Origin of the sequence: Corynebacterium urealyticum DSM 7109 (assembly GCF_000069945.1) — a bacterium.
GTDB classification, from domain to species: domain Bacteria; phylum Actinomycetota; class Actinomycetes; order Mycobacteriales; family Mycobacteriaceae; genus Corynebacterium; species Corynebacterium urealyticum.
Window position 1 is genome coordinate 863,720 of record NC_010545.1, and the last position, 57,671, is coordinate 921,390.

47 protein-coding genes and 1 pseudogene (1 of these 48 cut by a window edge) are annotated in these 57,671 nt (G+C 64.3%); 31 read left to right on the top strand and 17 right to left on the bottom strand.

All coding sequences use genetic code 11. The annotated features are described in order from the left end of the window. Positions 1 to 48: 48 nt before the first annotated feature. The 5 genes from CU_RS03630 to CU_RS03650 all read left to right on the top strand — a co-directional run bounded on the left by CU_RS03630 (position 49) and on the right by CU_RS03650 (position 6,108). Entirely contained in the window at positions 49 to 999 is a 951-nt protein-coding gene (locus tag CU_RS03630; RefSeq protein WP_012359976.1) for an electron transfer flavoprotein subunit alpha/FixB family protein, read from the top strand. A 206-nt stretch (positions 1,000 to 1,205) separates the two neighbouring features. After that, a complete protein-coding gene (locus CU_RS03635; RefSeq protein WP_012359977.1) occupies positions 1,206 to 2,585 on the top strand; it encodes a CitMHS family transporter in 1,380 nt (459 codons plus the stop codon). Between the two features lie 30 nt (positions 2,586 to 2,615). After that, positions 2,616 to 3,803 carry a cysteine desulfurase family protein gene (locus tag CU_RS03640; RefSeq protein ID WP_012359978.1) on the top strand — a complete coding sequence of 396 codons (1,188 nt, stop codon included), beginning with the start codon at positions 2,616 to 2,618 and terminating at the stop codon, positions 3,801 to 3,803. 29 nt (positions 3,804 to 3,832) lie between these two features. Beyond that, a complete protein-coding gene (mnmA, locus tag CU_RS03645; protein WP_012359979.1) occupies positions 3,833 to 5,053 on the top strand; it encodes a tRNA 2-thiouridine(34) synthase MnmA in 1,221 nt (406 codons plus the stop codon). Beyond that, complete coding sequence (locus CU_RS03650; RefSeq protein ID WP_012359980.1) at positions 5,050 to 6,108, top strand: uroporphyrinogen decarboxylase/cobalamine-independent methonine synthase family protein; 1,059 nt, start codon at positions 5,050 to 5,052, stop codon at positions 6,106 to 6,108. Before mnmA ends, CU_RS03650 begins: the two co-directional genes overlap by 4 nt. Before the next feature lie 71 nt (positions 6,109 to 6,179). Here CU_RS03650 and ligA read toward each other — a convergent pair whose 3' ends face one another. Beyond that, positions 6,180 to 8,318: an NAD-dependent DNA ligase LigA gene (gene ligA / locus CU_RS03655; protein ID WP_012359981.1), complete on the bottom strand. Its 2,139-nt coding sequence runs from the start codon at positions 8,316 to 8,318 to the stop codon at positions 6,180 to 6,182. 20 nt (positions 8,319 to 8,338) lie between these two features. Between ligA and CU_RS03660 the strand changes: the two genes are divergently transcribed. Next, positions 8,339 to 9,052 carry a 3'-5' exonuclease gene (locus tag CU_RS03660; protein ID WP_012359982.1) on the top strand — a complete coding sequence of 238 codons (714 nt, stop codon included), beginning with the start codon at positions 8,339 to 8,341 and terminating at the stop codon, positions 9,050 to 9,052. 24 nt (positions 9,053 to 9,076) lie between these two features. Then, entirely contained in the window at positions 9,077 to 10,612 is a 1,536-nt protein-coding gene (gene ilvA / locus CU_RS03665) for a threonine ammonia-lyase, biosynthetic (protein ID WP_012359983.1), read from the top strand. A 126-nt stretch (positions 10,613 to 10,738) separates the two neighbouring features. On the opposite strand, the gene CU_RS03670 is transcribed toward ilvA, so the two are convergent. After that, positions 10,739 to 11,422 (bottom strand): ACT domain-containing protein, encoded by a 684-nt coding sequence (locus CU_RS03670; RefSeq protein WP_012359984.1) that lies wholly within the window; start codon positions 11,420 to 11,422, stop codon positions 10,739 to 10,741. Between the two features lie 97 nt (positions 11,423 to 11,519). Between CU_RS03670 and gatC the strand changes: the two genes are divergently transcribed. The 10 genes and pseudogenes from gatC (at position 11,520) to CU_RS03715 (ending at position 22,028) form a co-directional block, all read left to right on the top strand. Further along, the gene (gene gatC / locus CU_RS03675) at positions 11,520 to 11,825 is read left to right on the top strand and encodes an Asp-tRNA(Asn)/Glu-tRNA(Gln) amidotransferase subunit GatC (RefSeq protein WP_041628577.1); all 306 of its coding nucleotides are present in this window, start codon (positions 11,520 to 11,522) and stop codon (positions 11,823 to 11,825) included. A 100-nt stretch (positions 11,826 to 11,925) separates the two neighbouring features. Continuing rightward, entirely contained in the window at positions 11,926 to 13,434 is a 1,509-nt protein-coding gene (gene gatA, locus CU_RS03680; RefSeq protein ID WP_012359986.1) for an Asp-tRNA(Asn)/Glu-tRNA(Gln) amidotransferase subunit GatA, read from the top strand. 84 nt (positions 13,435 to 13,518) lie between these two features. After that, positions 13,519 to 14,196 carry an NUDIX domain-containing protein gene (locus tag CU_RS03685; protein ID WP_012359987.1) on the top strand — a complete coding sequence of 226 codons (678 nt, stop codon included), beginning with the start codon at positions 13,519 to 13,521 and terminating at the stop codon, positions 14,194 to 14,196. Positions 14,197 to 14,293: 97 nt separating this feature from the next. Continuing rightward, entirely contained in the window at positions 14,294 to 15,739 is a 1,446-nt protein-coding gene (locus CU_RS03690) for an MFS transporter (protein ID WP_012359988.1), read from the top strand. Positions 15,740 to 15,809: 70 nt separating this feature from the next. Then, positions 15,810 to 16,847 carry a 6-phosphofructokinase gene (locus CU_RS03695; protein ID WP_041628467.1) on the top strand — a complete coding sequence of 346 codons (1,038 nt, stop codon included), beginning with the start codon at positions 15,810 to 15,812 and terminating at the stop codon, positions 16,845 to 16,847. Between the two features lie 54 nt (positions 16,848 to 16,901). Next, entirely contained in the window at positions 16,902 to 18,416 is a 1,515-nt protein-coding gene (gatB, locus tag CU_RS03700; RefSeq protein WP_173362309.1) for an Asp-tRNA(Asn)/Glu-tRNA(Gln) amidotransferase subunit GatB, read from the top strand. A gap of 138 nt (positions 18,417 to 18,554) precedes the next feature. Further along, positions 18,555 to 20,186 (top strand): AMP-binding protein, encoded by a 1,632-nt coding sequence (locus CU_RS03705; RefSeq protein WP_041628468.1) that lies wholly within the window; start codon positions 18,555 to 18,557, stop codon positions 20,184 to 20,186. Positions 20,187 to 20,387: 201 nt separating this feature from the next. Continuing rightward, a pseudogene (locus tag CU_RS11030) lies at positions 20,388 to 20,636 on the top strand (iron chelate uptake ABC transporter family permease subunit); the annotation flags it as partial. A gap of 67 nt (positions 20,637 to 20,703) precedes the next feature. Further along, the gene (locus tag CU_RS03710; protein ID WP_269446317.1) at positions 20,704 to 21,327 is read left to right on the top strand and encodes a FecCD family ABC transporter permease; all 624 of its coding nucleotides are present in this window, start codon (positions 20,704 to 20,706) and stop codon (positions 21,325 to 21,327) included. Further along, positions 21,324 to 22,028 carry an ABC transporter ATP-binding protein gene (locus CU_RS03715; protein ID WP_012359993.1) on the top strand — a complete coding sequence of 235 codons (705 nt, stop codon included), beginning with the start codon at positions 21,324 to 21,326 and terminating at the stop codon, positions 22,026 to 22,028. The genes CU_RS03710 and CU_RS03715 overlap by 4 nt, the downstream gene beginning before the upstream one ends. Positions 22,029 to 22,190: 162 nt before the next feature. Here the strand turns inward: CU_RS03715 and CU_RS03720 are convergent, their stop codons facing one another. The 4 genes from CU_RS03720 to CU_RS10605 all read right to left on the bottom strand — a co-directional run bounded on the left by CU_RS03720 (position 22,191) and on the right by CU_RS10605 (position 24,838). Further along, complete coding sequence (locus CU_RS03720; RefSeq protein ID WP_012359994.1) at positions 22,191 to 23,180, bottom strand: IS481-like element IS5564 family transposase; 990 nt, start codon at positions 23,178 to 23,180, stop codon at positions 22,191 to 22,193. After that, positions 23,180 to 24,355, bottom strand: coding sequence for a chloramphenicol efflux MFS transporter Cmx (gene cmx / locus CU_RS03725; protein ID WP_005297378.1), 1,176 nt, complete (start codon positions 24,353 to 24,355; stop codon positions 23,180 to 23,182). Before cmx ends, CU_RS03720 begins: the two co-directional genes overlap by 1 nt. Positions 24,356 to 24,376: 21 nt before the next feature. Next, positions 24,377 to 24,430 (bottom strand): chloramphenicol resistance leader peptide, encoded by a 54-nt coding sequence (locus tag CU_RS11115; RefSeq protein WP_011113070.1) that lies wholly within the window; start codon positions 24,428 to 24,430, stop codon positions 24,377 to 24,379. Positions 24,431 to 24,643: 213 nt separating this feature from the next. Then, complete coding sequence (locus CU_RS10605; RefSeq protein WP_148264192.1) at positions 24,644 to 24,838, bottom strand: hypothetical protein; 195 nt, start codon at positions 24,836 to 24,838, stop codon at positions 24,644 to 24,646. On the opposite strand from CU_RS10605, the gene CU_RS03730 reads away from it, so the two are divergent. Then, entirely contained in the window at positions 24,815 to 25,549 is a 735-nt protein-coding gene (locus CU_RS03730) for an ABC transporter substrate-binding protein (RefSeq protein ID WP_231837777.1), read from the top strand. The genes CU_RS10605 and CU_RS03730 overlap by 24 nt on opposite strands. A 12-nt stretch (positions 25,550 to 25,561) precedes the next feature. Here the strand turns inward: CU_RS03730 and CU_RS03735 are convergent, their stop codons facing one another. Beyond that, positions 25,562 to 26,608, bottom strand: a complete 1,047-nt coding sequence (locus CU_RS03735; RefSeq protein WP_012359996.1) for a glutathione S-transferase family protein — start codon at positions 26,606 to 26,608, stop codon at positions 25,562 to 25,564. Between the two features lie 235 nt (positions 26,609 to 26,843). On the opposite strand from CU_RS03735, the gene CU_RS03740 reads away from it, so the two are divergent. Beyond that, the gene (locus tag CU_RS03740) at positions 26,844 to 28,367 is read left to right on the top strand and encodes a DoxX family protein (RefSeq protein WP_012359997.1); all 1,524 of its coding nucleotides are present in this window, start codon (positions 26,844 to 26,846) and stop codon (positions 28,365 to 28,367) included. 101 nt (positions 28,368 to 28,468) lie between these two features. On the opposite strand, the gene CU_RS03745 is transcribed toward CU_RS03740, so the two are convergent. The 4 genes from CU_RS03745 to CU_RS03760 form a co-directional block, all read right to left on the bottom strand. Continuing rightward, positions 28,469 to 31,060, bottom strand: a complete 2,592-nt coding sequence (locus CU_RS03745) for an excinuclease ABC subunit UvrA (RefSeq protein ID WP_012359998.1) — start codon at positions 31,058 to 31,060, stop codon at positions 28,469 to 28,471. 5 nt (positions 31,061 to 31,065) lie between these two features. Further along, positions 31,066 to 32,943, bottom strand: a complete 1,878-nt coding sequence (gene ilvD / locus CU_RS03750) for a dihydroxy-acid dehydratase (protein WP_012359999.1) — start codon at positions 32,941 to 32,943, stop codon at positions 31,066 to 31,068. Positions 32,944 to 33,041: 98 nt separating this feature from the next. Continuing rightward, positions 33,042 to 33,707: a PH domain-containing protein gene (locus CU_RS03755; RefSeq protein ID WP_231837750.1), complete on the bottom strand. Its 666-nt coding sequence runs from the start codon at positions 33,705 to 33,707 to the stop codon at positions 33,042 to 33,044. A 76-nt stretch (positions 33,708 to 33,783) separates the two neighbouring features. Next, entirely contained in the window at positions 33,784 to 35,472 is a 1,689-nt protein-coding gene (locus tag CU_RS03760) for a mechanosensitive ion channel family protein (protein ID WP_012360001.1), read from the bottom strand. Between the two features lie 353 nt (positions 35,473 to 35,825). Here CU_RS03760 and CU_RS03765 point away from each other — a divergent pair, with 353 nt between their 5' ends. The 4 genes from CU_RS03765 (at position 35,826) to CU_RS03780 (ending at position 40,496) form a co-directional block, all read left to right on the top strand. Next, positions 35,826 to 37,739, top strand: coding sequence for an acetolactate synthase large subunit (locus CU_RS03765; protein WP_012360002.1), 1,914 nt, complete (start codon positions 35,826 to 35,828; stop codon positions 37,737 to 37,739). Further along, entirely contained in the window at positions 37,739 to 38,242 is a 504-nt protein-coding gene (gene ilvN / locus CU_RS03770) for an acetolactate synthase small subunit (RefSeq protein ID WP_012360003.1), read from the top strand. Before CU_RS03765 ends, ilvN begins: the two co-directional genes overlap by 1 nt. A 139-nt stretch (positions 38,243 to 38,381) precedes the next feature. Next, on the top strand, positions 38,382 to 39,395 hold the full coding sequence (gene ilvC, locus CU_RS03775) for a ketol-acid reductoisomerase (protein WP_012360004.1): 1,014 nt from the start codon (positions 38,382 to 38,384) through the stop codon (positions 39,393 to 39,395). 84 nt (positions 39,396 to 39,479) lie between these two features. Continuing rightward, the gene (locus CU_RS03780; protein ID WP_012360005.1) at positions 39,480 to 40,496 is read left to right on the top strand and encodes a cation diffusion facilitator family transporter; all 1,017 of its coding nucleotides are present in this window, start codon (positions 39,480 to 39,482) and stop codon (positions 40,494 to 40,496) included. Between the two features lie 30 nt (positions 40,497 to 40,526). On the opposite strand, the gene CU_RS03785 is transcribed toward CU_RS03780, so the two are convergent. Next, positions 40,527 to 42,002, bottom strand: a complete 1,476-nt coding sequence (locus tag CU_RS03785) for a DUF5129 domain-containing protein (RefSeq protein WP_231837751.1) — start codon at positions 42,000 to 42,002, stop codon at positions 40,527 to 40,529. A gap of 8 nt (positions 42,003 to 42,010) precedes the next feature. Continuing rightward, a complete protein-coding gene (locus CU_RS03790) occupies positions 42,011 to 42,673 on the bottom strand; it encodes a phosphatase PAP2 family protein (protein WP_231837752.1) in 663 nt (220 codons plus the stop codon). Between the two features lie 767 nt (positions 42,674 to 43,440). On the opposite strand from CU_RS03790, the gene serA reads away from it, so the two are divergent. After that, positions 43,441 to 45,033 carry a phosphoglycerate dehydrogenase gene (serA, locus tag CU_RS03795; RefSeq protein ID WP_012360008.1) on the top strand — a complete coding sequence of 531 codons (1,593 nt, stop codon included), beginning with the start codon at positions 43,441 to 43,443 and terminating at the stop codon, positions 45,031 to 45,033. A 104-nt stretch (positions 45,034 to 45,137) separates the two neighbouring features. Here serA and CU_RS10315 read toward each other — a convergent pair. Next, positions 45,138 to 46,390, bottom strand: a protein-coding gene (locus CU_RS10315) for an IS3 family transposase (protein WP_414734079.1) whose coding sequence is annotated in 2 segments (ribosomal slippage) — positions 45,138 to 46,327 and positions 46,327 to 46,390 — 1,254 coding nt in all. Because the reading frame shifts where the segments join, the coding sequence is not laid out codon by codon here. A gap of 230 nt (positions 46,391 to 46,620) precedes the next feature. On the opposite strand from CU_RS10315, the gene CU_RS03805 reads away from it, so the two are divergent. After that, positions 46,621 to 46,920: a hypothetical protein gene (locus tag CU_RS03805; RefSeq protein WP_015381485.1), complete on the top strand. Its 300-nt coding sequence runs from the start codon at positions 46,621 to 46,623 to the stop codon at positions 46,918 to 46,920. Positions 46,921 to 47,034: 114 nt separating this feature from the next. On the opposite strand, the gene CU_RS03810 is transcribed toward CU_RS03805, so the two are convergent. Then, on the bottom strand, positions 47,035 to 48,687 hold the full coding sequence (locus tag CU_RS03810; protein ID WP_012360011.1) for a hypothetical protein: 1,653 nt from the start codon (positions 48,685 to 48,687) through the stop codon (positions 47,035 to 47,037). Beyond that, positions 48,684 to 49,451, bottom strand: a complete 768-nt coding sequence (locus tag CU_RS03815; protein WP_231837778.1) for an ABC transporter ATP-binding protein — start codon at positions 49,449 to 49,451, stop codon at positions 48,684 to 48,686. The genes CU_RS03810 and CU_RS03815 overlap by 4 nt, the downstream gene beginning before the upstream one ends. Before the next feature lie 227 nt (positions 49,452 to 49,678). Between CU_RS03815 and CU_RS03820 the strand changes: the two genes are divergently transcribed. The 4 genes from CU_RS03820 (at position 49,679) to CU_RS03835 (ending at position 54,275) form a co-directional block, all read left to right on the top strand. After that, positions 49,679 to 50,698 (top strand): 3-isopropylmalate dehydrogenase, encoded by a 1,020-nt coding sequence (locus tag CU_RS03820; RefSeq protein WP_012360013.1) that lies wholly within the window; start codon positions 49,679 to 49,681, stop codon positions 50,696 to 50,698. A gap of 139 nt (positions 50,699 to 50,837) precedes the next feature. After that, on the top strand, positions 50,838 to 52,700 hold the full coding sequence (locus CU_RS03825) for a DUF294 nucleotidyltransferase-like domain-containing protein (protein WP_012360014.1): 1,863 nt from the start codon (positions 50,838 to 50,840) through the stop codon (positions 52,698 to 52,700). Positions 52,701 to 52,737: 37 nt separating this feature from the next. Beyond that, the gene (locus CU_RS03830) at positions 52,738 to 53,457 is read left to right on the top strand and encodes an exonuclease domain-containing protein (RefSeq protein WP_012360015.1); all 720 of its coding nucleotides are present in this window, start codon (positions 52,738 to 52,740) and stop codon (positions 53,455 to 53,457) included. A gap of 11 nt (positions 53,458 to 53,468) precedes the next feature. Beyond that, positions 53,469 to 54,275 carry a fumarylacetoacetate hydrolase family protein gene (locus tag CU_RS03835; protein WP_012360016.1) on the top strand — a complete coding sequence of 269 codons (807 nt, stop codon included), beginning with the start codon at positions 53,469 to 53,471 and terminating at the stop codon, positions 54,273 to 54,275. A 156-nt stretch (positions 54,276 to 54,431) separates the two neighbouring features. Here CU_RS03835 and CU_RS03840 read toward each other — a convergent pair whose 3' ends face one another. After that, positions 54,432 to 55,574, bottom strand: coding sequence for an isochorismate synthase (locus CU_RS03840; protein ID WP_012360017.1), 1,143 nt, complete (start codon positions 55,572 to 55,574; stop codon positions 54,432 to 54,434). 105 nt (positions 55,575 to 55,679) lie between these two features. On the opposite strand from CU_RS03840, the gene CU_RS03845 reads away from it, so the two are divergent. Then, positions 55,680 to 56,756, top strand: a complete 1,077-nt coding sequence (locus tag CU_RS03845) for a CE1 family esterase (RefSeq protein ID WP_012360018.1) — start codon at positions 55,680 to 55,682, stop codon at positions 56,754 to 56,756. Between the two features lie 147 nt (positions 56,757 to 56,903). Then, positions 56,904 to 57,671, top strand: the 5' portion of a protein-coding gene (gene gltX, locus CU_RS03850; RefSeq protein WP_012360019.1) for a glutamate--tRNA ligase. Its footprint extends 732 nt past the window's final position; only the first 768 of its 1,500 coding nucleotides appear in the window; the start codon lies at positions 56,904 to 56,906; its stop codon lies off the right edge, out of view.

Below are 57,671 nucleotides of genomic sequence, written 5' to 3' on the forward strand. Positions count from 1 at the left end.
CGTTCCATAACCCGACATTCCCTGCCACATTAGGAAAGAGGAAAATCCATGACCAACGTATTGGTACTGGTTGATCACGTTGAAGGTGAGCTGCAGAACACCACTCGCGAGCTCATCACCGCTGGTCGCATATTCGGCCAGGTCGGCGCCGTCGTTGTTGGCAAGCCGGGCACCGCTGAGGGCCTGAAGTCCGAGCTGGCTGCTGCCGGCGCGGAGACCATCTACGCTGCCGAGTCCGACGAGGCTGACTCCCTGCTCATCACCCCATCCGTCGACGCCCTCTCCGGGCTCGCGGCTCACCTGCAGGTCCCGGTCCTGGTCTCTGCTTCCGCTACCGGCAACGAGGTTGCTGGCCGCGTGTCTGCTCGCGTGGGATCCGGTGCGGTCTACGGCATCACCGAGATCGACGCCGAGCGCAATGCTAAGAAGCCTGTCTTCGGTGGCGAGTACATCGTTGACTCCGGTGCCGCAGGCGTGGCCCCGGTCTTCACCTGGCAGGCCGGCTCCATCGATCCGGAGCCGCAGGACGCTGCCGGTGAGATCCAGGCAGTCGAGCTGCCGGGTGCTGGCCCGACCGCTGTGAAGATCACCAGCTTCGCTCCGGCTGAGGCCGGCGACCGTCCGGACCTGGCTGAGGCGAAGATCGTCGTCTCCGGTGGTCGTGGCGTGGGCGGCTCCGAGGGCTTCACCGACGTCGTCGAGCCGCTGGCTGACGCGCTCGGCGCTGCTGTTGGTGCATCCCGTGCCGCGGTCGACGCGGACTACTACCCGGGCAAGTTCCAGGTCGGCCAGACCGGTGTCACCGTGTCCCCGAACCTGTACATCGCGCTCGGTATTTCCGGTGCTATCCAGCACAAGGCTGGTATGCAGACCTCCAAGACCATCGTTGCGGTCAACAAGGACGACGAGGCATCGATCTTCGAGATCGCTGACTTCGGCATCGTTGGTGACCTCTTCAACGTTGCCCCGCAGGCAACCGAGGAGATCAAGAACCGCTAAGGTTCCCGAATCCAATCAGCTGTCCTGAGCGCAGCCAGAAAAGCCGGTGTTTCCCGTCATGGCGGAGCACCGGCTTTTTCATGTCGAGCGCACGAATGATCGTGAGCTGGGTGATTGTGCTCCAGTGTGGGATCTCTGTCACAATGTGACGTGCAGCATAGGCGTGCTGAAGGTGCGCCACCCCCGAACTGGAAAGGACTTAGGGCATGCAGTCAGCCCTCGGGCTCACCATCGCTGGGCTCGCCATCATCTTTCTCACCGTCGCAATTCTGATTCGCGGCAAGGTGAGTCCGATCGTGCCCATGGCCCTCATTCCAGCGATCGGCGCGTTGATCCTGGGCTATAGCTTCGAGGAACTCTCCGACTTCTTCAGCGACGGGTTGAAATCCGTCATGAGCGTGGTCGTGATGTTCATCTTCGCGATCATCTTCTTCGGGATCATGCAGGACGTCGGGCTGTTCACGCCCGTAATTAGAGCGCTGATCAGGGCCACTAGGGGCAATCCCGTCTTCATCACGCTGGGAACCGCAGCCATCGGCGTGGTCGCCCACCTCGACGGCTCGGGCTCGACGACCTTCCTGCTGACGATCCCTGCGCTGCTCCCGCTATATAAGGCGATGCACATGAGCCGCTACACCCTGTTGACGATCGTCGCCTTGGCGGCATCGGTGATGAATATGGTGCCGTGGGCAGGCCCGGTGGGGCGCGCGGGCTCGGTCATCGCGCAAGATCCGCACGATATCTGGATCCACCTCCTGCCGGCCCAGGGCATCGCGATGCTCGGGGTGTTCGCAGTGGCCGCCGCCCTTGGCATTCTCGAGCTGCGTCGGGTCCGCAAGCGCAGCGCGCAGCAGGTCAGTGCCGGGGAGGACTCCGCAAGCCCGGTTGACATCGACGTCGAAAAGATAGCCACCGAGTTCGCGGAGAATCAGCGCCAGCAGCAGGCGGAGATCGGCCTGTCCTTCCGCAGCGGCAGGGCAGTGACGGTGATCAACATCGTGCTGATTCTCGCAGTGCTGGTCGTGCTGCTGGCAGGACTGTTGCCGCCGGCCCCGGCATTCCTCATCGCCACCACCGTGGCCATGCTCGTCAACTGCCAGGACAAGGCTGCACAGACCGGGGTGCTCCACCGGCACGCACCAAATGCGCTCTCCATGGCCGGCGTGATCATCGCGGCCGCAATGTTCCTGGGAGTGCTCAATGGCAGCGGCATGCTCGAGGAGATCGCCCTGCAGCTCATCGCGATCATGCCCGAGGGTGTGGGGCAGTACCTGCACATCATCGTCGCGTTCTTCGGTGTCCCGCTGGACCTGCTCACGTCCACCGACGCTTACTACTTTTCGGTGCTGCCCATCGTTCAGGAGACCGCTGGCAACTTCGGTGTGAGCGGCATGGGGGCTGCCGCAGCACTCATCGTGGGCAACGTCATCGGCACCTTCGTCTCCCCGTTCTCGCCGGCTCTGTGGCTGGCGCTCGGCCTCGCGGAGGGACAGATGGGCCACTACCTCAAGCGCGCACTGCCGCTGGTGTGGGCTTTCTCCATCGTGCTGGTCGCCATCTGCTGGGGCATGGGGATGTTCGCCTAGCCTGCAAGGGGCTATGCCACACTAGACACCATGACGAGCCAGCCCCGCATCTACGCCGACCACGCCGCCTCCAGCCCCTTGCGCCCGGAGGCGGCCGAGGCGATGCGGGAGGCGGAATCCGCGCTCAACCCGGCCGGCCAATATCGCACCGGCCGGGATGCCCGGCGGTTGCTGGAAGAATCTCGCGAGCAGATCGCAGAGCTCCTCGGCGCCGACCCCGTGGAGGTGATCTTCACCGCCTCAGGCACGGAGGCCGACAACATTGCCGTGCAGGGGCTGGCCTTCGGCTCCCGGAAGCTGCACCCGACTGCCAGCGACATCATCGCCCCTGGCATCGAGCACCCGGCGGTGGGGGAATCGATCGACTGGCTGTGCACCGGCCCGCTACCCCTGGGGTACCGCCGGGTTGAGCTGCCGGTGGACGAAAACGGCAGGGTTGATCTCGCAAAGGCCGATCAGATCGGCGTCCTAAAAAACGCAAGCTCAGAGCAGACGGCACTGATCACCTGCATGTGGGCGAATAACGAGACCGGGAACATCCAGCCGGTCAGCGAACTCGCCACGATCGCGACGGACAAGGGCGTGCCAATGCACGTGGATGCCGTGCAGGCAGTGGGGCGGGCCCCGATCGACTTCCACAGACTCGGGATCACAACCCTTGCAGCGAGCGCGCACAAGTTCGGCGGGCCGCGCTCGACCGGGGTCTTGCTCGCGCGCCGGGATGCGAAGATCCTCTCGCCGCTGAAGGGTGGGAACCAGGAACGCGGGCTGCGCTCCGGCACGGTCAACGTCCACGGGGCAGTGGGCACCGCGGCGGCACTGGCGGCAGCACAACGGGACATGGCTGCGGAAAACGAGCGGCTACAGGGCATCCGCGATCGGGTACTGGGGGCCGTCAGCGGCATCGAGGGGGCACGGGTGTGGACCCACGACCCCTCGTTGCCCAGCCACCTGCATCTGAGCATCCCTGGCGCAGAGGGGGATAGCCTCATCATGCTGCTGGACGCCGCGGGAGTGGATGCTTCCACGGGGTCGGCGTGCGCGGCGGGGGTGAACCGCGCCAGCCACGTGCTTGCCGCCATGGGAGTGGACGTGGAGGTCGCCCGCGGTGCCCTGCGGCTGACCTTCGGCTCCGAGACCACGATGGCGGACGCGGAACGCATCGCCGAACTACTGCCGCGGGTCGCCGAGCAGGCTCGAGCCGCCGGAATGGCCTAAGCGCGCCAAACCCGAGTAGGGTGCCACCCATGCGAGTAGTAGCAGCAATGAGCGGTGGTGTGGATTCGGCGGTCGCGGCCGCCCGAGCACTCGAAGCGGGCCACGAGGTTATCGGCGTGCACCTGGCGCTGTCCCAATCCCCGGAGGCCGTGCGCGCCGGTTCCCGCGGCTGCTGCTCTCTGGAGGACTCCGCGGATGCCCGCCGGGTCGCTGACAAGCTCGGCATCCCCTTCTATGTCTGGGACTTCTCCGACCGCTTCAAGGCCGATGTTATCGATAACTTCGTGGATTCCTACGCCATCGGGGAGACCCCGAACCCGTGTCTGCGCTGCAACGAGAAAATCAAGTTTGAGGCTCTGCTGGATCGCTCCATTGCGCTGGGCTTCGACGCCGTGGTCACCGGCCACTACGCGCAGCTCCACGATGGCGTGCTGCGCCGGGGTGTGGACGCGGACAAGGACCAGTCTTATGTTCTCGGCGTGCTCACCGACGAACAGCTGGCACACTGCATGTTCCCGGTCGGGGACACCGTCAAGCCCGAGATCCGCGAGGAGGCCGCCGACGCCGGCTTCGGGGTCGCCAATAAGCCAGATAGCCACGACATCTGCTTCATTCCGGATGGCCGAACTCAGGCATTCCTGGGCTCGAAGATCGGCCTGCGTCCCGGCCTGGTGCGGGACACCGGCGGGGAGACGGTGGCGGAGCACGACGGCGTGTACGGCTTCACCGTTGGCCAGCGCAAGGGGCTCGGCCTGCCGCGCGAAACGCTGGACGGCCGCCCACGCTATGTCACGGATATCGACGCCCACACGGGCACTGTGACCGTCGGCACCCGGGAGGACCTGCGGGTCGGCGGGATCATCGCCGACCGCCTCAAGCGCCTCGACCCGGAGGTACACGGCCGCGAATTCGATTGTGAGGTGCAGGTGCGCGCCCATGGCGGAGTGGTTCCTGCCCGCGCCCGGCTCGTCGACGACCCAACCCCGGTCACCCCGGCGGGTCGCGTGAAGGAGGCCGACGAGCTGCCGTGGCGCCTGGAGCTGGAGCTGTTGCAGCCCCTGGAGGGCGTGGCGCGTGGCCAGGCCGCCGTGGTCTATCGCCCCGACGAGGACGGGGACATCCTGCTGGGCTCCGGCACCATCCGCGCGACCACCGCCCTCGGAGCCCCGATTGAGGAACAACCCGCACCCGGCACCGTCGGCGCGGTGGACGCCGACGCCATCGAACAGGGCGAGGACGCCCAGCGATGACACGTCTCGGCTGGTGGGAGTCCTTCGCCACGACTCATCCGGACCAGAACAGTGCCCTGGAGGCCGCGCTTCTCCGTGGCGTCGATGTCGATGAGGATACCGGCGCGCCGGGCGGGATCTCCCTGCCCCGCATCCAGCCTGCAGGCCAGCCCGGTGTCAAGGACGTCGCCCTGGACGTCACCGCTCTGACCGCCGGTTTCGCGCAGCTCAACCTCGTGGCGAACCCGCGGGGATGGGAGATTAGCCACGGCGGCAGCCTGATCGGCCGCCAGACCCGGTCGTACCTTTCGGAGCTCCGAGACCTGGTGCCCGCGGTGCTCGCTGAGCGGCGCGCTCCGCGGATCATGCTGAACGCTGCCGGGCCCTGGAGCTTTGGCGCCACCGTGGAGCTGGCGGGTCACCCCATCGTGGCCGACCGCCCAGCCTTCCGGGATATCGCCCTCACGCTGGGCGCTGGGTTGGCGGAGACCGCCGAATGGCTGGCCAGCGCGACCGGCTCGGAGGTGTTCATCGGATTCCACGAGCCCGCCGTGCCGAAACTACTGGCCGGGCTGGCCGGGGCCACGCGGTGGGACCGGCTGGCCCCGGTGGATCCCGAGCACATCCTCGGCGTGTGGCAGCGACTGCTCGGCCAGCTGCCCGAGGGGGTTGGGGCCGTGCTGCACGAATGCCCGCCAGAGCTCTTCCGGGATATCCCGCAGGTGGGCTTTGACCGCGTCGGTGTGGCCGCCGAGCACCTCTTCGGCGAGCAGTCCACCTCGGAGCTCAAGGACGCCATTGGGTCCAGCGTCGGGGCGGGCCAGGGGATCGGCATCTGCGTGCCGCGCCCCACAGAGCCGCAGGGCTCCGCGGCGAACGAGGACGGTGCCGCCACGTACGCGGGCGCCGTCCAGCGCCTGTGGCAGGAATGGAGCTTCCCCGCGGAGCGGCTAGTCCAGCAGGTTGACCTCTGCGCGATCACCCCAGGGCTGGACAAGGTCGCTGTGAGCCCGGCCGTTGCAGCCACCTGGTCGGCGATCGCACGGATCGCCGCACGCAACCTCGCTGCGGGCTAAGCCTCACCCAGCAGGACAGCCAGGAACGACCAGGTTCGTAGGAGTGAAGCGTTGATCCCAGCGCTCCGGGACTAGTCCTCCTCGGCGTCTCCCTTGCCTGGCCCCTCGCTCAGCAGCTTGTGGAACCCGGCTTCGTCGAGCACCGGGATGCCCAGCTCCTCGGCCTTCGTGAGCTTCGAGCCGGCCTTGGCCCCGGCGACCAGATAGTCCGTCTTCTTGGACACGCTGCCGGTCGCCTTCCCACCGCGGGACTCGATGGCCTCCTTCGCGCTGCTGCGGTCGAAGTCCTCCAGCGTGCCCGTGACAACGATGCTCAACCCGGCCAGAAGGTCGGCCTGAATGGACCCGGCCGCGTCGGCAGAAGGCTGCTCGGTGACGTCCTGCTCCATCCGCACCCCGGCGGCCGCCCAGGCATCGACGATCTCCTGGTGCCAGGAGACCGCAAACCAGTCGCGGACGGATTCGGCGATGATGGGCCCCACCCCGTCGACGGTGGACATCGTCTCCACATCGGCGGCGGCGACGTCCGGAATGGAACCGTAGTGATTGGCCAGGGCCTTCGCCGCTGTCGGTCCGACGTGCCGGATGGACAGGGCGACGATGACGCGCCACAGATCGACCTCCTTGGCCGCCGCGAGCGTCGTCAACAACGTCTCGCCCTGCTTATTCAGCGCGCCGGACTTCGTCGTATACGCGTCCGTGCGGCGCAGATCCTCCTCCGTCAACGAGAACAGCCCCGTCTCGTCGGGTAGCACGCCGGAATGGATGAGGTCATAGGCGGCCTTCTCGCCGAGCGCGTCGATATCGAAGGCCCCGCGGCCGGCGATGTAGGTCAGGCGGGTGTGCAGCTGGCCGGGGCAGTAGCGGGTATTCGGGCAGCGCCAGTCCGCATCGTCTCCGCGGGCCGGGGCCAGGGGAGTGCCGCACTCCGGGCACAGGCTGCTGAAGAGGAACTCGCGCTCCGCACCATTTCGGGCGTCCTCCACCGGGCCCAGCACCTCCGGGATGACCTCCCCGGCCTTGCGGATCATGATCTCATCACCCAGGCGCACGCCCTTGCGGTGGGCCTCGGAAGGATTGTGCAAGGTCGCCATGGTCACGGTGGAGCCCGCGACGTACTTCGGCTCCATCACCGCATACGGGGTCGCCCGGCCGGTGCGCCCGATCCCTAGGCGGATGTCGTGCAGCCGGGTGCGGGCCTCTTCCGGCGGATACTTATAGGCGATCGCCCAGCGCGGGGCGCGGCTGGTTGTTCCGAGCCGCTGCTGGGACTCCGTGTCGTCGACCTTGATGACGAGGCCGTCCATCTCGTGATCCGCATCGTGGCGGTGGTCCGCCCAGTAGGCGACCTGTTCCAGGACCTCCTTGGCGCTGTGCACCTGTTTGGTATACGGGCTCACCGGCAGGCCCCAGGCTGCCAGCGCCTCGTAGGCCGCGTGCTGGGAAGCGGGGGTGAAGCCCTCGCGGGCACCGATGCCGTGACAGATCAGGCGCAGCGGGCGGCGTGCGGTCTCCGCCGGGTCTTTCTGGCGCATCGCGCCGGCCGCGGCATTGCGCGGATTCGCAAACATTTTCTGCCCCTCCGCCTGGCGCTGGGCGTTCATCTTCGCGAAGTCCTCGACGCGGATGAACACCTCGCCGCGGATCTCCACGATCTCCGGCACTGGGAAGTCCTCGGAAGGTTGCAGGCGCGCCGGGATATCGGAGAGGGTACGGGCATTGTGGGTGATGTCCTCGCCGGTCGTGCCGTCGCCGCGGGTGAGCGCGAGTTCCAGGACACCGTTGCGGTAAAGCAGGTTGATCGACGCGCCGTCGATCTTCAGCTCGGTGAGGTAGGTCTTGGCCGGGGTGCGATCCAGCCAGGAGCTCAGCTGCTCGGTGTCGAAGACATTATCCAGCGAGAGCATCGGCTCCTGGTGGTCCACGTTGCGAAACGGGCTGGACTCCGGAGGGGAGGGGGCAACCTCGGTGGTGGGGCTAGGGCCGGTCACCGCCTCGGGGTGGGAGTTCTCGAACTCCTGCAGGCGGGTGAGCAGGGCGTCGAACTCGGCGTCGGAGATCTCCGGATTGCCGTAGTAGTACACCTCGCGGTGGTGCCTGACCTGGTCCGCGAGGGACTGCCACTGCTGGGCCAGCTCAGCAAGGGCCGGGTCGGCGGACCCGGAATTGCTTGCGGCGGGCGAGGAATCGGAATCGTATTGAGTGCTCACGGGATCCAAGTCTATCGAGGATGCGCTCTGGCCTGTCTGGTGCTCCAGTTAGAGTAAGAATCATGACCGCAGCGCATTTCAATCCGGCTCACATGCTGAGCTTCGACCTAGAGACCACTGGCACCAATCCACTGTCCGCTCGCATCGTGACCAGCGCCATGGTGCGCATCCGCGGCAGTCAGGTGGAAGACGTCGAATTGCTCGCTGACCCTGGCGTCGAGATCCCCGAGCAAGCCAGCGCGGTGCACGGCATCACGACCGAATACGCCCGGGAGCACGGTAAACCGCACGACGAGGTTTTGGCGGAGACCATCCGGGCGATCCGGCAGGGATGGGAGGAAGGCGCGACTCTCGTGGTCTTCAATGCGCCCTATGACCTGACTGTGCTGCGCAGCCAAGACCCGAGCTTCACCGTGGACGGCCCAGTGATCGACCCGTTGCTGCTGGACCGCCACTTCGATCAATATCGCAAGGGCAAGCGCACACTGGGGGCGGTCTGCGAGCACTACGAGGTGGCCCTCGACAACGCGCACGAGGCCACCGCTGACGCAATCGCAGCGGCCCGTGTCGCATGGAAAATCGCCCGCGAGCACCCGGAGCTGACCCAGATGAGCGCCGACGAGCTCATGTTGAACCAGTCCACCTGGTACTACGAGCAGCAGTCCAGCTTGGCGGAGTACTTCCGATCGAAGGGTCGCGACGCCAACGTGAACACCAGCTGGCCGCTGCAATAGGTCGGTTGCCTATAATTTCTAAACATGTCTTCCTCACCACAGCCCACCGCAGCCGATTACCTCAAGGACATCGTCGCAGCGCCCGTCTACCGGGCCGCAAAACACACGCCCACCGACGCGATGCCTGTGCTGTCCAAGCGCCTGAACAACCGCGTGCTCGTCAAGCGCGAGGACCTGCAGCCAGTGCACAGTTTCAAGATTCGCGGCGCTTTCAACCGCATGGCTCAGCTGAGCCCGGAGGAACGCAATCGGGGCGTAGTCGCCGCATCCGCTGGTAACCACGCACAAGGGGTGGCCCTGTCCGGACGCGAGCTGGGTATCCAGACCACCATCGTGATGCCGGAGATCACCCCGCAGATCAAGGTCGCCGCGGTTCAGGGGCTGGGCGGCGGTGTCCTGCTGCACGGCGCCAACTTCGACGAGGCCAAGACGAAGGCCATCGAGCTCTCCGAGACCGAGGGCATGGTCTTCGTCCCACCCTTCGACGACGAGGCGGTCGTCGCCGGTCAGGGAACCATCGGCCTGGAGATTTTCCAGGACGTTCCTGAGATCGACCGCGTCTTCGTCCCCATCGGGGGCGGTGGCCTGGCTGCTGGTGTGGCGATCCTGCTCAAGCAGCTAAACCCCAAGATTCAGGTCATTGGAGTGGAGCCGGAGGAGTCCGCCTGCTTCGTCGCCGCTAAGAAGGCGGGTGAGCCGGTGGACCTGGCCTACACCAGCCTGTTTGCTGAGGGTGTGGCGGTCAAGCGCATCGGGGATGAGAACTTCCGCATCCTGAACGAGTGGCTGGATGACGTCGTGACCGTCACCTCCGACGAGATCAGCGCGGCGATCAAGGACATCTTCGACGATACCCGCGCGATCGCCGAGCCCGCCGGCGCGGTGGCGCTGGCAGGCCTCAAGCGCTACTGCGCCGAGCACGAGATCACCGATGAAACGCTCGTCCACGTGCTCTCGGGCGCCAATGTCAACTTCCACTCCCTGCGCTATGTTTCCGAGCGCGCGGAGCTCGGTGAGGGCAGCGAGGCCCTGTTCGGCGTGACAATCCCCGAGGCTAAGGGCGCGTTCCTGGACTTTTGCACCGTCCTGGGTAGCCGCGCGGTCACCGAGTTCAGCTACCGCGTGGGGGAGACCGACGAACCAGCGAAGATCTTCGTCGGTGTGCAGCTTAAGGGTGGCCACCAGGAGCGGGAATCCATCCTCACCGACTTGGCTGCGGCTGGTTACGGGGTGGTCGACCTCTCCGAGGACGAGGTGGCCAAGGAACATGTGCGGTACATGATTGGCGGCCAGCCGCCGCACGCTGTGACCGAGAGCGTGTTCGCTTTCGAGTTCCCGGAGCACCCGGGTGCCCTCATCCGTTTCCTGGAGGTGCTGGGAACCCGGTGGAATGTGTCGGCCTTCCACTACCGCAGCATCGGCATGGACTATGGCCGCGTGCTCGCCGCGTTCGAGAATGTGGAGGGGGACCCAGAGTTCGCCGAGCACCTGGAGAAGCTGGGCTATCACGCCACTGAGGTCAGCTCCAGTCCAGCTTATCAGTTCTTCCTGAAGGCCTAAGCCACTTCCGCTCCTGGCAGCCCAACCCGAGCTGGCTTACTCCCAGCGGGGCCCTCTCCAATGGGGCCTGCCTGGTTGGAGCCCGCCCCCGACGGTCGGTACACCCGGCTGCGGGGGCTTTTTGCATTATCCGGCGAAGAACGCGCCCAGGATGCTGCCCAGCTGCCGCAGGTGCTCGACCTCGGAGAGCAGGAAGTCCGGGCCACCTGGGCGTCCCACGATGAGGATTAGCGAGGAACCCTCGATGGGGGTGGCAGCGAGGGCGGAGTCCATGACCGCCCAGGGCTCGGGGATCCAGTCCTCCTGCTCAGTGTTGAGTACGCGGGCCTCGAGCACTGGCGCGGAGTCCAGCTCCTGGCCGTTGTCCTCAGGCGCCGCGCTCGAGGCGGCGATGCGGTGGGTGCGGGGATCCGTGTCCAACACGATGGCCCAGCCGGCGGACATGGAACGCGGTAGATCCGCCATCAGCGTTTCCAGAGCCTCTGCGGGGCGGGACCGTCGCGCCGCGATGGAGGCCAGCATCTGCACCTGGCCCCGGCGGTCGATCGAGCCGGAGAACGGGCGGATGGAGTCGACGAACACGCCCTCGACTTCCTGGGCTGCGGTGATCAAGACGTCCGGCAACGTGCCGTGGGGCAGATCCACGACGATGTCGTCAACGACGACAATCTCGTTGGGCAGGGAGTCGTCCTCGTCGTAGCCGACGATGTCGACGCCTTGGATGTTGCCGTCGACGTTGCCGAGCGCCTGGGCGATTTTGCCGAGGGCGCCGGGCGAATCGGGTACGCGCACGCGCATCAAATAAGACATGCCTAAAGTCTAGCGATCCGAGCGAAAAACTTAAGGAGTTCTTTTCCGGCCGGGGCATGCTAGGTGAACGTGGCAGGGCTTGACTAGAGTTATGGGCATGTCTGAAATTTCCCGCGAAAATGTTGCCCACTTGGCCAAGCTGGCGCGCCTGGAGCTCTCGGAAGATGAGCTGCAGAGCTATGCCGACCAGATCGACGACATCATCGAGCACGTCGCCGCGATCTCCAAGGTCGATACCGAGGGCGTTGATCCGCTGAGCCACCCGACTCAGAACGTCGATGGTGCTGTCTCCGTGATGCGCGAGGACGTCGTCATGCCCGTGCTGACCGCCGAGCAGGCCCTGGACCAGGCACCGGCAGTGCAGGATCAGCGCTTCCAGGTTCCACAGATCCTCGCCGATTAACCTGCCTTAGCTTTGTGCCTGGCTGGCACGCCGGAATAACAACACCAACTCCACGCAGCGAACCCACGTTCGCAGATGATTACAGCTCAAAGGATTATTGATGACTGAAGCTCAGCGCCTGACGGTCGGGGAGCGTACGGACTCCGACTTCACGACCTGGACCGCCGCCGAACTGGCAGAGAAGATTCACTCGCGGGAAATCAGCTCTGTCGAGGTGACCCAGGCTCACCTGGACCGCATTAGCGACGTTGATGGGGAGATCAACGCCTTCATTCACGTCAGTGCCGACGAGGCACTGGCTGCCGCCCACAACGTCGACGCCGCCATCGCCGCGGGTGATACGCCGACCTCGAGCCTGGCCGGCGTGCCGCTCGCGCTGAAGGATGCCTTCGTCACCACCGACGCGCCCACCACCTCCGGGTCGAAGATGCTGGAAGGCTACATGAGCCCCTACGACGCGACGCTGACCTTGCGTCTGCGCAGCGCTGGCATCCCGATCCTGGGCAAGACCAACATGGATGAGTTCGCGATGGGCTCCTCCACCGAGAACTCCGCTTATGGCCCGACCCGTAACCCGTGGGATCTGGAGCGTACCCCGGGTGGTTCCGGCGGTGGCTCCTCCGCGGCGCTGGCTGCGGGCATGGCTCCGCTGGCTATCGGCACGGACACGGGTGGTTCCATCCGCCAGCCGGCCGCGCTGACCAACACCGTGGGCGTGAAGCCGACCTACGGCACCGTGTCCCGCTACGGCCTTATCGCCTGCGCTTCCTCCCTGGATCAGGGTGGCCCGGCGGCCCGCACGGTCAAGGACACCGCTCGCCTGCACCAGGTCATCGCGGGCTTCGACCAGAATGACGCCACGTCCTCCCGCCACGAGATCGCCGATGTCGTCGCAGCCGCTAAGCAGGGTGCAAACGGCGACCTCAAGGGCGTGAAGGTTGGTGTGGTCAAGCAGTTCCAGCAGGCAGAGGCCCTGCAGGTGGGCGTGCGTGAGCGCTACGAGGCCAACCTGGAGCAGCTGAAGTCCCAGGGTGCGGAGCTCATCGAGGTCGACTGCCCGAACTTCGACCACGCGCTGAACGCCTACTACCTGATCCAGTTCTCCGAGATCTCCTCCAACCTCGCCCGCTTTGACGGAATGCGTTACGGCCTGCGCGCCGGCGACGACGGCACCCGCAGCGCCGATGAGGTCATGAGCCTGAGCCGTGCGGAGGGCTTCGGCCCGGAGGTTAAGCGCCGCATCATGCTGGGTACCTACGCGCTCTCCGTCGGTTACTACGATGCCTACTACCTGCAGGCACAGCGCGTGCGTAATCTCGTCGCGCAGGACTACGCCAAGGCCTTCGAGCAGGTGGACATCATCGCCGCGCCGACGACCCCAACCACCGCGTTCAAACTCGGCGAGCTGGTCGACGACCCACTGCAGATGTACCTCTTCGACCTGTTCACCCTGCCGCTGAACCTTGCCGGCGTCTGCGGCATGTCCCTGCCGGGCGGCCTGAGCAGCGATACCCAGCTGCCGACGGGCCTGCAGCTGATGGGCCCAGCCCACGGCGAGGATCGCATCTACCGCGTCGGCTCCGCCTTCGAGGCCGGTCGCGAGAACTAAGGCCCCGCGAACTAAGCACGCAGGCAGCGGCCCCACACCCCAGATTCGATTTGGGCGTGGGGCCGCTGGCGTACAGTAGACCCTATGGTTACTACGGGTGATGGCTGGGCAATTGGCGTCGATGGCTCCCGCAGGTGGGGGACCCTGGGGGCAGCCGGGCTGTTCCTGTGCGCCCCGGCCGAAGACTCCGCCGAGCCGGTCGTCCTGATGCAACACCGTGCCTGGTGGACCAACCGCGGGGATACCTGGGCGCTGCCGGGAGGCGCGATCGACCACGGCGAGTCTCCCGAGCAGGGCGCGATGCGTGAGACTCAGGAGGAGACCGGGATCGACCCCGCGGACGTCACCGTCCTGGACACGCTAGTTACCTCCCGCGTCGAGCTGGACCACGTGCTGCGCCGCGAAGCCGTCCTCCCGGAGGAAGAGCACTTGCTGGATCCGGTGCGCGCCATGATCGAGCGAGACGGCGATGTCCGCCAGGCGCTGCAGGAACAGCCCATTCACCACCCGGAACACGGGGGACGTGCGGTCTTCGGGCTCGGCGCCAAGTTCTGGTGGGAGGTGCTCGACGAGACCGTGACCGAGTGGCGGTATAGCACCGTCATCGCGCGCGCTGAGCACCCGCTGGACTTCATTCTCACCGAGGAATCCACGGACCTTCGCTGGCAGCCGCTCTCACAGCTGGAGGAGCTCAACCTCATGCCCGAATTCCGTGCCACGCTGCCGGAGGTCCGCCAGCGGGTGGCGTGGCTCTGGGGCTAGAGCTCGAACCCTGCTCCAAAACTGTCCCCGCCGGAGCCGGACGGGACTGATCTGGCGATCCCGCCTGGCGTGGAGGTGCGATCGGGTAGGTGATTAGATGGTGCCTGTGACTGCGCATAAGTACCCAACGCTTCCGCTGAACAGTAAGGCAGCCTGGCGGGCGCTGACCGCCCTGTGCATCGGTTTCTTCATGATCCTACTGGATCAATCGATCGTGGCTGTTGCCACGCCGGATCTGCAGTCACAGCTGGGCGCCACCTATAACCAGGTCATCTGGGTGACCTCGGTGTATCTGCTCTTTTTCGCCGTTCCGCTGCTGGTCACCGGACGGCTGGGAGACCGGTACGGGCCGAAGAACGTCTACATCGTGGGCATGGTGATCTTCACACTGTCCTCACTGGCGTGCAGCTACTCCGTGACGATCGAGTGGCTGATGCTCTCCCGGGCGGTGCAGGGGCTCGGCGCGGCACTGCTGACCCCGCAGACCATGTCGGTGATCAACCGGATCTTTCCGCGGGAGAAGCGGGGCGCAGCCATGGGGGTGTGGGGAGCCGTGGCCGGCCTATCCACGATGATGGGGCCGATTCTGGGAGGGATTATCACCTCCACGCTTTCATGGCATTGGATCTTCCTGGTCAACGTGCCGATCGGCATCCTGTCCATCGTGTTGGTTGTGGCTTGGGTGCCGCCCTTCGAACCCACCGATAAGCCCATCGACGGGATCTCAATGGCCCAGTCCATGCTCGCGGTCAGCTGCCTTATTTTTGCGATTCAGCAGGGCGAGACCGTTGGCTGGGCATGGTGGATCTGGGTCGTGATGGCCGTAGGTATCGCCATCGGAGTGCTCTTTTTCCACCGACAGGCCCGGCTCACCCATGGTGCGAAAAGTAAGGATCCGGTCCTGCCGACCACGCTGTTTTCCCGCCGCAGCTTCGCGATGGGAAACCTCGCTATCTTCACGATGGGCTTTGCCACCGCGAGCATGATGCTGCCGCTGATGATGTACCTGCAGCAGGTCCACGGACTCTCCGCGATGACGGCTGTGGCCTATGTGTTGCCCATGTCCGTCCTGGCATTGCCGCTGTCACCCTGGATCGGTTGGCTCATCGACCGGAAGGACGCCCGGCCCATCGCCGTCACCGGCTTCGTGTTCATGATTGCCGGGATAATCGGGCTGTTTTTCTGCCTTCGTCCGGGAGGGACAGCTGGGGCAATCATCGTGCCCATGCTGCTGCTGGGGGCGGGTAACGCTGCCTTCTGGTCGCCCAATTCTGCGATGACGCTGCGGGACTTGCCTCCCCACCTGGCCGGTGCCGGGTCGGGGGCGTATAACACTATCCGCCAGGTTGGTGCGGTCACCGGCGTGGCCGTGGTGGGAGCTGTCCTCCAGGTGCGCTTGAGCTACTACGGCGACGCAGCGGGGGAGCAGCTTGCCTATGCCTTCGGCCAGTCCTTCCTCCCGATTGCTGCTGCACTGCTGGTCGGGCTCGTGGCTACGGCCCTCTCGGGGAGTGCCAAGCCAGGACCAGGCCCGCGCCACTAGTGTTGCTGGCATAAGGCTGCAACGTAACCACACGTGCCGGTGGCACAGCTCGGGAGGAGAACTCGAAGATATGCGTATCGCGATTTTGACCAGTGGTGGGGATTGCCCCGGCTTGAACGCAGTGATCCGTGGTGTCGTGCGCACCGCGGGTGCCGCAGGTGTTGAGGTCATCGGCTTCGAAGATGGCTACCAGGGGCTGGTGGAAAACCGTGTGGTCCCGCTGTATGACGACGCCTACATCGACCGCATCATTCGTTACGGCGGCACGATTCTCGGTACCGGCCGGCTCCACCCCGATAAGTTCAAGGCTCAGATCGACACGATCAAGGCCAACCTCGCGGAGCATGAGGTCGACGCGCTGATCCCGATCGGTGGTGACGGCACCCTGCGGGGCGCGCAGTTCCTGCACGATAACGGCATCCCGGTCGTGGGCATCCCGCAGACCATCGATAACGACGTCGATGGCATGGATTACACCTTCGGCTTCGACTCCGCCGTCGCCGTGGCCACCGAGGCCATCGACCGCCTGCACACCACTGCAGAATCCCACAAGCGCGTCATGATCGTTGAGGTGATGGGCCGCCACACCGGCTGGATCGCCCTGCACGCAGGCATGGCCGGTGGTGCCCACGACGTCCTGCTGCCGGAGTTCCCCTTCGATATCGACGAGGTCTGCGCCCGCATGGAGAAGCGCTTCGAGCAGGGCGAGCGCTATGGGATCATCTGTGTGGCAGAAGGCGCGGAACCGAAGGGCGGCAACCTGGACGGCCAGGGGGATGGTGAGGAGGAACTCGATGAATTCGGGCACGTCAAGCTTCAGGGCATGGGCTACCAAGTGGCCCGAGCCGTGGAAAAGCGGCTTGGCGTGGAGGTGCGCTCCTCCGTTCTGGGGCACCTGCAGCGCGGCGGCACACCGACTGCCTTCGACCGGGTGCTGGCCACCCGCTGTGGAGTCAATGCCACCAAGGCGGTGCTCGAAGGCAAGACCGGAAAAGTGGCGGCCCTGCACGGCGAGAAAATCGATCTTATCGACTTCGATCAGGCCGTCGGGCGGGTGAAGTCCGTGCCCGACTACCGCTACCAAAACCTTCAGGGCCTGCTGGGTTAAAAGCGCCCGAGCCGATTACAGATGACCGGTGGCAAAGGTACTAAGATGGGCGCCATGACTGCGCAGTTGTATGACTATTCCGACGATGTGATGGATTTCGATGAAGTGCTGGAGCGCTTCGAACCCGTGATGGGAATGGAGGTCCACGTCGAGCTGTCCACGAACACCAAGATGTTCTCCACCTCGACCGCGGCCTTCGGCGGGGATCCGAATACCCACGTGGACCCGTGCAGCCTGGGTCTGCCGGGCGCACTGCCGGTCGTTAACAAGCAGGGCGTGGAGTGGGCCATCAAGATCGGACTTGCGCTCAACTGCAAGATCGCGCCGTACTCCCGTTTCGCGCGCAAGAATTACTTCTACCCGGACCAGCCGAAGAACTACCAGATCAGCCAGTACGACGAGCCGATCGCCTACGACGGCTACCTGGACGTCGTCCTTGATGACGGCACCGAGTGGCGCGTCGAGATCGAGCGCGCCCACATGGAGGAGGACACCGGCAAGCTGACCCACCTCGGTGGCGCCTCCGGCCGTATTCACGGTGCGACGGCCTCCTTGGTGGACTGCAACCGCGCCGGCGTGCCGTTGATTGAGATCGTCACGAAGCCAATCGAGGGCGCCGGCGAGCGGGCCCCGGAGATCGCCCGCGCCTACGTCACCGCGCTGCGCGACCTGGTCAAGGCTCTTGGCGTGTCCAACGCGCGCATGGACCAGGGCTCCATGCGCGTGGACTCGAACCTCTCCCTGCGCGAGAAGGGCAGCACGGAGTTCGGTACCCGCACCGAGACCAAGAACATCAACTCCCTGCGCTCCGTGGAGCAGGCCGTGCGCTTCGAGATGCAGCGTCACGCCGCGTGCCTCGTCAACGGCGTGGAGATCCAGCAGGAGACCCGCCACTACCAAGAGGATGGCACCACCTCGAAGGGCCGTCCGAAGGAGTCGATGGCGGACTACCGTTACTTCAACGACCCGGACCTGCCGCCGGTGCTCGCGCCGGAGGAGTGGGTCGAGGAGATCCGCGCGACCCTGCCGGAGATGCCGTGGATCCGTCGCGCCCGTATCCAGAAGGAGTGGGGCCTGCCGGATGCGGAGATGCGTGACCTCGTCAACGCTGGCGCGCTCGACCTGATTGTTGAGACCACCGAGGCTGGCGCGGATCCGGCGGATGCCCGCAGCTGGTGGGTGGCCTACCTGGCGCAGAAGGCTAACGAGCAGGGTGTGGAGCTCGAGCAGCTCGACATCACCCCAGCGCAGGTCGCCCGCATCATCGAGCTGGTTAAGGAAGGCAAGCTGACCACCAAGCTCGCCCGCCAGGCCGTGGACGGCGTGCTGGCAGGGGAGGGTGACGTTGACCAGGTGGTCAAGGATCGTGGCCTGGAGGTCGTCCGCGACGACGGCGCGATCGAGGCCGCTGTCGACGAGGCCTTGGCAGCAAACCCGGACATCGTGGAGAAGTACCGCGCGGGTAATAAGAAGGTCACCGGTGCGATTGTGGGCGCCGTGATGAAGGCCACCAAGGGCAAGGCTGACCCGGCACAGGTCAACAAGCTGATCGCCGAGAAGCTGAACTAGCCAGGCCTGCAGCCTGCGGTCGCGTAATGTGACGCGCGGTTACTCGCACACAAGCCTCCGGGCCCCGAGAGAAATCGGGTCCGGAGGTTTCTTGTTTTTCCGGGCATTGAATGGGGATGAGAATGTAGCGTGTTTGGTATGGAAACTAAGTATCAAGGTCTGAATGTTCCCCTGACTCCGCTGCGCTTCCTGGAGCGCAGCGCCAATATTTTCCCAGAAGCCACGGCCTGCATCGATGGAGTGCGCCGTATCAGCTTTAAGCAGTTCCGAGAGGATGCGGAGGCCTTCGCTCGCGCACTGCGGGCCAATGGGCTGGCGCGTCACGACCGGGTAGGAGTGCTTGCCCCTAATAGCTACGAGGCACTGCTGGCACAGTTCGCCGTGCCGCTTGCTGGGGGAGTGACCGTGCCTATCAACACCCGGCTCGCGGCTGCCGAGGTGGCCTATATTCAAGGCCACGCTGGGTTTCATGTCCTCATCGGTGCTGCCGACCTGCTAGCGGGAGTGGTTGAGGAATTGCCCAATGGGCTGCGGCTGCTGGAGATCCCAGAGTTGGACGGCACTCAACCCGGGAGCTTCCCCTCTTTCGCGGACTTCATCGCATCCCACCGGGAGGGTGAGGGGCTGAGCTACCGTGTGGCTGACGATAACGAGCCCATCGCGATCAACTACACCTCTGGCACGACCGGTAGGCCCAAGGGTGCTGTGTATACGCACCGCGGGGCGTATCTCAACGCCATCGGCGAGGTCAATGCGCAGAAATTCGCTAGCGACAGCGTCTATCTATGGACGCTGCCCATGTTTCACTGCTCCGGCTGGTGTACCGGCTGGGCGGCGATGGCGGTCTCGGCAACCCAGGTGACGCTCCGGGCCGTGCGAGGGCCGGAGATGTGGCGCTTGATCGCCGAAGAGGGGATCACTCACATGTGCGGGGCTCCTGCGGTGCTCACTACGCTGGTCGACGATGAGAACAAGCGGCGAGTGAAGAACCTCAGGATCGTGACCGCAGGAGCGCCGCCGAGCCCCACCATCATTACCCGGTGCGAAAACCTCGGTATCGAGGTGACGCACGTTTATGGGCTGACGGAATCCTATGGGCCGTTTACCGTATGTGAGCCACAGCGAGAGTGGTCGGATATGACTGTCCGGCGTCGCGCGGTGCTCAAGGCTCGGCAGGGAGTTGCTCTGATTACCAATGAAGAAGTGCTGGTGATCGAGCAAACCGATGAGAATGATGATTCGATTGTCGAGGTGCCTAGCGATGGTGCCACGATGGGCGAGATCGTCATGACCGGCAATGGAGTGATGGCCGGCTATTTCGAGGACGAGGAGGCCACCCGAATCGCCTTCCGGGGTGGGTATTTCCACACTGGCGATCTGGGCGTCAAACACCCCGATGGCTATATCCAGTTGCTGGATAGGGCCAAGGATGTGGTGGTGAGCGGTGGTGAGAACATTTCCACCATCGAGGTTGAGCAGGCCATCGTCAGTTACCCAGATGTTTCCGATTGTGCGGTGATTGGGGTTCCGGACGAAAAGTGGGGTGAGCGGCCGCGTGCGTACGTGGTGCTGCGATCAGAGGCTCGAGGGGATGATCCGGAGGCGATCTCTGAGGCGATTATCGCCCACTGCCGGGTAAACATGGCGGGCTATAAGGTGCCCAGGGATATCGTCATTCTCGATGAGCTGCCCCGAACCTCGACGGGCAAGGTGCGTAAGAAGGAGCTGCGTGATGAGGCGTGGCAAGGGAAGGAAGCCAAAATCCACTAACTGCCGTTTGGCGGCGAAGGGAGGCGAGGGGCGGCGACCTGCGAAAATATTGAAAATGGCTATCAATTAGGGTAGGTTCGCGGTGTGCAGAAACGTCGTCTTAGCTCGCCGGCGCTAGCAATCTCCATCGCGGCGACCCTGGCGGCAGCCCTATTCATTGCAGCACTCGCGATCGGTCCGGTCACGATTGCGGTGCCGGACGTGCTGGCAAGTGTCTGGGCCCATGTCACCGGTGCGGGCGGGCGCGCTAGACAGGACCCCGAGCTGGGGAGCGCTTATAACGTCGTGGCGACTATCCGTTTGCCCCGCGCAATCATCGCCGCCCTCGTGGGAGCCGCTTTGGCTGTGGCTGGAACGGTGATGCAGGCAGTCTTCCGCAACCCGCTGGCAGACCCCGGCATCATTGGTGTGTCTGCCGGGGCGGCGACTGCGGCGGTGTTGGCCATCGTCACCGGATTCAGTGCGGTAGCCGCCTGGGCGCTGCCGGCCTCGGCCTTCCTTGGCGCGCTGGGGGGCCGTGGCCATCGTGCAGCTGGCCGCGGCGATGCGAGGGGGTGGGCCGGCCACTCTTGTACTCGTCGGTATCGCGCTGAGTGCGTTCTTGGGAGCGGTCACCGCGGCAGCGATCGCCAACGCTCCCTCGGACTCGGATATTCGCGGCGTAGCCTTCTGGCTCAATGGCGATCTTGTGGCCCGCACCTGGGAACACGTCGCCATCGCCAGCCTGCCGATCGTGCTTGGTATTGCGATTCTGTTGTTCTTCAGCCGGGACCTCAACATCCTGCTGATGGGGGATCAGGCTGCCCGTACCACGGGTGTGAACGTGCGGCGGGTCCGTGTTTTCACTCTGACGCTCGCCGCGCTGATCACCGCGTCGGCGGTGGCTGTGTCCGGCGTGATTGGGTTCGTTGGACTCGTGGTGCCCCACCTCATCCGGCTGCTCATCGGCCCGAATCACAAGGTCTTACTGCCCACCGCCGCACTAGCCGGAGCGGCCTTCCTGCTGGCGGCAGACACGATCGCCCGCATGCTTTTCGCACCCGTCACGCTGCAAACCGGAACAGTCGTGGCCTTCATCGGCTCACCGATTTTCCTCTGGCTGCTGCTGCGCGGACGCCGCTCGGTGGGGTGGTCCGCATGATTGATGCTCGTATCACCGTTCCGGGCATCCTCACTGATGTCCCCGTATCGGCCGAACCCGGGCAGGTCACTGGGATCATCGGCCCCAACGGCGCCGGAAAATCGACGTTGCTGCGTGGCGTCTGGCTGGATGCGGGCTCCTCTGACCGGCAGCGCGCCCGGCGAATGGCGGTCGTGCCCCAAGACACGACGATGAGTTTCGACTTCTCTGTCGCCGAGGTCGTCCAGTTCGGACGCCACCCCCACGTGTCGCGCTTCCAGCAGTTCTCGGATTCCGATGCCCGGATCGTGGAAGACTCGCTGGCGAGGGTGGGGATCGAGCATCTGAAGGAGAAATCGGTCAATCAGATTTCGGGCGGGGAGCGCCAGCTGGTTCATGTCGCCCGCGCGATCGCGCAGGACGCCCCGATCCTGCTGTGTGACGAGCCGACCAGCGCGCTCGACCTTAAGCACCAGGTGCGCGTGCTCACGTTGCTGCAGGAGCAGGCGCAACAGGGCAAGACCGTGGTGGTCGTCCTGCACGACCTGACCCTGGCGGCGCGGTACTGCGACCGGCTCGTCCTCATGGCAGAGCGGAACGTGGCGGCCACGGGGCCACCCGAGGCGGTGCTTTCAGCGGAGCGGGTATCCGAGATCTACGACGTCCCTGTGGACATTAGGCCCGACCCGGTGACGGAGAGCCTGCGAGTCACCCCGCTCTGACACCGCGTAACACCCCGTGGTGGTGGGCCGTCCGCTGCATCCGGGGACTTCCGGAACCCGAATCCCACGGTGGCGGAGCACGGAACGGCTACGCCCCGAAACCTAAGACAAAAGACTTTAAGGATGAGAATGACTATTGCCCTTAAGCACTGGCGTCGCGCGCTAGTTGTGATGTCCAGGGACGTTGTTGAGTCGGTCGAAGGGTACGCCGCCAATCGCAGAGTGGTGTCGGTGGTGGTTGTAGAAGTGGAGCCAGCCGGGCAGCGCCAGGCGTCGTTCGGCCTCTGAACCGTAAAACCTGGCATAGGCCCAGCCGTCCCCGAGCGTGCGGTGGAATCGCTCGATCTTCCCGTTCGTCTGCGGCCGGTAGGGGCGTGTCCGCTTGTGTCGGATGCCGAGCCGAGCGCAGAAGTCCCTCCATGCGTGGGATCTGTATGCCGACCCGTTGTCGGATAGGACTCGCTCGACGGTCACGCCTCGTTCGGCGAACCAGGCCACGGCGCGTTCGAGAACTCCCACCGCTGTGCTCGCCTGCTCATCCGACCAGATTTCTGCGTATGCGACGCGGGAGTGGTCGTCGATGACTGTGTGAACGAACGCCGTCCCGGTGCGCGGCTTGTGATCTTTTCCTCGTGGTAATCCCGGAGTCGCGAGCTTGTTCCGTGCGCCTTGCTGCCGACCTACGTAACGATGTCCACCGCCGTCGGGGATGTTGCCGAACTTCGTGACATCGACATGAATCAACGATCCCGGATGAGGATGCTCATATCGCCGCAATGGCTCGCCAGTGACACGATCGATATGCGAGAGGCGGTTCACGCGGCAACGGACGAGGACCGCGTGAACAGTCGACGTCGAGAGACCAAGTCGCGCAGCGATCTGGGCTGGCCCCAGTCGAAGCCGCCAGCGCAGGTTGATGATCTTCTTCTTGACATGCTCGGGCGTCCTGCCTGGGATCCGGTGCGGCTTGCTGGAGCGATCCTGCATCCCAAACTCACCCTCTTCCCGGTAGCGGCCTGCCCATTTCCGGGCAGTGATCGGGGAGACCATGAACATCTTTGCGGCGATCGTGGCCGGATAGCCGTCTTCGACAATCAGCCGAGCTAACCGGAGACGGGCACGAGGAGTGAGAAGAGCGTTCGGATGGGTCATCAATTGGCCTCCGCCGCGGTCTTCGTAAGCGCGCGTCTGGTGAGAAGCATGATGACGAGAGCGATCGCTGTCAGCACCGAAGCGACCCAAACCGGCGCGAGCAGCCCCAGCCCGGTCGCGAGCCCGAGCGCACCAAGCACGGGCCCCGCTGCAGCTCCGATATTCAATGCTGCGGTTGCGTACGAACCGCCCATCGTTGGCGCACCCGATGCTGCATACAGCACACGCGTGATCAGAGTACTGCCGACGCCGAACGACAGGAATCCCTGAACGAGGACGAGGACGATAAGCGCAACGGGATGAGATGCGACCACTGCCAACACGATCCAGCCTGTCAGCAATAGCGGTCCGCCGACTGCGAGCACGAGGCCAGGTCGTTGATCTGATAGTCGTCCTGCGATCGTGACGCCAAGGAACGATCCGATGCCGAACATCACCAGCGCGACGGACACCCACGCTTCGGCCAAGCCCGCGGTCTCGGTCACGATGGGTGCCAGGAAGGTGAATGCCGCAAAGGTCCCTCCGTTGATCAGCGCTCCGAGTGCCATGGCCAGGATGAGCCGCGGCGTCGCCAACTGGCTGAGCTCGACACGGAGCCTTGGTGAGGTCGCGCTAGTCTCGCTCCGACCAACATTGTTCGTGACGCCACGAATGACTCCAACGGCCGCGGGAATACAGAGGATGGCGATCGCCCAGAACGTCGTTCGCCAGCCCAGCGCTGTGCCGAGCAGTGCCCCGGCGGGGACGCCCACGACGGTTGCGATCGTCGTGCCGGAGAGCAGGATCGACAGTGCACGCCCCTTCTGGTTCGCTGGCACGAGGGTAGTGGCCGTGCTCAGTGCTACGGCGAGGAATCCTGCGTTTGCGAGAGCGCTGAGCACCCGGGTGATGAGCAGGAGAGAGAACACTGGTGTCATCGCTCCGATGACGTGGCTTCCCGCGAACACGAGAAGGCAAACGATCAATGTGAGCCGCGGTGGCCAACGGCGAGCGAATGCCGCCATCACTGGCGCGCCGACGACCATACCGACTGCGAATGCGGAGGTCAGCAGGCCCGCAGTGCCGACCGAGACGTCAAGTTCGGTCGCGATCGCGGGGAGCAATCCCGCGAGCATGAATTCTGAAGTGCCCATGACGAAGACCGCCAGGGCAAGCATGTAGAGGGCAAAAGGCATCGAGTACTCCGAGGTGTGAGATCAAGAAATGGTTCTTCTTGTCACCACGGCCAGCGCCCCGGGTACGCCAGACATACGCCCACACAGATCGTGGGCGTCGTAACTAGTGGTTCAAGGGGCTGGCGGTGTGACCGACAACCCCTGACCTGTCTGATTCGGGACTCGACATGCCCCAAACTCTAACATGCCTTCAATGGCAAGCGGTCTGGACAGATACTTCTTGAATCGGCACGGTGTCATTACGGGCGGGGGCCAGAACAACGTCCCTGGACATCACAGCTAGTCGCGCTAACCCTGCCGCTGTTCACCTTCGCCGCGTCCTGCTCCTCGGCCGAGGACGACAGCGCCGCGCAGGCGACGCAGGGTTCGGAGGAAAGCCGCAGCGCGGAATCCGCCGAGTCCGGAGAGGCGGTCACCAAGCCGCAACGCATCGCCTCCCTGTCCTCCGATGCGACCAGCCTGCTCGCGGAGCTCGTCGATCACGAACGCATCGTGGCATCCCCGGCGACGCCTGGCAGCAAGCCGGTCGGTGAGACCGCGCTTCCCGATGGGGTGCACGCGGACCCGGAACAGGTGCTGGCGCTCAACCCAGACCTGGTCGTGCTGACCGAGCGTCACGGGCCCGAAGGTTCGGCTGCGGATCTGCTCGCCAACAGCGGGGTGAAGGTTCACACCTTCAAGGACTCCGATTGGAGCTCCATCGACAGCCTCATGGAGAGCATGAACGTGCTCGGCGAGCTGACTGGCGAGAAGGAAAAGGCCCAGGAGCTGAGCGCGAAGATCGGCGAGCGACGCGATGAGATCGTGAGCGCACTGGACACAAAGGCCAAGCCCCGCGTCCTGCTGCTCATGGCTCGCGGCGGTAAGAAGATGATTATGGCGCCGTCCACGATGGCCAGCGGTCTTGTCAAGGAGGCTGGTGGCGAGCTGATCTCCGAGGCCGAGGGCATGCGGGGTGCGGCGCCGGCAGACCCGGAACGCATCGCCGCGCTTGCTCCGGACGTCATCCTCGTCGAAGACTTCCGCGGACAGGGTAAGGAGGCCTTCGCGGACCTTCTGGACCAGCCGGCGATAGCCGAGCTGGGCGCCCGGGTGGAGCTGATCTCCCCGGCAACCACCGGTGCCTCCGCGGGCTCGAAGATCACCACGGGGCTGGAGGACGTCGCCGAGAAGATCGGCACGAAGCGAAACTAACGACGCGCCGGGTTAGGCGAAGGCTCCGGCCTCGTCACCGGCTAGCACGTCCTCACCCTGGGGAGCGCCCGGGGCGGTGCCCTCGCCGAACGGGGTGCCCGGGAGCTCCTCGCGACCGTGTTCGGTGTAGAAAATCTCCGGGCTTGGGCCGACCGGGACCACACCGGTGGGGTTGATGTCCGTGTGCACCAGGAAATAATGGTCCTTGATCTGCTGGAAGTTTGTGCTGTCACCGAAGCCCGGCGTCTGGAAGAGATCGCGGAGGTAGCCCCACAGGTGTGGCATCTCCGAGATCTTGTTGCGATTGCACTTGAAGTGGTTGTGATACACCATGTCGAAGCGGACCAGGGTGGGGTAGAGGTACACATCCGCCAAGGTGATGTGATCGCCGACGAGGTAGCGACGGGTGCTCAGGCGTTCCTCCAGCCAGTCGAGGGTGGCGAAAAGCTCATTGAACGCCTTTTCATAGGATTCCTGGGAGCCGGTGAACCCCGCGCGGTAGACGCCGTTGTTGACGGTGCGGAAGACGCGATCGTTGATCTCGTCGATCTCTGCGCGCAACGCCTCCGGGTAGAGGTCCGGGGCTCCCGGGCGTTGATAATCAGTCCATTGGGTGGCGAGGTCCTCGACGCTGCTGAAGAAATCATTGCTCACCACCGACTTCGACGCGACCTCCACCATGGCCGGCACAGTGATGCCGCGAGGGTAATCCCGGTAGCGGTTGAGATAGGCATCGCGGAGCTTGCCGATCTTCAGCACGGGGTCGATGGAACCCTCGTCGAGGTCGAAGGTCCAGGACTTCCAGTCGTGGGTGGGACCGGCCAGACCTATCGAGATCACATCCTCGAGCCCCATCAGGCGCCGGGTGATGACCGCGCGGTGCGCCCATGGGCAGGCGCGCGCTGCGATCAGTCGGTAGGTATTGGCCCTCACCGGCCAGGCCTGACCTTTGCCTGAAGCGGTGTTGCTGGGGTCGAAGTTTTCGACGTCCTTGACGATGCGGTCGTCGATGTAGTTCATGTCGCGGTCGAATTCGCCGCCCGATTCAACGTAAGCCATTATCCCTCACTGTCCTTTTTCCTTTGGGTCGCCCTGTTGGTGGCATGAGCGGTGCGTCTTCCTCCATTATGGATGATATGTCACCAAAAACCAGCGCCTGGGGGATTCGGCCGTCCTGACGTGCGCGTTTCGGATGTTCCCCCGTGGTCGGTTGCTGGTGTGAGCAGCCTTAGCGATCTCCGACACTCCGCGTCTGTTCGGTCTGTTCCTGGGGAAACTCGTTTAGGCTGGGGATATGAGTGACGCATCGAATAATGGCAAGAAACCCCAGAAGGGGGCACTTGGAGGTTCGCCCTTCGGGCGCAACGACCGCGCATCGGAACCGTACGCCGATATCGATGTGCCAGATTATGAGGGCGCAACCCCGGAGCCTGCCGCCAAGGGCGCCTCGAAGGCGCCAGCTGCTCCGAAGGCTCCCTCTGCCCCAGCAGCTAAGACCGTGAAGGAACCCGCTGCCACTGCAGATAAGAAGCCGGCTGCAAAGGCTGCCCCCGCGGCGAAGACTGCGACCAAGTCCGAGGCAAAGCCGGGTAACGCCGCGGCTTCAGCCTCCGCCCAGACTAAGCCTGCCGAGGGCGATGCTCCGAAGGCAGTGGCAGCGAAGGCTGCTGGCGCTCAGTCTGCCGAGGCAAAGAAGGCCGGTACCGCGGCGAAGGACACTAAGGCCCCCAGCAAGGGCGCGGCGGCGAAGACTGACGCGGCAGACCCGGCGGAGCGAGGCGCTGCCGAACAGAACCGTTCGCGCGATATTTATGCCCTCGTGGGCCGCGCCCGTCCGCAGCGCATCGAGGCTGCTGCGCCGGAAGCGGGTCCCGCGGCCGAGCCTGCTCTGGCTGCCGAAAACCAGGATGCGGCTGGTGAGCAGCCGGACGTCGCCGAGGACCAGCGCACTGAGGTGCTTGACCTCTCTGACTCTGCTGCGGGTACCGGCTCGCAGGGCACGGCGGCGCAGCAGCAGTCGCAGCCACAGGCCGGCACGAACACCGCAACGCTTGGCGCTGGCGTTGCCGGAGCCGGGGCAGTGGGGGGCGCCGGCGGTTACGCCGTAGGCGCTGTTGCTCAACGGAACGACGCCGACACCGCCGCTCAGGGCTACCCGGCGCAGCCAGGTGATGATTACCCCCAGGACGCTTACGGCGCAGACGCGCAGTGGGATCCACATGCTCAGCCGGTGGAGCCTGAGGGCGAGCTCGCTTACGGACCTGACGGTCAGCCGCTCGCTCCCGCCGCCGAACCAGTGGAGACTCGCCGCGGGACCCAGTCCCTCGGCCTTGCCATCCTGCGCATCGTCGCGGGCGCAGTGCTGCTGATCTCTGGCTTGCAAACCCTCTTTGGCTTCGCTGGGGACCCAGGCATCAGCGCCCTCGAGAGCAGGCTCAGCTTCTTCAGCGTCTCTGGGGTGCTCGCCGTCGCTATCCCTGCCGCCGAGGTCATTGCTGGCGGGCTGCTGATCCTGGGCCTGCTCACGCCGTTCGCTGCTGCCCTCGCCTTCGTGGTCTCGGCCTTCATGGCGACCTTCCACCTGTCCGGCCATCAGGGCTCGCTGTGGCCTTACGGGCTGAACCCAGTCATCCACCAGTGGGTGCTCTACGCGCTGATCAGTCTCAGCCTGATCTTCACCGGGCCGGGTGGGGCCTCGCTGGACCGTTCCCGCAGCTGGGCGACCCGACCGCTAGCCTCCTCCTGGATCTTTGCGGTCCTCGGCATTGCCGGTTTCGCCGCGCTCTGGCTGCTCACGGGCGGTCGCAACCCTTTCTAAAATTCGTGGTACGGCGCGTTTAAGCGCCAGCGAAAGCAGAACCCGGGCCCATCAGGGGCCCGGGTTTTCTTATGGTGAGGGGAGTGGGAAGTTTCCCAGGTTTAGCTCAAACCAGCTCTTTCGGCTAGCGCCTGGGCCGTCACCGAGCGCGAATCCGGATGCACGCCCTGCTGGGCAACCGCCGCCGGCGTCCCGGTGGCCAGGATCTGTCCGCCCTCGTCTCCGGCGCCGGGGCCGACGTCGATAACGTGGTCGGCCTGCGCGACCACCCGGAGGTCGTGCTCGACGACGACCACCGTCGCGCCGTCGTCGACCAGACGACGCAGCTGGGCGAGCAGCAGGTCCACGTCCGCCGGATGCAGTCCTGTTGTTGGCTCGTCCAAGAGGTAGAGGCTGTGCTTGTGGCCCGATCCGCGTTGCATCTCCGAGGCCAGCTTGATGCGCTGCGCCTCGCCGCCAGAGAGCTCCGGGGAGCCCTGCCCCAGTCGCAAGTAGCCCAGGCCGAGGGCGTGCAGAAATTCGACGGAGCGAAGAATCCTCGGCTCCTCGGCAAAGACCTCCAGTGCCTCGTCCACGGTCAGCGCCAAGATGTCGGCGATGCTGCGACCGTTCCACTCAATCTCAAGGATTTCCGGCTTATAGCGCTTGCCGTGGCAGGCCGGGCAGGTGGTGTACGTGCCAGGCAGGAAGACCAGCTCGACCTCGATGCTGCCCGCGCCATCGCACTCCGGGCAGCGCCCCTTTGTCGTGTTATAGGAGAAGTCGGAGACCGACATGCCTCGCTGCTTCGCCTCTGGGGTAGCAGCAAAGAGCCTGCGGACGTGATCGAAAAGGCCCGTATAGGTCGCGACAGTGGAACGCACCGTGCGCCCGATAGGCTTCTGGGTGATGTGCACCAACCGGCGGATCTTATCGACCCCCGTGGCGCTCTCCACGCGGAAATCCCCGTTGGCGCCCGAACCGGCCGTGAGCTCGGCATCCGGGTCTTCGTCCGAGACCTCGTCGGCGCCGATCACCTGCTTGGCCGAGCGGGACACCACATCGGCCAGCACCCCGATGACCAGGGTGGATTTGCCGGACCCAGAAACGCCCGTGACCGCGGTCAGCGCCCCCAGCGGGAAGTCCACGTCGGCCCCGTCGAAGGCGCGCGCGTGTATGCCGCTGAGGTGAATGGACTGACCAGTGCCGGCCGGGGAGGCTGCCAACTCGGGAAAGTCCTCGGTTAACGCGGCGGCAGTGGGGGAACCCAGCTGCTCGGCGGTGGCTCGGAACTGGTCAGTAGGGCCGGAGAACACCAGCTGCCCGCCGCGCTCGCCAGCGCGGGGGCCGATGTCCACGATCCAATCGCAACCGGCTACCAGGGACATATCGTGCTCCACCAGAAGCACCGAATTACCAGCAGTGATGAAGCGTTGCAGCAGCTCGGACACCGCCTTGCGCTCCACGACGTGCAGACCCGCTGAGGGCTCGTCCAGCACGTAGGTCGTACCGAACAGGCTCGAGTTCAGCTGGGAGGCCAGCCGCAGGCGTTGGTGCTCGCCCGCGGACAAGCTTCGTGCCGGGCGGGAGAGGCTTAAGTGCCCCAGCCCCAGCTTGATCGCAGCGCGCACCGTGGGCAGCACCTGATCCAGCAGCAGCTCCTCGGCCTCGTCGTGCTCGGTCCACTGCTGCTTGGCGATGCCTGCCAAATACTGGAGGCGTTCCTCCAACACAGCAAGAACATCCTTCAACGCCAGATCATTAAACTCGTCGATGGCATAACCGGCGTAGGTGACCTGCAAGGTATCCGGCTGGAAGCCACGGCCCTGGCACGTCGGGCAGGTCGATGAATGCATGAAGGAAAGCACCCGGCGGCGGTTCTTATCCGACTCCGTCTCCGCCAGGGTGTCGGTGAGGTAGGTGGCAACCGAGCGCCACTTGCCCTTATACGATCCGTTCACGGCGTTTTCATCCCGCACAGGGTGGACGGTCACCACCGGCTGCTCATCGGTGAACAGGATCCAGTCGCGGTCTGTTTGCGGAATATCCCGCCATGGGATGTCCAGCGGATAGCCGAGGGTTCCCAGGATGTCCCGGAAGTTCTTGCCCAACCACGCTCCCGGCCACGCGGCGATCGCGCCGTCCCAGATGGACAGGCTGGGATCCGGCACCATCGACTCTTCTGTCGGCCGGTGCACGGTGCCGGTTCCCTGGCACTCGGGGCACATGCCGGCAGTGGTGTTGGGGGAGAAGGCATCCGAATCGAGCCTGCCGTACTCCAGCCGCTCGCGCATGCCGTTCGGGTAGCTGCCCGAGCGGGAGAAGAGCAGCCGAATACTATTCGACATATTCGAGATCGTGCCCACCGAGGAGCGCGCCCCACCCAGGGTGGTGGACTGCTGCAGCGCCACCGTCGGCGGCAGGCCCGTGACCGATCCCACTCGAGGGTTGACCGCGCCGCCGATGAGACGGCGGGCGAAGGGGGAGACGGACTCCAGATAGCGGCGCTGTGCCTCCCCGTGGATGGTGCCGAAGGCCAGGCTGGACTTGCCCGACCCCGACACGCCAGTGACCGCCACGAGGGTGTCCCGCGGCAGGTCGACGTCGATGTGCTTCAGGTTATGCAGGTGCGCATCGCGTACCCGGATCATCGGATCGTGACCCGCGCGCTCCGGAGTGTGCGGAGCCGGGGACCCGGACGTGGCGTGAGTCATGGTAGCTACTTCACCTCGCGGACTGCGCCCTTATCGGCTGAGGTTGCCATCGCTGCGTAGGCGCGCAGGGCCTTGGTGACTCGGCGCTTGCGGGTGGTGGGCTGCCACGGGGTGTCGGAGGCGTCCATCTGCTCGCGACGGCGCGCGATCTCTTCCTCAGAGATCTGCAGCTCCAGCGTGCGGTCATGGACGTCGATGAGGATCGGGTCGCCGTCCTCAACCAGGCCGATCAGCCCGCCGTGGGCAGCCTCGGGGGAGATGTGGCCGACCGAGATGCCGGAGGAACCGCCGGAGAAGCGCCCATCCGTGATCAGTGCGCATTCGCGCCCCAGGCCGGAGCCCTTCAGGAAGGCGGTCGGGTGCAGCATCTCCTGCATGCCCGGGCCGCCAGCCGGGCCCTCGTAACGGACGACGATGCAGTCACCTGGCTTTACCTTCTTGTCCAGGATCACGCGCACCGCGTCCTCCTGGGATTCGACGACGAGGGCCTTGCCCTCGAAGCGCCACAGTTCCTCGTCGATGCCAGCAGCCTTGATGATCGCACCGTCCTCGGCGAGGTTGCCGCGCAGCACGACCAGGCCGCCGTCGGCGGTGTAGGCGTGCTCGACGTCGCGGATGCAGCCACCAGCGGCATCAGTGTCCAGCGAAGACCAGCGGTTCTCGGTGGAGAAAGCCTCGGTGGTGCGCGCCCCGCCCGGAGCGGCGTGGAAGAGGTCGATGGCGGCATCGCTCGGGTTCTCCGCGCGGATGTCCCAGGCCTCCAACCACTCCGAGAGGCTGTTCGCATGCACGGTGTGGACATCCTCATTGAGCTTTCCGCCGCGCCACAGCTCACCCAGGATCGCGGGGATGCCGCCGGCACGGTGGACGTCCTCCATGTGGAAGTCAGAGTTCGGGGAGACCTTGGACAGGCACGGCACCTCGCGGGAGAGATCATCGATGTCCTGCAGGGTGAAGTCCACCTCGCCCTCCTGGGCGGCGGCGAGGATGTGCAGCACGGTGTTCGTGGAGCCACCCATCGCCATGTCCAGTGCCATCGCATTCTGGAAGGCGTGCTTGGTCGCGATATTGCGCGGCAGGACAGACTCGTCGCCCTCGCCGTAGTAGCGGCGGCACAGGTCGACGATGGTGTGGCCGGCCTGGGTGAACAGACGGCGGCGGTACTCGTGGGTCGCCAGGGTGGAGCCGTTACCCGGCAGGGACAGGCCCAGCGCCTCGGTGAGGCAGTTCATGGAGTTGGCGGTGAACATACCGGAGCAGGAACCGCAGGTCGGGCACGCTGCGGACTCGACGTCCAGCAGGCCCTGGGCGTCGACCCTGTCGGATGCGGAGGCGGAGATCGCGGTGATCAGGTCCGTCGGGGCCTGGACCACGCCGTCGACGGCGACGGCCTTGCCGGCCTCCATCGGGCCACCCGAGACGAAGACGACCGGGATGTTCAACCGCATCGCGGCGTTCAGCATGCCCGGGGTGATCTTGTCGCAGTTCGAGATGCACACCAGCGCGTCCGCGGCGTGCCCGTTAACCATGTACTCCACGCTGTCGGAGATGATCTCGCGAGAGGGCAGGGAGTAGAGCATTCCGGCGTGGCCCATCGCGATGCCATCGTCGACCGCGATGGTGTTGAATTCGCGTGCCACACCGCCGGCCTCCTCGATGGCCTCAGCGACGATGTCGCCGACGTCCTTGAGGTGGACGTGGCCCGGAACGAACTGGGTATAGGAGTTCGCGATGGCGATGATCGGCTTGTGGAAGTCATCATCCGTCATGCCCGTCGCGCGCCACAGCGCACGTGCACCTGCGGCGTTGCGGCCCTGTGTGGTGACGTCGGAACGCAGTGGGATCGAGGCTCCGAAAGAAGTGGTGTTGTCCTGAGATGTCATGATCGACGTGCTCTCTTCAATATCTCTATGGGTGAAAGTGGCTTTCCGGCCCCGTACGGTCCCCGACAGCGGGGGAGGCGAAGCCGGCGTTGTGTTCTTTAGTTATCGCGAGCGCGCTCGGAGTTGCGGCCGGTACCCGGATCATCCGCGTTCTCTGGGGAAGCGACGGAATCCGCCTGAGACTCTGGGGCGGCCGTGGGGTCCTCGGCCTCGTGCTCCGCGCGACGCTGCTTCTCGTACTCAGCGTAATCCTCGGAGTCCATCAGGACAGCCGAACCGTCGCGGTGGACGACCTGGACCTTATTGTGAATGTCCAGGCGCGCCGGGGTGAGAGGGTCCGGGATGCGGCCTGCAGTGGCCTCTGCGAGGGCGGGGAGGCTGTTGAAGCTGATGCCAGGCAGCCAGAATTGAGAGTCATCTATTGCGGCTGCGTAGGCCTTACCCGCCTTGTTGAAACGGATGCCCTGGAAGTCCTGCCAAGCCACGGTCTTGGATGGTCGGATCAGTGGCTTGGCCGTAATACCCTGCTCATCCACGCGGGTCCCCGCCTTGATCACCCACACGATGAAAAGCAGCGGGAGCAGGGGAATCCAGAAGAACGCTGCGACGTTGTATCCGGTGAAAATGAGGCTAATCAGGAACATGACGAACCCGACGAGGATGTTTTCCCGGCTCGGGTGGAACGTCTGGGGGCGCACCGCCGGCCGACCGTGGTTGTGGTCGGGACGGGGCCGGTTCGTGGTGTTGTTGTCCTGGGCGCTCATGTGAGCCATTTAACCAGGTGCGCGGGGTGGGGCTTAAATCCCTTTTTCTTCGCCGTGAGGCCGGAGGGGGATCGTGCTAGAAGCCCCCGGTGTCCCCACCGGAGTCTCCCGTGGCAGTCCCGGAATCAGCGCCAGTGGTCGCCGGAGCCGCGGCACCGCGATTCCCGTCAGGTTGCTGATTCTGATTCTGGTTCTGCTGCTGCGACTGCGGCGCCCGATTCTGCGGTTCGCGCTGTGAGTTGTTGGCGTTCGGTTCCTGCGTGGATTGGGGCTCGGGGGTCTCCGCCTGGCCAGTTTGCTGCGGTTGCTGCCCCTCTTGCTCCGAGGAATCCTGGGTTGCGGGCTGCGCCGGCTCCGATGCAGGAGTTTCAGTCGGTTCGCTGGTCTTCGCCGGGCGGTCGCTCCAGTACGCGGGGTTGAGCACGCCGGCGCGACCGTCGTCCGGGTTTGAGGACGCTGCGGCAAGCAGCCCCAGGACTGCGAGCGCGATGAACAGGAGCGTCGTGGAGACCCGTGTTCGGCCACCGAAGGTCAGCCAGCGCTGGAAACGCGAGCTGTAGTCATAGCGCTTGAATACCCCAGAATCGAGGTCTTCGTCGATGTCGTCCTCGGTGCCGACGATGAGCGCGCCATCGGAGGCGGACCCAGGGCCATCGTCCTTGGATCGGACGATCGCGACCTCCTCCGCCGGGTCCAGTGGGGTGCCGGAATCATCGTCATCGGACGGACGAGACGTATCCGTGCTGTGGACACCGACACGGGATGCGCCCTGCGAAGAAGTGCTTGGTTCCTGCCGGGTGGCGAACACGGTCGTGGGGGTGGAATCCTCCACTTCCGCGTTCGGGGCCTCGCCCGACACCGTGTTGCGTGGGGTGGAAGGCTCGGGGGAGTGCGCAGAGTTGAAGAGCGAGGCGGGAGCGGTTTCCATGCGATCCCAGAAGGTATTCAGAATGGCAGAGCGGATGGCGCGCTCAACGGCCCACTGCTTCGCCGGGATGACGTCGACGGTGACGCGGAAGGTTACGGCCCACGGTTGACCGGCTGCCTGGGGTTGGACGACGGCGACGGCGGGCATGACGTCCACACCGCCGGTCACATTCGGCTTGATATCAGGGGAGGAGACGGCGCGCTTCGTCGCCTGCTCGACGTGCTCTACCAGCTGGTTGATGTTTTCGCCGGGACGCAGCGGGATGTCGATTTCGACAAAAGCACGCGACCAGTCCTGGGAAAAGTTGGTGATCGCGCCGACCTTGCCGTTGGGGACGGTCACCATCTCACCGCTGGCGGTGCGCAGCTTCGTGGCGCGCAGGGTCAGTGCGACGACGGTGCCCTCCACCGCATTATTTGTGCCTTCGAAGCTCACATAATCGCCGACGCCAAACTGGCGCTCGGTGATGATGAAGACACCGGAGAGGAAATCCCCGATGATGTTCTGAGCGCCGAAACCAATCGCGGCGGACACGACGGTGGCAGGCACGGCGGCTGAGGCTGCTGGTACGCCGAGCAGAGTCAGCGCACGGATGGCGATGATGAAGTAGACCACCGCTTCGACGAGGTACACCAGCGCGCCGGCGAGGGCGAGCGTGGATTTCGTGGACTCCTCATCAGCATCCAGCCGCTGGGCGACGACGCGGACACACAGTCTGCCGACCCTCGGGACCAGAACCGCCAAGACCGCAAGTGCAGCCAGCGGCAAGCCGGGATGGATGAGCCACTCCCAGGCCTTGATCGCGTAATGCGTGAGGAAATAAGTCGATGCTTGCATAGCGAACAACCCTAGTAAGGCAGCCTGTGACCTCGCCGGGTCTCTGCTGATAATTCAAGCAGCATCTTGGCCGCGGAAAGGGGGCGCGTTTGCTGCGTATCAGGGATAGTTTTCGGGCGTGGGGAACCGCACGTGGTCAGTCACTCTATGGGAATAAACATTTCAACCATTGGGAACATGCAGGTCGCGACATTTGCCATCCGGGGTTCATATTGTTAGTATCATCACAATGCTCAGCCGGCCAGTCACCGAGTTTCGGGGAAATGCGGCAGGCTGCAGTGTTCTTGTTTTTGTCCCCGATGAAGTAGAAGCGAGTAACAATCTCGCGTGCCGAGCAAGGAGCGATTGAAACCGTGAACAACACTTCACGCTCACAGCCCACGCCAGCCACGGTCGCTGCGGCCAGCCGCGGCGTCGCGCAGGCCAGTAAGCCCGAGCGCATTAATGGCGCAGAGGCGATTGTGCGTTCCCTTGAAGAGCTGGGGACCGGCGTGGTCTTCGGCCTCCCAGGTGGCGCCGTCCTCCCGCTGTATGAGGCCCTGTATGGCTCCGAAAAGCTCCGCCACGTTCTCGTGCGTCACGAGCAGGGGGCCGGCCATGCCGCCACGGGTTATGCCCAGGTCACCGGTGAGGTTGGCGTGTGTATCGCTACCTCCGGTCCGGGCGCGACGAACCTGGTCACTCCGATCGCCGATGCCAACATGGATTCCGTGCCACTCGTGGCGATCACCGGTCAGGTGGGCAAGGGGCTGCTGGGCACCGATGCCTTCCAGGAGGCCGATATTCGGGGCGTGACCATGCCGATTACGAAGCACAACTTCATGGTGACCCGACCAGAGGATATTCCTGCGGCGATGGCGGAGGCGTTCCACCTGGCATCCACCGGGCGCCCGGGTGCGGTGCTGGTTGATGTGCCGAAGGATGTGCAGAACGCCGAGCTGGACTTCGTCTGGCCACCTCAGTTCGACCTGCCGGGCTACCACCCGGTCACTACGCCCCACGGTCGTCAGGTTGAGGAGGCCGTGCGCCTCATTAGTGAGGCCAAGCGCCCGGTGCTCTACATCGGCGGCGGTGTCATTAAGTCCGAGGCTCACAAGGAGCTGCGCACCTTCGCCGAGGCCAATGACATCCCGGTGGTCACCACCCTGATGGCGCTCGGTGCTTTCCCGGAGTCTCACGAGCTGCACATGGGCATGCCGGGTATGCACGGTTCCGTGCCAGCTGTGGCGGCTCTGCAGCGCTCCGACCTGCTCATCGCTATCGGTACCCGCTTCGACGACCGTGTGACAGGCAAGCTGGAAAGTTTCGCCCCGAACGCCAAGGTTATCCATGCGGACATCGACCCCGCGGAAATCGGCAAGATTCGCGAGGTCCACGTGCCGATCGTCGGTGACGCCAAGGAGGTCCTCACGGCGCTACACAAGGCGATCGATACCCACGGTCTGTCTCGTCCGGACACCACCGAGTGGCGTGAGTACCTGGGGGAGATGCAGGAGCACTTCCCGCGCGGCTACGAGCACACCCCGAACGAGAAGATGGCCCCGCAGTTCGTCATTGAGACCCTGTCCAAGGAGGTTGGTCCCGACGCGATTTACTGCGCTGGTGTCGGCCAGCACCAGATGTGGTCCGCGCAGTTCCTCGACTTCGAGCACCCGCGCACCTGGCTGAACTCTGGTGGCCTCGGCACCATGGGCTACGCGGTGCCGGCGGCCATGGGTGCCAAGGCCGGCGCTCCGGACAAGGAAGTCTGGGCCATCGACGGCGATGGTTGCTTCCAGATGACGAACCAGGAGCTCGTGACCTGTGCTGTCGAGGGTTTCCCAATCAAGATCGCGCTGATCAACAACGGCAACCTCGGCATGGTGCGCCAGTGGCAGACCCTGTTCTACGACGGGCACTACTCTCACACCAACCTTAAGCCTAAGGAGACCTACCTCCCGGACTTCCTGCAGCTTGCAGAGTCCATGGGCTGCGCCGCCTTCCGCGTGGAGAAGGAGGAGGATGTCCTCCCGACCATTAAGAAGGCTCGCGAAATTAATGACCGCCCCGTCGTGATCGACTTCATCGTCGGGGAGGACGCCCAGGTCTGGCCGATGGTTCCGGCGGGTACCTCCAATGACGAGGTGCAGTACGCACGTAATCTGCGCCCACTCTTCGACGACGAGGAATCGGCAGCGGAGACCCCGGCCGAGATCCACGAGACCATGCAGGAATTCCAGGACTCCGAAGTCGACAACATCGACGCCCAGGAAGGGGAACAGAACTAATGTCCAACCTTCACACTCTGTCGGTCCTGGCTCAGGACGAGGACGGCATCATCTCCCGCATCTCCGGAATGTTCACCCGGCGTGCGTTCAATATCGTCTCCATTAGCTCGGGCCGCACTGAGATCGACGGCGTCAATCGCATCACCCTCGTCGTCGAGGGCGAGGAGATTGTTGTCGAGCAGATTACGAAGCAGCTCAACAAGCTGGTTCCGGTGCTCAAGGTGTCGCGTCAGGATCCGGAAACCACTGTGCAGCGCGGTCTGCTGCTGGTTAAGGTCGCTGCCGGGAATAGCAACCGCACCCAGGTTGTCGAGGCTGCGAAGCTCTTCCGTGCCCACGTTGTGGACGTCAGCCCGGACTCGCTGATTATCGAGGCGACGGGCACCCCGTCCAAGCTGCAGGCGCTGCTGGATGTTCTGGAGCCCTTCGGGATCCGCGAGCTCATCGAGTCCTCCGTCACTGCGATGTCCCGCGGCCCACGGTCGATGGCTCCGAGCCGTTAATTTGGGGGCACCCGCCCCCAGTAAAATTTCATAGAATGGTAAATTTCATCTCAAAGAGTGAAATTTCTGTTATAATCTAAACATGCTCATCGATAGCGAGCCGCGGGCAGACGCGGCTGGCGAGAAAGGTTGAAACCTCATGGCAATTGATGTTTTTTACGACGACGACGCTGACCTGTCGATCATCCAGGGTCGCAAGGTTGCGATCATTGGCTACGGCTCCCAGGGGCACGCTCATGCGCAGAACCTCCGCGAGTCCGGCGTAGAGGTTGCCATCGGCCTGCGCGAGGGCTCCAAGTCCCGCGAGAAGGCTGAAGAGGCCGGCTTCAAGGTTCTGAACAACGCTGAGGCCAGCGAGTGGGCCGACGTCATCATGCTGCTCGCTCCGGATACCTCCCAGGCGCAGATCTACGAAAACGACATCGCTCCGAACCTGAAGGATGGCGACGCCCTGTTCTTCGGTCACGGCCTGAACATCCACTTCGGCATGATCAAGCCGGAGGACAACATCACCATCGGCATGGTCGCACCGAAGGGGCCGGGTCACCTGGTGCGCCGTCAGTACGTCGACGGTAAGGGCGTTCCGTGCCTGATCGCCGTCGAGCAGGACCCGAAGGGTAACGGCCGCGACCTGGCTCTGTCCTACGCTGCGGCAATCGGCGGCGGCCGCGCGGGCGTCATCCCGACCACCTTCGAGGCAGAGACCGTCACTGACCTCTTCGGTGAGCAGGCCGTCCTGTGTGGTGGCACTGAGGAGCTCATCAAGACCGGCTTCGAGGTTCTGGTTGAGGCCGGCTACGAGCCGGAGATGGCTTACTTCGAGTGCCTGCACGAGCTGAAGCTGATCGTCGACCTCATCTTCGAGGGCGGCATCAAGAACATGAACTACTCCGTCTCTGACACCGCGGAGTTCGGTGGCTACATCTCCGGCCCACGCGTCATCGACGCTGATACCAAGGAGCGCATGAAGGGCATCCTGTCCGATATTCAGGATGGCACCTTCACCAAGCGTCTCGTCGCCAACGTTGAGGGCGGCAACAAGGAGCTCGAGGAATTGCGCGCTAGCTACAACGATCACGAGATCGAGAAGACTGGCGAGAAGCTGCGCGACCTGATGAGCTGGGTGAAGAACCCGCTGAACGAGACCGCCTAAGGTCTCGTTATCCCGCGGGGTATAGCCCCGCGACCGCGCCTCCCGACTATTTTCAATAAGTTGTCAATAAGGGGGGCGCTCGCTATGCTTGAGGGCATGAGCGAGCACATTGACATTGACGCAGCCCCCGAGCGCCCACAGAACCGTGGTGGTGCCGATCCGCACCGCCACGGTTCTTCGCATTCTCACTCCCATTCCGATGCGCACGGGCATTCTCACTCCCACGCCCCAACCGATGCCCCGCTGCGCGCACTGCTCATCGCGCTCGTGGTGACCGGAACGATCTTCTTCGCCGAGCTCATCGGTGGGCTGGTCACCGGCTCCGTCGCGCTGCTGGCCGACGCGATGCACATGCTCTCCGACGCAGCGGGGATCATCATCGCTGTGATCGCCATCCTCATCGGGCGCCGGGCCTCAAATGCGCAGGCGACTTTTGGCTACCGGCGCGTGGAGGTGCTAGCCGCACTCGTCAACGCGGTCACCGTGCTGGGCATCTCCGTCTGGATCGTGGTGGAGGCCATCCGCCGCCTACGCGAGCCCGTCGAGATCCTCGCCGGCCCCATGATGATCATCGCGCTGATCGGTCTCATCGCGAACGCGGTCTCCGCATGGATCCTGCACAGCCAGCGGGACAACTCCGTGAACGTCCAGGGTGCCTTCCTGCACGTGTTGGCGGACATGTTGGGCTCCGTCGCCGTCCTGATCGCTGGTGGCGTCATTATCGCGACCGGCTGGCAGTACGCGGACGTCATTGCCTCCCTCGTCATCGCGGCACTCGTGCTGCCGCGCGCCTGGCAGCTGATGATGCACACGCTGCGGATCCTGCTGGAGCAGGCCCCACCCGGCTACGATCCTGCCGAGATCGACGCGCTTCTCCGCGAGGTGGACGGTGTGATGGATGTTCACGACCTGCACCTGTGGTCGCTCGACGGGACGAGCGCGCTCGCCTCGGTGCACCTGGTCGTTCCGGAAGACCGCGACCCTGCTGCGGTGTTGTGTGTGGCCCAGGAGGCCCTACAAGAGCGGGGGATCGCCCACTCGACGATCCAGGTGGAGCGCCCGAGCCACGTTGAGCACGAGGGGCCACGCAACGTCTGCTAGTGCGGGGCTAGCCGGAGGGGATGTCCTCTCTTACCAGCTGGAGGAGCCGCCACCGCCGGAGAAGCCACTGCTGAAGCTGGTATTCGCAATGCCCCCGCTGCTGCTGGAGGAAGACTCGGCGGCCCGCGTATCCGCGCTGTGCCAGGAGGCCAGCAGGTAATAGGGCACCCAGTTGGAGTACACATAACCGGGGCGCCAGTCGCGGTCGGTGAGGGAGGGGCGCTCGTCGCGGTGGGCTTCGCGATCCAGGTGCTTCATATCGCGGGAGGCCAGCTCCAGCGCGTGCGCCTGGTCGCTGACGATGCGGGCCAACCGGTCCATGAAGTCCGGGGCCTGTAGGTCTCGCATCAGCTCCTCGACTTGCGCCTCGACATTCTTAAGCTGGCGGATCGCCTCCCGGTTGCGCACCTCGAACAGGGCTTCGGAGAGATCCTGCTTGATGGAGCGCAGCTCTCGCTCGCGCTTGATCTGATCGCCGTTTTCCAGCTCGAACATCAGGTTGATGTTGTCTTCGGCATTGCTCATCGACTCGAGAGTTTCGTGCGCGCTCGCGACCTGCTTGTGCTTAGCGTAGAACTCCTTGTCATCGCTCGTGAGCGTCAGGTTGAGGGCTCCCACCCGGTGATTGAGATTCAAAAACTCGTCGCGGATCGTCGTCCACTGCGAACGCAGCTCGGCATTTGCCAGCGGGGAGCTCAGCGAGTTGGCGCGGATATCCAGGGCATCCAGGCGCTGAGAAAGCTCGGAATAGTGGGTGGAAAGTTCGTAGAACTGCTGCTTCGCGGTGGCCGTCAGCTTCTTCTTCCGGCGCTGCCAGGCGGCCGCCCCCACACCCGCAGCGCCCACGCCAACCACGCCGAAGCCGATAGCGGTGTTGCGGTTCTCGCGAGCCTGCTCCTCGGCCAGTCGCGCGCCCAGCTCGGTATCCGCCGCGACCTTGGCTCCCTCGACGAGGCCGTTGGCGAAATTACCGCGGCGGAAGCTATCCTTCATCGCCTCCAGGGAGGCGTCCAGGTGGGGACCTTCGAAGATATCCAGGTCCTGGCAGACATCGTTGCCGCAGTACACGCCGTTGGTCCGGGTGCTGGTACCCACACCCAGAATCAGCGTGCCGTTTTCCCATGCGGCGCCTTTGCCGGTGCCGTCGGGGACGAGCTCCGGCATGTTTCGACCCGCCCAGTTGAGGACGTCGTCGTTGAAGTTATCGCTGCTGCCCGGAATGAGAACGTAGACGACCTTCTGGACGGAGTCAGGGAAATCAATCTTCGCGGTCTGGTCGATCATTCCCTGGCGCGCGGCATCACCCAGCACGCCGGAGTCGTCAGCGACCTGGACGTCCACCTTCGTGTAGGGCACAGCCGGTGCTGCCTGAGCCTGCACGATGCTGTGGGCCACCGGCTGTTCCGCAGCAGCGGCTTCGGCGAAAGCCCAAGGCGCTGCTCCGGCGCACGCGATACCCATGAGGGCTAGAAGCGGGGCGGTGGGGCGGCGTCGCGAGTGAGTCATGGCACCAATCATGCCACAGGGGACTCCCCGCCGCGGGGGCCTGAGAACCCACGAAAAAGAAGGCGAAATGCGAGGTTTTCCCATAGCACCCACACCAGTGGAGCCAGGGTGAAAGAGAAGATAATGGCCCCGGCAGCGTCGCTAGCGAAATGCACGCCACGGGCCATCACGGTGGCCACGATGAGTGCGATGGCAGCGCAGCCGACCGCGGCGACGATGCTGAGCCCCTTCCATCCCACCGCCGAACGGGAAAGACTCGGATCGAGACCGCGATACGTTGCGATGAGGCTGACCGCCACCATGACGGCGATAAACGTCGTGTGGCCACTGGGAAAGCTCATATCGCTGGGCAGGCTGTGCGGTGGGTGCGCCAGGAAATCCCAGTCCGGCCGCGGTCTGCCGACCAGAGCCTTCGGAATGAACACCAGTGCCCAGGTGCTGGCGATCGTCAACGCGGCGATCAAGGGCCGCAGTATCCGGCGCGATATCAGGCCGATCACCACGAGGCCGACGATCAGCACGATCGGGAGGTTGCGGCCGAGGAGGGCCGCATACAGAGCGTCAAAAAACTGGCGTGTCGTGCCCGTGAACGTGCGATTCGCCACCTGGGTCGCGGCTAGGTCGAAGGTGGAGTCATGCAGCAGCCACCCCATCACTGCGATGAGAACCATGCCCGCAGCGGCCAGCGCTGTAACCGGACCGAGCCCGGGCGGGGGACAGATCTGTCGGGGCGGTAGCTGCGGATCAGAGTGCGCGGTAGGGGCGGAGGCATTCACGGAGAATCATTCTCGCAGAGCGTGAATCGCGCGCCACCTGCCCGCTGAGTTGCAGCCAACGGGGGGTACTAAAAAAATCCTAAAAGGGCTGGCAGCGGCGGAATCTATAGAACAAGAAGGGGGTAGTACGGGGAAAAGTTTTTGGCAAATACGCAAAAGGTGAAACGAATGCTCAGCAAATTTCCTACGTTAGTTTTGTCAGCATGATGCACCGCGACGGCGGGGCTAGGCTGGCTACCTTTCCGGCAAGCCCGATTCCTGGGTGTCCGCGGGGTTGCGGACCAGGGGTGGGGCTCAGATCAACTCACGTTGGTCGCCGCTGCAAGGGGGTGCAGTGAGGTCGACGTGAGTGGGCGAGAGTGAACAGCCGCGACATGGTTCGGCTGGTTACTGGAGCTCGTGCCTATTGGGTGAGGGGCAGATGATCTGGGCGAATCCAGGATTCGGGCTCGCCGGTGAAGGGATCGGCGGGGGAGTGGTTCCCAGGGGATGCAAAACTACCGCCCAGCGGGGGGATTTTTAAGGGTGGCCTACGACACACACGCCAACGCCAAAGGATATGATTGTGTGGTCATGCGCCATACACGGTCAGGCGTGGGCCCCCTCGGGTGACGCGGTCGTTTCACCCGCTGGGGAAGTGAAAATTTTTCAGGAGAATTCCCTTGAGCACCACCAACCGCCCGGTTGTACTAATCGCAGATAAGCTCTCTCAGTCCACCGTCGATGCACTCGGCGATTCCGTCGAGGTCCGTTGGGTGGACGGCCCGAACCGGCCAGAACTCCTTGACGCCGTCGTCGATGCCGACGCCCTGCTCGTGCGCTCCGCCACCACGGTGGATAAGGAAGTGCTCGAGGCTGCCAAGAATCTGAAGATCGTCGGTCGCGCCGGCGTCGGACTTGACAACGTGGACATCGAGACCGCGACCGAGCGCGGCGTCATGGTCGCCAACGCGCCGACCTCGAACATCCACTCCGCCTGCGAGCACGCCATCAGCCTGCTGCTGTCTACTGCCCGCCAGATCCCGGCAGCCGACAAGACCCTCCGTGATGGCGAGTGGAAGCGCTCCTCCTTCAAGGGAGTGGAGATCCTCGGCAAGACCGTCGGCATCGTGGGCTTCGGCCACATCGGCCAGCTGTTCGCCCAGCGCCTCGCGGCTTTCGAGACTGAGATCATCGCCTACGACCCCTACGCCAACCCCGCCCGCGCCGCTCAGCTCGGCGTGGAGCTCGTTGAGCTCGAGGAGCTCATGGGCCGTTCGGACTTCGTGACGATCCACCTGCCGAAGACCCCGGAAACCAGCGGTATGTTCGACGCTGACCTCCTGGCGAAGTCTAAGAAGGGGCAGATCATCATCAACGCTGCCCGCGGCGGCCTCGTCGATGAGCAGGCTCTCGCCGATGCCATCAAGTCCGGCCACATCCGTGGCGCAGGCTTCGACGTCTACGCTTCCGAGCCGTGCACGGATTCCCCGCTGTTCGAACTCGACGAGGTCGTTGTAACCCCGCACCTGGGTGCATCCACCGTTGAGGCGCAGGACCGCGCAGGCACCGACGTCGCTGCCTCCGTCCTCAAGGCGCTGGCTGGCGACTTTGTCCCGGATGCCGTCAATGTCTCCGGCGGCAAGGTCTCCGAGGAGGTTGCTCTGTGGCTGAACCTGGCCACGAAGCTGGGCGCGGTTGCCTCCAAGCTGCTGGACGGTGCTCCGGCGTCCGTGGTCGTGACCGCCCGCGGTGAGCTCTCCAGCGAGTCCATCGACGCACTCGGTCTGGCTGCCCTGCGCGGCACCTTCTCCGGCGTGCTGGATGAGCAGGTTACCTTCGTTAATGCCCCGTCCATCGCTGAGCAGCGCGGCGTGGCTCTCGAGGTGAAGTCCCAGGACGAGTCCGTGACCCACCGCAGCGTGCTGGAGGTCAAGGTTGTCGCCACTGACGGCTCTTCGGCCACCGTCGCTGGTGCGCTGACCGGCCTGGAGCGCGTCGACAAGATTGTCCGCATCAACGACCGCGGCCTGGATCTCCGGGCCGAGGGCACCAACCTCTTCCTGGTCTACGCGGACCAGACTGGTGCGCTGGGCCGTATCGGCACCCTGCTGGGCAAGCAGGGCGTGAACATCGCTGCGGCGGCTCTGTCTCCGAATACCGAGGATGGCACCGCAACCCTCGTGCTGCGCATCGACCGTGTGCTGACCGAGGATGAGCTGGAGGCTGTTAACGCGGAGCTCTCCGCTGAGAACGCCTTCCAGGTTGCCTTCTAAGAATCCCCTAATGAAAACGGTGCCCTGGCTTTGAGCTGGGTAAACGAAATAAACAGCCCCTTATTGACAATGAACTAGCCCCCGAAAGTTGGACTGGTTTAATTCTAAGCGGTTAGGGGTTCAAGGGTCTGATTCCGATATTGCATCGGGGTCAGGCCCTTGAGTCGTTGTTGGATGCGTTCGTTGTTGTACCAGTCAATGTAGTCATCGATCGCGTGGTAGAACGCCTCCAGGCTGGTGAATGTTTCACCGTGGTACATCTCCGTTTTCAGGTGCCCGAAGAAGTTTTCCATGACGGCATTGTCGTAGCAGTTGCCTTTCCTGGACATTGACTGCACACCACCGATGCTTTTGATCAGGTCACGCCAGCTGGAATGCTGGTATTGGAACCCTTGATCTGTGTGCACAAGCAAGCCTTGACCTGGTGATTGTTGCTCAATGGCATTGCGCAACGACTGCGATGTCAACGCCGTGCTCGGTGAAGTAGACACGCTGTACGACACGACCGAACGATCATAGAGATCCATGATCGGCGACAAGTAGACCTTGGTGCCAGCAACCCGAAACTCCGTAACATCACTTGCCCACACCCTGTTTTGTGCCTCCGGGGTGAAACATCGGTCGAGCACGTTGGTTGCGATGTGGCTGGCAGTGCCTTTGTACGAGTTGTACTTTTTCACCCTGACCTTGGACTTAAGCCCCAGCTGGTTCATGAGCTTGTAGACCAGCTTATGGTTGACCACCCAGCCCTGGTTACGAAGGTCGAGCAGTACCCGCCGGTAGCCGTAGCGGTGTTTGTTGCGCTGGAAACTGTCCCGGATCGCCTGCTTGAGCCCGGCATGTTTATCCGGTGGGGCGAGTCGTTTCTGGTGGTAGAAAAACGTTGACCGGGCAAGACCTGCCACAACCAGCAAGTCTTCTAAACGGTGGGCCGACTTGAGGATGACGATAGCCTCGACCTTTAACCTCGTCGCTGGTTCCTCAAGTCCCGCAATTTTTTTTAGGTACGCGTTTTCCGCTTCCAGCCGCGCAACCTGGCGACGAAGCTGCTCCTCTTGTGTGAGGCGTTTCGGTGCAGCCGAACCTTTGGGCCTGCCCTTCGGCTTGGGGCGCAGCGCCTCGTCGCCGTCTTTGCGCCAGGCACGTACCCAACCGGAGACAAGCTGGTCTGAAGATAGGCCGAATTCACGGGCAAGCTCCATCTTGGACTCCCCAGCGTTGAAGCGGTCAACGATCTCCTTCTTCACCTCGAAGGAATACTGCTGCTTGATTGGTTTCTCCACAAGACATAGCTTGCCATGCAGCGTGAATCGACGTTTAAGCCTTCGCACTGGATAACGAGGAACACCAAGCCGATTTGCTGCCGCGGTGTAGCTCAGGCCCTGTTCAAACAATTCAACGAGCTGCTCACGCTGTCGCTGGTTTAGAGAACTTCGTGCTCTCAAAGAAATACTCCCCACTAGTTAGGAACTGATTTTCTCAGTCCAACTAATGGGGAGCAGTTCAACAATCAATAAGGGGCTGTTTATTGTCAATAAGGGAGTAGGGGTTCCAATTGGAACACCCGATAGATGAAGGAGGACAGCCATGGCGCTGGCGAAGCACGAAGTTCACGCAGATCACGAGCACCAGCACGGCCCGGGGTGCGGTCACGTTGCCGTTCCCCACGAGGACCACACGGACTATGTCCACGATGGTCACATCCACCGCGAGCTCGATGGCCAGTGGGTGGAGTGCGAGGCCGAGGAGCAGGTGGCTCACGAGGATCACGAGCACGAGCACGGTCCAAGCTGCGGGCACGTGGCTATTCCGCACGGCGACCACGTTGACTATGTCCACGATGGGCATCGCCACGCATTCATCGACGGCAAGTGGGTGTGCTGCTAAAGCGCATACGCAAAAGTGAGCAGGGCAGCGGTTTCACTGCCCTGCTTTTCTTTTTCCGGCGCCGAGTTCAGTTCGCTCGGTATTGAGCTGATGAGCCGTGACTTCTGTCAGGGCCTAGACCCAGTTGCGGACCTTCGCGAAGGCCTTGGGCCAGCGTTGGGAGGTGTTCTTCACCGCCCAGCGGTAGCCAAGGATCCCGATGGTGCCACTGATCAGGAGTTGTACCCCGATGCCAATGGCGGTGAGCCGGGTGGCATCCGCCCAGGATCCAGCATCGTGGAGGTCGATGATCAGCAGCGCTGCTCCGGGGATCAGCGGTATAAAGAGTCCAAGCAGGCCGACGATGGAGAGAATGAACGCGTTGCTGGACGTGCCGGAGCGGTTTTTCATCGGGCTCGTGCCCGGCGCGGCACTGGGGAAGGGGAAGCGCAGCGCGAAAGCCGGGCCAAGTCCCAGAGACTGCACCAGGGAACACGCAGCGAGCACGCTGATACCCACCCACAGCGGGCGGAAGTCCTCGATGGCCCCAAGGCTGATCACGACGACGAGAAAAATGGGGCCGATGACCGTCAGAGAAGCCAGCAGGCGGCCGGCGATAAGATCCTTCGGACGCACCCCGGAGACCATGTTCACCCAATTAGAGGGACCATCCAGGCCGAAGTCATTGCCATTGACCATCAGCACGCCCTGGGCGACGATGAAGGGCGCATACCACTGCACCCCCGTGCCTTGGAGTGCGCCGACGGCGAGGAACATCGCACCGATGAGAATAAACACTATGGCCTGATAGGAGTAGCGCACATCGCGCCGCCAGTACCGCAGCGTGCGGGAATAGACCGCGCCGCGCGGGCCAGCTGAGGCCCATCGCAGCATGACCCCACCGGTGTGCTTCGTGGCTTGATCAGAACTACTGCGGATCGGGTGGGTTAGCTCGAAGCGCAGGGCGGTGCGCCAGAGCCAGAGGCAGCCAAGAATGGTCGCGGCGGCAATGAGGCCCTGGGCGATCGCCGCGCCGGCGTTGCCCGCGATGGCAGAGGCTGCGGCACCTGCCGCTGCGCCAAACGGCGTCCAGCTAAAGACCGTGCCCAGTTCCAGCAGCTTATCCAGGTTCTGGATGCCGTTGGCGGTGAAGTTCATCCCCATGATGCCCACGAGAAAGAGGAAAGAAAAGACGTAACCCAGCCGCTCCGACCACACGCGGCTGGCCATCGCCGAGCTGAGCGAGCCTAGGGCCTCGCCCAGGAGTACGGCGACGATGCCCTGCGCGAGGCAGGCAATAACCCAGAGCGCGGAGAGCAGGCTGGACTGTGGGGGAGCGCTTGCCTGGATTCCGGCCACACCGAAGCCGGCCATGATCAGCGAGCAGGCGATGGATAGCAGGGCGCGGGACTGCAGGAGCGCCGCGCAGGTTAGGCCGGGGAAGAGCTGTCGCTCGGTGACCGGCAGTGTGGCAAACTTCTGCGGCGTCAGATGGTTCTCCGGGCTGGGCCACACGAACACAATCAGCAGGTAGATGAGCGCGCCAGTGCTCATGGTCAGCGGCAGCAGGCGCGCCTCATGCTCTTGCGTGAGCATTGCGTAGCTGAACGCGCCGAGCCCGATGGCACCGAGGAGCCCAAAGAAGGCCATGAAGACGGCGTTGAAAATCAGGACCCAGTCTTTCTTGAAGCTCCTGCGCCACATCGTCAGGTGGAGCCGGATCAGGTGCCTGGTCAGTGACTTTTTGGCACGCGCGGGGGCGGCCTGTTGGCTTGGGGCGAGGCTCACTGGGCGTCTCCTTGAGTACCGAGCCAGCTGAAGGAGCCCTGCGAAAGGCTGCGACCGCCCACGAGGGAGACGAAGACCTCGTTGAGGGGTTGACCCTGGCGGACCTCGTCGATGGTGCCGGCGCGCAGCACCCGACCGTCGGCGATGATGGCCACGTGGTCGCACAGGCCTTCGACCAACTCCATGACGTGCGAACTCATGACGACGGTGCCGCCGGCCGCGACGTAGCGGCGCAGGATGTCCCGAATGACCTGCCCGGAGACCGGGTCGACGGCCTCGAATGGCTCGTCCAGGATCAGTACTTCTGGGCCGTGTAGCATGGCCCCGGCGAGCAGGATCTTCTTAGTCATGCCCGCGGAGAAGTCCACGATGTACCTACCCTCTGCGCCGGTGAGGTCCATCGCCTCCAGGAGCTCCTCGGTGCGCTGCTCGATGACCTGCGGGTCCATTCCGCGCAGGTGGCCCAAGTAGTCGAGGTATTCCCGGGCGGTGAGCCGGTCGAAGATGGGCAGCCCATCCGCCAACAGCCCGAAGCGCTGCTTCGATGCCATGACCTGCTCGGCAGAGGCGTGATCCCACATCGGGATGCCGCAGATCCAGGCGTTGCCGCTGGTGGGCTCCAGCAGCCCGGTCGCGATGGTCAGTGCGGTGGTCTTTCCGGCACCGTTGGGTCCGACGACGCCGTACATGCTGCCCCGGGGGATGCGAAGGTTGAGGTTATCGACGGCGCGGGTGTCGCCGAAGCTTTTGCTCAGTCCGCTCATCGTCAGGGCGGTGGACTCCACCCCGTCGGCGTGGTGGTTATCAGCAGAACCGCCCGGGTAGGGGCGGATGTTATGGAGGTCGCTCATGCCCTCAAGCTAACAAAACTGCGCCGCGTCTCCGGGGCGGGGGAGCGAATTTCCGCCCCAACGATAGAGATTCTTTTAGCCCTAAGCTGTGAGGTGATACACTCTCAATGTCCAAATGGTGAGATGAAGGGGTTCATTCTATGAAACTCGCGGTTATTGATGGTGACGGTATTGGCGTTGAGGTCACCGCGGAGGCTTTGAAGGTCCTCAAGGCGGTGCGCGACGACGTCGAAACGACGGAATACGACCTCGGCGCCCGGCGCTACCTGCGTAATGGCGAGACGTTGACCGACGCTGACCTGGAAAGCCTCAAGCAGCACGACGCGATCCTGCTGGGCGCAATCGGCGACCCGCGCACCGTCCCGGCCGGCGTGCTGGAGCGCGGCCTTCTGCTGCCACTGCGCTTCAAGCTCGACCACGCGGTCAACCTGCGCCCCTCCAAGCTCTACCCGGGGGCGAGCTCCCCGCTGAAGAATGCCGGCGAGATCGACTTCGTGGTCGTCCGCGAAGGTACCGAGGGGCTCTACTGCGGCAACGGCGGCACCCTGCGCGAAGGCACCGACCACGAGGTTGCCAGCGAGGTCAGCCAGAACACCTGGTTCGGCGTCGAGCGCGTCGTCCGCGACGCCTTCCGCCGCGCCCAGGAGCGCCGCAAGAAGTTGACCTGGGTCCACAAGACCAATGTTCTCGTCAATGCCGGTGGCCTGTGGCAGCGTGCCATCGAGACGATCGGGAAGGAATTCCCGGACGTCGAGGTGGACTACAACCACATCGATGCCGCGACCATCTACATGGTCACCGACCCATCCCGCTACGACGTCATCGTCACCGATAACCTCTTCGGCGACATCCTGACCGACCTGGCGGGTGCGGTGACCGGCGGCATTGGCCTGGCCGCCTCAGGCAATATCGACCCGACCCACAACAACCCTTCCATGTTCGAGCCCGTGCACGGTTCGGCCCCGGACATTGCCGGGCAGGGGATTGCTGATCCGTGTGCCGCGATCCTCTCCGTGGCCTTGATGCTGCGCCACCTGGGTGATGAGGCCAACGCCGAAAAGATCGAGAAGGCCGTGCTGGACGAGGCCGCTGGTCGGGATGGTTCCCCGATCCGCACTACCGAGGTCGGCGACCGTATCGCCGCTGCGGTCCAGGCTTAGCCCTACGCTGGGTCCAGCTGCTCCCGCCCGGGCTTTCCGCGTGGAAAGCCCGGGCTTAGTCATGTCTTGGGGAACGTCAGCCAGGAGCACTTCGGTGGTTTGGCTCCCAAACCTAGGGCCGAATGGGTAGGTTGAGGCCATGAATGCGCCAGTCAGCGTCGAAGTCGAGGAGATCCGAAGCTTCCTCGCAGCCCACGAACCCTTCTCCCGGCTGCCCGAATCCGCTCTGAACTCGCTCACCGCGGGAACTCAGATTGGCTACGCCCGCAAAGGCGAGGTCCTGATCCGCCACGGGGAGGTCAACGACGAACTCGGCGTGATTCGCTCCGGGGCGGTGGACGTCATCGACGAGGACGGCATTCTCCTCGACCGCCGAGACGCCGGGCAGACCTTCGGCTATTCCACGCTCGTCGGCGAGCCTGAATCCCAGTATCAGATGGAGGCGGTGGAGGACAGCCTCATCATCTACATCTCACGGGAGACCTTCGCCCCGCTCGCGGAGGAATTCGCGGACTTTTTGCGCTACTTCTCCAGCCTGTCCGAGCGCATCCGGCTCGCCGCGGACCAGACCCGCAGCAACACCAGCTCTGAGGTGCTCCGCACCCCGCTGGGGGCTTTTGCCATCACCGACCCCGCCGCGACAAGCTCACAGACCACACTGCGGGACGCCGCGATCCGCATGGGCGAGTTCAACGTCAGCTCGCTTCTGGTCATCGACGACCGCGAGCTGCGCGGCATCATCACCGACCGAGACATGCGCCGCTCCGTCGCCGCGGAGATCAGCGGGGACTCGCCGGTTTCCGAAGCCATGACCGCTAATCCCATCTCCCTGGGGCCAGACGCGCTCGTATTCGAAGCCATGCTGCTCATGGCGGAGCGCGGGATCCACCACATCCCGGTCGTCGACGACGGCAGGGTCGCGGGCATCATCGCCGCGGCCGACATTATGCGCCTCATGCAATCCGACCCGCTTTACCTTTCCGGCCAGCTCGCGCGCCAGAGCACGCCAGAGGAGCTGGCCGAGACCTATCGCTCCGCCAAATCCGTGGCCATCCGCTTCTTGGAGCGTGGGGCGAGCTCCGAGGAAGCCCAGCGGCTGCTCACCGTGTCCACCGACGCACTGACCAGACGGCTGCTCACGCTCGCTGAAGAGAAACTGGGGCCAGCCCCCGTGCCTTTCGCCTTTGCCGTCCTGGGCTCCCAGGGGCGCCGCGAGATGGGGACAGCCAGCGATCAAGACAACGCACTGGTTATCTCTGACGAGTACCAGCCCGAGGAACACGGCGAGTACTTCCGACGCCTCGGTGAGTTCGTCTGCCAGGGCCTGGCCACCGCCGGGCAGTCGCTGTGTCCCGGCGACATGATGGCCTCCAACCCGCAGTGGCGGATGACGGTCAGCCAATGGCGGGCGACCTTCCACCACTGGATTACCGCCCCCGAGCCCGAGGCCCTGCTGCACGCACAGACCTTCTTCGACATGCGAGCGGTCGGGGGTGGGGAGGAGATGGTCGACGAGATCCATGCCTACGCGACTGCTGCGGCCAAGCAAGCGCCCCGGCTGCACGCGCACCTCGCCGCGCTCGCGGTGCGTCGGGAACCCCCGCTCGGGGTCTTCCGTGGCCTGATCCTGGGACGCCGTGGCGAGCACGCGCATACCCTGGACATCAAGAAAGGCGGGCTGGCGGCCGTCGTGCAGATCGCACGCCTGCACGCGATTCTGAGCGGCAGTCACGAGCTTTCAACGCGGTCCCGGCTCGCCGCCGCGGCGGGGGAGTCGCTCAGCCGGTCGGCCGCGGCCGACCTTACCGATGCCTTCGATTTCCTGTCTTCCATCAGCCTTCACCACCAGGCGAAGCAGGACGCGGCAGGGGAGGCGCCGGACTACCGGGTCGACCCGGGGGAGCTAAAGAAGATGGAACGAGAGCACCTGCGGGATGCCTTCCAGATCATCAAGAAGGCCCAATCGGGGCTCTCGGTGCGTTTCCCCGTGCGCAGCGTGTAGTGCAGCAACGAGCGAGAGGATTATTAAAGGAGCAGCGATGGCGAAGTGGTGGCAAGCTCCCTGGCTGGGGACCTCCTGGCGGACCCGCAAGGCGACGGGCGCCCTGGCGGAGTACTACGACGTTCCCCGCGCCAAGGAGGACCAGCCCATCGGAGAGGCCCAGCTGCTCGCCGTGGACGTCGAAACCACGGGCCTTGATCCGAAGAAGGATCTCATTCTCTCCATCGGTTGGGTGCCCATGACTGGCGGACGCATCTTTCCAGCCGAAGCGGACTACGCGGTGATTCATCACGAGCCCGAGGTTGTGGAGCGCGTGCCCGCCGGTATGGAATCGGCAAAGATTCATGGCATCACCCACACAGACATTGAGGCAGGGGAGCCCCTGCGCGACGTGTTGAGCAGGCTGCTGTTGGCGCTACGGGGCCGGGCGATGGTCGTACACTTTTCGCCCATCGAGACCCAGTTCTTAGGTCAAGCGTGCCGGCAACATTTCGGCTCAGGCCTTTCCGTGTCGGTCATCGACACCTTCGCCATCGAACGCCGGTATTTTGAGCGCATGGCGACCTACCCCCGGGGTGAGGACCTGCGGCTGCCTCGCGTGCGGGAACGCTACGGGCTGCCGCACTACGGTTCCCATAACGCGCTCAGCGATGCGCTGGCTTGTGGGGAGCTGCTGCTCGCGATGCTGAAATACGAAAGAAATAATCTTTCGATAACAAGTACCCTAAGCGACATCATCGAACGCACAGCCAGGTAGGGTTGGTACCTATGCGTATCGCCCGAATTGCTCACCCAGAAGGAATGACATTCGCGGTGCTTGAGGGTGGCCAGCCGGACGGCACCGGCGCCACCTGCCGCGAAATCGCTAATCACCCATTCGGCGAGCCGGAGTTCACCGGCAAGTCGTGGCCGATCGAGGAGGTTCGGCTGCTCGCGCCGATCCTTCCCAGCAAGATCGTTGCCGTGGGTCGCAACTATGCCGACCACGTCAAGGAGGTCTTCAAGCAGGGCGCGGAGCACCTCCCACCGACCATCTTCCTGAAGCCCCCGACAGCCGTCGTCGGTCCCGAAGCCCCGATCCGCATCCCGGAGTGGGCCACCCGTGTGGAGTTCGAGGGAGAGCTCGCCATCGTCATCGGGCGACCATGCAAGGACGTCAACCGCAACAACTGGAAGGACGTCGTCCTGGGCTTCACCATCGTCAACGACGTCAGCTCCCGCGACCTGCAGTTCGCCGACGGCCAGTGGTCTCGGGCCAAGGGCCTGGACAGCTTCTGCCCGCTGGGCCCGTGGATCGAGACGAACGTCGACGGCATCGACATCGACAGCCTGCCCATCAAGGCGCACCTGACCCACGACGGGAAGACCGAGACCAAGCAGGACTCGAACTCTAACCAGATGATCAAGGACATTCCGGAGATCGTCGAGTGGGTATCCTCCGCGTTCACCCTGCTCCCGGGCGATGTGATCTGCACGGGTTCCCCGGCCGGTACCGCGGAGATGGTGCCGGGTGACCGCATTGCGGTGGAAATCCCGGGCCTGGGAACGCTGGCCAACCCGGTTCAGGCGTACTAAAAAGTGCGGAGTCGGCGACCTCGGGGGAGGTCCGCCGCACCGGGGGTGGAGCCCCGGAGGCGCTGGCTAGAACGGTATGTAGTTGGTGTCCCGGGGCGCGGTTAGGCGGGGGAGTGCGTGACCATCACGCACGACCCCGCCGCGAGGGCAGGGGGGTTAGACGTCGCGCATGGCGGCCGGGACATTGAGCGCCCGCAGCGCGGTTTGCAGCTTGGCGGTGGTTTCCTCCGCCTCCTCGTGGGGGTCGGAGTCGGCAACGATCCCGCCGCCGGCCCACACGCGGGCAGAATCCCCCTCCACGCAGGCACAACGGATGGCGACCATCCACTCGCCGTCGCCGTCAGCGTCGCACCAGCCCACGGCGCCGGCATAGAACTCGCGGGGCTCCTCCACGGACTCGATGATCCCTACCGCCTCATCGGTGGGGGTGCCGCCGATCGCTGGGGTCGGGTGCAGCATCAGGGCCAGGTCGAGGGCGGAGTACGCCGCGTCAGCCAGGGTGCCAACGATCGGGGTTCCCAGGTGAATCATCTCGGTGGTCTCGTGAATCAGGGGCTCGGTAGGGATGTCGAGTTCCGAGCACAGCGGCTCCAGGATCCTGCGGTAGTGCTCCACCACCAGAGCGTGTTCGACGAGGTTCTTCTCGCTGGAGCGCAGCTCTTCGGCGGTCGCATCATCGCGTTCTGCAACGCCTGTGCGCGGCGCTGAACCCGCCAGCGGGAAAGCTCGGACCGTCCTGCCCTTCCGGGAGACCAACATCTCGGGGGAGGAGCCCGCGAACATCGCCCCCTGGTCCTCCTTGCGCCCGGTCGCGGACAGATCCACGGCGTAGCCGTCGCGGTTGGCGGAGAGATCGATGAAGCGGGCAGCGACGAGCAGCGGGTCGATGGTATCCGCGAAGTACACGTCCGCCACGCGGGCCAAAACCACCTTCTCCAGGCTGGTTCGGCGGATCGTCTGAATCGCCGCGGCGACCCGGGCCTGATGTTCTTCCTTCGTGGTCGCGACGGTGACCTCGACGGCTTCAAGAGACTCGGCAGCCTCGCGCCCGCGGAAATATGCGGGTGGCTCGAGCGGGCCGTCGAAGGTGACGACCTTCTCCGGTTCCATGAGCGCGGCACGGAATCCAGTATTGAAAGGAATCGCTCCCACCAGCAGCTCAGCGGTGCCCTCACGCAGGGCCGTGCTGGCCTCGAAAGGGTCCGGGAACGTGGCCTTACGCCCCTGAGTCCGAATGCTGTGGTGCGGTCGCGACAGCAAAAAGTCCGGAGCGGTCACCGGCCTTTTGTCTGAATCCATGCCCGCCAGTTTACCGACCGCCCCCGCGAGGCTTTCCATGGCCACCTGAAGGGCAAATTTCCGGTCCAGCTAGGTTTCCCGGGGAGCATAGAGTACATTTGCCGCATGAACTTTCTCCCTCGCCCGTCCCAGCGCGCCGGTGAGCGCGCTGAGCAGCAGATCAACCAGTCCGGAAAGCCCCGCGGAATCTTTCGTCGAGGCCTGACCGGAGCCCTCGCTGCTGCAGCAGCTCTTTCCCTCTCCTTCGTGCCTCAGGGGTCCCCCGAAGCCCAAGCGCAGTCCTCGATGGGCAGCCTCAGCTCTTCGGCAGGGGACCTGGAGGACCTCGCTGGCATCATCAACGGCATCGTCGGCGGCCTGCAAAATGGTGGCGGAGGCGGCGCGGGTACCGCGCCGAGCACTGACACCCGTCTGAGCGAGCGGAGCTTCACCGTCAACGGTAAGACCCGCAAGGCTCTCGTCAAGATGCCGAAATCCGGTCTGCGCAGCAACCTGCCGGTCGTGTTCATGTTCGGCGGCTGGCAGCACGACGCGAACAAGGCCCGCAGCTACGCCGGCCTGGAGAACACCGCAGCCGGTGACTCCGCGATCATCGTGTACCCGGAGCCGGTGCGCAGCACTTTCAAGGGTGAGACCTACCCGGCATGGGGTGGGGCTCCGTACGCCACCAACACCACCCGCAGCGCCGACGTGGCTTTCTTCCGCCAGATCGTCAGCACCCTGGCCAGCGAAGGCAAGGCGGACCGCAATCGCGTGTACGCCACTGGGCTGTCCAACGGTGGTGGCATGGCCCTCGGTCTGGGCTGCGCGGCTCCCGACCTGGTCAAGGGTGTCGTCGGCGTGTCCGGCGCGTACTACACCCCGACGGTGAGCAACTGCGTGAATGCCTCGGTGCCGACGATGATCATCCACGGCACGGGCGATGCCATCGTGAACTACAACGGCGGTTCCCGTCACGGCGCTAGCTACCTCTCAATCAACCAGGTGCACCGCCAGTTCGCTGCCCGGAATAAGTGTGATGTGTCTAAGGCTCCGAGTGCTTCCACGAAGGGCAACATCACGACCTACCGCTACCAGGGCTGCGCAGTATCGACCGTGGTGAAGAAGGTCGAAGGTGGCGGCCACACCTGGTACCCGAGCAACCCAGATGCAGCGCAGGAGTCCTGGAACTTCTTCAAGTAATCCATCTGCCATGCGCGGGACAATGACCCGTGCTCGCCCCGGGTTGTGCGATGCACAGCCCGGGGTTTTGCGCTCCCAGGGCGGATCCTGTGGTTCAGCCCCGGCGCTCGATCTTCCTGCAATCCAGCGCGGGTAGGATAAGTGCCCATGAGTGAAGTTCGCGTACGTTTTTGTCCATCGCCCACCGGCACCCCGCACGTCGGCATGGTGCGCACCGCGCTGTTTAACTGGGCTTATGCCCGCCACACTGGTGGGAAGCTGATCTTCCGCATCGAGGATACGGATGCTCAGCGTGATACTGAAGAGTCCTATCAGGCCATCATCGACTCCTTGAAGTGGCTTGGCCTCGACTGGGACGAGGGGATCGAGACCGGGGGCCCGCACGAGCCCTACCGCCAGTCCCAGCGTATGGATATCTACGCCGAGGTGCTGGAAAAGCTGAAGGCCGCCGGCGAGGTCTACCCGGCGTACTCCACCCCGGAGGAGGTTGAGGAGCGCCACAAGGCTGCCGGTCGGGACCCGAAGCTGGGTTACGACAACTACGACCGCGACCTCACCGAGGAGCAGATCGCCGCGTTCGAAGCGGAGGGCCGCAAGCCGGTCTGGCGCCTGAAGATGGACCACGACCGCCGCTACACGTGGACCGACCTGGTCCGCGGGGAGATGGACGTCGACGGCAAGACGATGCCTGACTTCGTCGTCGCCCGCTCCAATGGGCAGCCGCTGTATACCCTCGTCAATCCGCTGGATGATGCACTGATGGGCATCACCCACGTGCTGCGCGGTGAGGACCTGCTGCCGTCGACCCCTCGCCAGATCGCGCTCTACGAGGCATTGATCCGCATCGGTGTGGCCAAGGAAGTGCCGACCTTCGCGCACCTGCCGTTCGTCACGGGGGAGGGCAACCGCAAGCTG

Coding starts and splice junctions, on each gene's coding strand:
- gatB (WP_173362309.1), top strand. CDS start 16,902: ATGACTGCGCAGTTGTATGACTATTCCGACGATGTGATGGATTTCGAT.
- ilvN (WP_012360003.1), top strand. CDS start 37,739: ATGTCCAACCTTCACACTCTGTCGGTCCTGGCTCAGGACGAGGACGGC.
- CU_RS03670 (WP_012359984.1), bottom strand. CDS start 11,422: ATGTCTTATTTGATGCGCGTGCGCGTACCCGATTCGCCCGGCGCCCTC.
- CU_RS03780 (WP_012360005.1), top strand. CDS start 39,480: ATGCTTGAGGGCATGAGCGAGCACATTGACATTGACGCAGCCCCCGAG.
- CU_RS03720 (WP_012359994.1), bottom strand. CDS start 23,180: ATGACCCATCCGAACGCTCTTCTCACTCCTCGTGCCCGTCTCCGGTTA.
- CU_RS03760 (WP_012360001.1), bottom strand. CDS start 35,472: ATGCAAGCATCGACTTATTTCCTCACGCATTACGCGATCAAGGCCTGG.
- CU_RS03805 (WP_015381485.1), top strand. CDS start 46,621: ATGGCGCTGGCGAAGCACGAAGTTCACGCAGATCACGAGCACCAGCAC.
- ilvA (WP_012359983.1), top strand. CDS start 9,077: ATGTCTTCCTCACCACAGCCCACCGCAGCCGATTACCTCAAGGACATC.
- CU_RS03640 (WP_012359978.1), top strand. CDS start 2,616: ATGACGAGCCAGCCCCGCATCTACGCCGACCACGCCGCCTCCAGCCCC.
- CU_RS03650 (WP_012359980.1), top strand. CDS start 5,050: ATGACACGTCTCGGCTGGTGGGAGTCCTTCGCCACGACTCATCCGGAC.
- CU_RS03745 (WP_012359998.1), bottom strand. CDS start 31,060: ATGACTCACGCCACGTCCGGGTCCCCGGCTCCGCACACTCCGGAGCGC.
- CU_RS03740 (WP_012359997.1), top strand. CDS start 26,844: ATGAGTGACGCATCGAATAATGGCAAGAAACCCCAGAAGGGGGCACTT.
- CU_RS03835 (WP_012360016.1), top strand. CDS start 53,469: ATGCGTATCGCCCGAATTGCTCACCCAGAAGGAATGACATTCGCGGTG.
- gatA (WP_012359986.1), top strand. CDS start 11,926: ATGACTGAAGCTCAGCGCCTGACGGTCGGGGAGCGTACGGACTCCGAC.
- CU_RS03635 (WP_012359977.1), top strand. CDS start 1,206: ATGCAGTCAGCCCTCGGGCTCACCATCGCTGGGCTCGCCATCATCTTT.
- CU_RS03660 (WP_012359982.1), top strand. CDS start 8,339: ATGCGCTCTGGCCTGTCTGGTGCTCCAGTTAGAGTAAGAATCATGACC.
- ilvD (WP_012359999.1), bottom strand. CDS start 32,943: ATGACATCTCAGGACAACACCACTTCTTTCGGAGCCTCGATCCCACTG.
- CU_RS03825 (WP_012360014.1), top strand. CDS start 50,838: ATGAATGCGCCAGTCAGCGTCGAAGTCGAGGAGATCCGAAGCTTCCTC.
- CU_RS03790 (WP_231837752.1), bottom strand. CDS start 42,673: ATGGTTCTCATCGCAGTGATGGGGTGGCTGCTGCATGACTCCACCTTC.
- CU_RS03755 (WP_231837750.1), bottom strand. CDS start 33,707: ATGAGCGCCCAGGACAACAACACCACGAACCGGCCCCGTCCCGACCAC.
- CU_RS03715 (WP_012359993.1), top strand. CDS start 21,324: ATGATTGATGCTCGTATCACCGTTCCGGGCATCCTCACTGATGTCCCC.
- ilvC (WP_012360004.1), top strand. CDS start 38,382: ATGGCAATTGATGTTTTTTACGACGACGACGCTGACCTGTCGATCATC.
- CU_RS03815 (WP_231837778.1), bottom strand. CDS start 49,451: ATGAGCGGACTGAGCAAAAGCTTCGGCGACACCCGCGCCGTCGATAAC.
- CU_RS03830 (WP_012360015.1), top strand. CDS start 52,738: ATGGCGAAGTGGTGGCAAGCTCCCTGGCTGGGGACCTCCTGGCGGACC.
- CU_RS03845 (WP_012360018.1), top strand. CDS start 55,680: ATGAACTTTCTCCCTCGCCCGTCCCAGCGCGCCGGTGAGCGCGCTGAG.
- CU_RS03695 (WP_041628467.1), top strand. CDS start 15,810: ATGCGTATCGCGATTTTGACCAGTGGTGGGGATTGCCCCGGCTTGAAC.
- CU_RS03690 (WP_012359988.1), top strand. CDS start 14,294: ATGGTGCCTGTGACTGCGCATAAGTACCCAACGCTTCCGCTGAACAGT.
- cmx (WP_005297378.1), bottom strand. CDS start 24,355: ATGCCTTTTGCCCTCTACATGCTTGCCCTGGCGGTCTTCGTCATGGGC.
- CU_RS03820 (WP_012360013.1), top strand. CDS start 49,679: ATGAAACTCGCGGTTATTGATGGTGACGGTATTGGCGTTGAGGTCACC.
- CU_RS03685 (WP_012359987.1), top strand. CDS start 13,519: ATGGTTACTACGGGTGATGGCTGGGCAATTGGCGTCGATGGCTCCCGC.
- CU_RS03840 (WP_012360017.1), bottom strand. CDS start 55,574: ATGGATTCAGACAAAAGGCCGGTGACCGCTCCGGACTTTTTGCTGTCG.
- CU_RS03630 (WP_012359976.1), top strand. CDS start 49: ATGACCAACGTATTGGTACTGGTTGATCACGTTGAAGGTGAGCTGCAG.
- CU_RS03735 (WP_012359996.1), bottom strand. CDS start 26,608: ATGGCTTACGTTGAATCGGGCGGCGAATTCGACCGCGACATGAACTAC.
- mnmA (WP_012359979.1), top strand. CDS start 3,833: ATGCGAGTAGTAGCAGCAATGAGCGGTGGTGTGGATTCGGCGGTCGCG.
- gatC (WP_041628577.1), top strand. CDS start 11,520: ATGTCTGAAATTTCCCGCGAAAATGTTGCCCACTTGGCCAAGCTGGCG.
- CU_RS03785 (WP_231837751.1), bottom strand. CDS start 42,002: ATGACTCACTCGCGACGCCGCCCCACCGCCCCGCTTCTAGCCCTCATG.
- CU_RS03705 (WP_041628468.1), top strand. CDS start 18,555: ATGGAAACTAAGTATCAAGGTCTGAATGTTCCCCTGACTCCGCTGCGC.